The following is a 57671-nucleotide window of genomic DNA, read 5'->3' on the forward strand; positions in this document are numbered from 1 at the left end:
CCTTTAGCCTCTAGCTCGATGGGGTCAATACAGGGTACATTCGCTTCAAATTGTGCCAAAAACTTGGACTTTTTTAGTCTTGCGTAATTTGAAGATTGATCATTAATCAGAAGCTTTAGCTGTCCATTATAACTGTTTACTAAAAAAGCTCCGTCTAAGGTCTCCCGGAAACGGAAAAATTGACTTTCAGTAAAGTAATAACAATTTTTTGCGACACGAGAACCATCGTCAAAATCAACTATTGGCATAATTCCATAAAATGTTGAAGAAAACTGCTTAACTTGTGTTGAAGTATTCACTCCGCTTGTGATGATAAACAAAAAGCAAAAGTCGCTATTCGTGGATGTTTTCTGCTTTTTTAACTGGCGGTTACCTTTTCCAATAATCTTGGCAATCTTACTTGTGTAACCAGTTAGTTCCCCGTGTTGGAATACTTCACCAGAATCAAGAGCATTTTTCTGCTCTTCGTACAATTCTATATCATCAAACTTTGTCTTCTGTTCAATTAATATTCTTTCTGTACCACTAATCAAAAAATCTGGTGTTTCTTCATTTGACTCTGGTATTTTTTCAATAGCGAAAGATAGGTTTTGAAAGTAATCAATAACTCTATTTTCATAATTTATATTATCCACTGAATCTCCTTATATCGACAAGCACTTAACGCCCAATTAAGGGGTGAACAACGCCTTCACCCAAACCTAACGTATTGTGCCATAAACACTAAATTTGAAGTAGAAGCAAAAATGCCGAGCGTTGTGAATCCCTCTTAAATTGCTTGTTAGGTAAATGTTTACAGCCGTGCTTGAAAATCGTGATACTTTTTGTATCTAAAATTTCTAGAGTCTTTAAAACAAGGTGGTAAACCTGTAGGAAAGGCATCTCCCCCTAGAAAGACCATAATTTCTGATAAGTATTCGTTTACCCTTAACCAGGAATTTCTAAATGATTCGATAATTTCTTCGTCGTAACCTTCGATATGCCACTCACGAACCAAAGCTAGAGCCTGAACTTCATCAGGTGCCAATGCCTGCATTAGAGTAGGATTACTTTTAGACATTTTAATAAATCGCTCAATTGCTAGATCACTATCTTCAAAAGGATCTACATAAAAGCCAAATTGCATCTTGATCGTATACCCACGAATTGAGGCTACAAACGCCTTACTTTTAGGCTTTAACATTGATTTATGAACTATATGATTGCGATGACGAATTATCTGAGAGAAAAGAAAATCTTCCTTTTCTAATGATTTCCTTATTGGCTTATGCCAAGCAGGAAAACCTTCATGGTTCTGAAGCGCCATTGCAATCATGTCAGGTATTTCTCTCAAAGATCGAATAAACGCATTCATTGAATACCTTAAAGCATCAGCATTATGGTAGTGCTCTTCAATCTGATGAAGATACCAATGACTTTCATCCCACCGATCTAAGGCAGCTTCTATTTTTTTATGTACACAACTCATTCAATTTACCTAACGCCCTGTTAAGGTGTGAGCAACGCAATACCGGAGCTCCTGCATACCACCTTAAACACTAAACGCAACGCATAGTAAAAATGCCACGCGTTGCGAATCACTCTTAAACAGATTGTTATGCGTCAAATGCTATGCACCATTGTAAGCCCGTAATATCTCGTACTAGTTTCAATTGCAAGATACTATTTAGAATAGGGTATTGTTTAATATTTCTCTCAACAAACGGTTCATACAATGCTACGAATGCCCGGTTTAGCTCGGTCTTCATAATCACACTCACTACATTTTTAACAAACTCATGTAGCTGCTCTTCTGTATTTTCTGTATTTGTATCTAACCGTGCTAGGTGCTCTAGCAAGTCGAAGCTCTCCAGCTTTTCTGGCTCACTACATGCTATTGAATATAAGCCTGATTTTATATAAGTATTTTTATGGTGACCTTTAAGTTCCTCTGCAGGTCGAAAGTTTGTCGATTTTATAATTTTTCTTAGTTGCTTTGTTTTCACTAACTCATCCACATCATTTATCGCTGGAGAAGCATATAAAATGAGAGCCTTACCTTTGAGTGTTTGGCTTAACTCTTCAAGCATAAGTTGTTGTTTCTGATAAATATCATACCTATAATAAGGTTGAGACCAATGTTTCCATTCACCACCCAAATGGCTTGCTATATATTCTGGCTTTTTGTATTGAAATAAAATGTTAGTTTTAATATTTGGCAGATTTTTAATTTCATGTCCCATGTACTTTTCCATGATGCCAGCCATTTCTGAAAACTCTACACCTTCAAATGGTAAGCTAAAAATAAATGGGCACCCTAACCTCCACCATAATCGTCGATTTTTTGAAAAGGCAGCAGAGTCAGCGCCAATACTACCTTCCTGAACTTGTCCAAAAGGAAAGTAAACTGAAGTACATGAATCTAGTTCATTATTGAAGTAACTTTCAAAAGTCTTTTCTTCGTAATTTACTCGCATATTATTCCTAAATTTCTGAATGACGCATAACGCCTTGTTAAGGTGTGAGGCACGCAATACAGAAACCTCCGCATACTACCTTAACCACTAAACCTAACGCATGGTAAAAATGCCACGCGTGCCGAATCACTCTTGAACAATTTGTTATGTTGTGGACTCAAGGCAGAGGCATCCATTCTTTTACGCCTATATACTGGTCATATTTGTCTTGTTCGTCTTTTGTTTTTTGGTCTTTAATGTAACGCATTGAAAATCCGCCATACATTGAACCACTGTTATTCAGAGACCAATCTACGATATCTTCATCTGAAACTGAGTATGCTTCACCGACGACAATATGATCTAACTGAGGGAGTGTTTCAAAAGCTTGAACCACGAAAGACTTTGAATCTACATCTACCACCATGAACCATAAGTAAGCACCTTGTGCTGGGAAGTATACTTTTACAAGAGCAAAACTAGATGCAAGCTCGGGTTTAGACAATAGCTCACGAAAGTATCCTATGCTCGCTTTAGCTTTGGTAATTGCCCTCTGCCATAAAAGGTCAGTGGATAAAATTGGATTACTCTTCACTTCGTCACCCGAAAAACTTAAACCTGAATGTAGAATTGATACCAATAGTAGTAACCAATATTTCATTGTTAGCCTCAAACAACATAACGCCGCGTTAAGTGGTGAACAACGCGACCACCAAACCTAAACTATTGTGCCGTAAACACTAAAGCTGATTCAAACCAAGACTGCCAAACGTTGTGAATCCGTCTTAAACGCTTTGTTATACAACAGTAGCAACTAACCCAAAGATTTTATTGCTGAATTTATCATTTTCACGTACTCCACATGAGCTTCTTGTAAACTACACCTATGGCTAGGGTCCGTTATAACAATGAAATCATCAATCGAATACTCTGAATCAGACAGCAGTAGTTTTACCCTATTGGGAAACTCTTCAAGTAACAAATAGATATTTATAATACAGCGACATTCTTCTTCAGTTAAATAGCCGATTTGACCCAACATCTCTTTATATACATCATTAAATACTTTGACCGGAAATGCCGTTCGCTTTCCATTTGAAGGAGTTTTAAGTATCTCCGCACGCCCCTCAAAACTTGTAAGATTGACATTCAACTCTGCTTTAATCGCTGAAATGATAGATTTTCTTCTCTGCGCGATACCTTGCCCATGCTGTTTTCTAGCAAAAAAACCATTAGCAAGAATTGAAATGATCACGCCTACGAAACCAACTACTCCCGCAATCAAGGTTTGATAAGTATCAATCACATCCACTGCTCCTAATTTGAATGTTGTATAACGCCCTGTTAAGGGGTGAGCAACGCAATACCGAAGCCACCGCACACCACCTTAATCACTTAAACCAACGCATAGTGAAAGTGCCACGCGTTGCGAATCCCTCTTGAACAGTTTGTTATACAAATGGTTAATTGGATTCTGCGGTCTCTTTAAAGACTAGGTTAAGAGGTTTAGCTAAAGAGTAAATCCACAAACCAAATGCTACAAAGCACCACATAAACAACGCTAGGAAAAAACTAAATATTGGCCACATTGCTAATGCTAGTAACAGACCTGATACACCCGTTACTGGTGTTTCTTCCCACTTTACAGTCTCCGCACCAAATATGGATGCGATGCCACACATTAAAAAGAAAACAAAGAAGCTTAAGCTAAAGCCGATAAAAAGCATTTTGAAAAGAGACCTTTTCGATATTTTCTTAACTGTAATTTCCATTTTCATCCCTGTATTTGTATAACGCTCTGTTAAGGGGTGAGCAACGCAATACCGAAGCCACCGCACTGCACCTTAATCACTAAAATCAACGCATAGTAAAAATGCCACGCGTTGCGAATCCCTCTTGAACAGTTTGTTATGTGCGTGCTTACGTTATGCACCAAACTGTTTTATACGCTTAGCGCCAATAAAAAACTGATACTTACTTTGTTGAAGTAAGTCTAAATGGCGCTCAAACATGGGTACGCCATTGGATAAAGAAAGGTGATAGACGAGTCCATTACCGACATACACCCCAACATGTGCTCCGTATGAGTCAGTAGAGTCGTTGTACATCATGATATCTAGCGGCTTAAACTCAGTGACCACCTCACTAAACTCCGAGTCATCCCACAATTCACTAGAACGGTAGTTAGGTGGATTTAGACCGAAGTCTCTGAGCAGGTTATAAGCAAAGACCTGACAGTTAGCTCCAAGCGTTAAGTCTGAATCATCTTTGCAACCCGGGATGCGGGATGAAACGTATCTTACATTTTTGAATCTGTCGGGAATATCCATTTCCATTTTCTCCCAAAGCACATAACGCCGCATTAAGGTGTGAGCAGCGCTTGGCTATACTTGAGCGAAGCGAAACTGCCAAGCGTTGCGAATCACTCTTAAATGCTTTGTTATAACAACGATTTCTTCGATGCTGATTCTATGCCTTACCCTGCTCGAAAGCTAAAATATTCTCGAATGTTATTTTGAAGTAAAGCTCATAGCTGTTTTGCTCTACATACCCTAAATGTGGGGTAGCCGTAACGTTTGGTAATGACAATAAAGGCTCGTTATCAAGCGATGCTGGTTCATTGTCAAATACATCAACGGCAGCTTGCTTAGTTGGGACCGCCGCCAGTTCGTTGTATAGCGCAGAGTTTTCTACAAGCTCTGAGCGACTAATGTTTACAAATAAAGAGTCGGGCTTCATTAAGCTCAAGTCCTGAGCTGTTACGCACGCCCTAGTTATTTCATTCAAACGTAAGTGAAGTGACACAATATCCGAACCAGAGAAAAATGCTTCCTTTGAAGCAGCAGCTTCAAAGCCATGTTCAAGCGCAAGATTTCTAGATTCCTCACTACCCCAAACAACCACTGACATTTCAAATGCTTTTGCATATTGGGCAATTCGTTGTCCAATTTTTCCGTAGCCCCAAATACCAAGCTTCAAGCCCTTCAGAGTGCGACCTAAACCAAGCACTCCAGAGTTTTGCCATTTATCATTTTGGAGATTAGCTGAATAAGTTGGTACGTGGCGACTTGCCGCCATAATCAGCGCCCAAGCTAATTCCGAAGGAGCGACAGGAGAGCCACGCCCCTCCAACACCTTTACTCCATACTTTTCGCATAAGTGAACATCAATATGATTGCTGACTTTACCTGTTTGACTGATAACTTTAAGGTTAGGTAACTGTGCAAGCAGTGACTCTGTAATCACTGTCCGTTCTCGGATTAAAACAAGAACCTCGGTGTCTTTTAGCTTAGCTACCAACTCCGTTTCAGGAAGTGTTTCGTTCAAGATGGACACATCATGATGTGATAGTAATTCGAAACAATCTAACGTTCTAACCACATCCTGGTAGTCATCTAAAACTGTTATTTTCACGGAACTCTCCTTGTTGTTATAACGCCTTGCTAAGGTGTGAGTAACGCAATACAAAAGCTACCGCACGGCGCCTTAATCACATAAGCCACCGCAAAGTAAAAATGCCACGCGTTACGAATCACTCTTAAGCAATTTGTTAGTACATGCGCTACTTCTATTTATGCGCTCCAAGATATTGAAAAGTGGCATAATATGAAAGGCTTTGAACACTGAAGTGAGACGGGCAGCTACAAAACTTTACCTCGATTGAAAGACGAAAGTTGGCTAGAAGAAAAATGCATTGAACTGCCCTACTTTCACTGGCTTCAAATTAGAAAAGGATTCGATCCTCGCACTTCGACGGCAATACCAAAGAAAGACAATTCTGACTTAGTAAAAGCCACGAAAGAGAAGAAGCGCTAAAGAAATAGGGTAAGAGTTAGACACCGTAAATGGTGAAATCAAAGCAAACACTCCGCATATAGTGCCACTGGAAAGAACGTGAAAGGTACAAACTGAAAGGTGTAAAGACAAACGCCAAAACAGATAAACACCAAAACTTATGACCTTTGATGTCAAACCCGTACTAACGCCCTGTTAAGGGGTGAGCAACGCAATACCGAAGCCGCCGCATACCACCTTAAACACTAAAAACAACGCATAGTAAAAATGCCACGCGTTGCGAATCCCTCTTGAACAGTTTGTTATGTGAATTTTAGCCGTGTGCGTCGATACTATCTTTTGGGGCTTCTGAACGTATGTCCATGCCATAGTCTCTGATGACACCCGCAACTCTGAGTCTGTAGCTTTCAAAAACACCACTACGACCTTTTAATTGAGCAAATCGATGAGATTCTAGATTGCGCCAATCTTGAATTGCTTCTTCGTCACGCCAAAATGACAAAGATAGAACCTTGCTGTCATTTGTTAGACTTTGGAAACGTTCGATTGAGATAAAACCATCAATATCTGATAGCAGCGGTTTTAGTTCACTTGCAATATCTAGATATTCAGAGGTTTTACCCTCTGCTACCTGTACTTCAAAAATTACTGCGATCATAACTCACCAGACTACGACTAATATATTCGAGCATTTTACCGAATTGGAGCTGCTGTAAATATGAGTTGTAGCAAGAAGTTAGAGATTAGATTCTGTGATTTTTCGCCATTCACATAACGCCCTGTTAAGGGGTGAGCAACGCAATACCGAAGCCACCGCACACCACCTTAATCACTTAAACCAACGCATAGTGAAAGTGCCACGCGTTGCGAATCCCTCTTGAACAGTTTGTTATACAAATGGTTAATTGGATTCTGCGGTCTCTTTAAAGACTAGGTTAAGAGGTTTAGCTAAAGAGTAAATCCACAAACCAAATGCTACAAAGCACCACATAAACAACGCTAGGAAAAAACTAAATATTGGCCACATTGCTAATGCTAGTAACAGACCTGATACACCCGTTACTGGTGTTTCTTCCCACTTTACAGTCTCCGCACCAAATATGGATGCGATGCCACACATTAAAAAGAAAACAAAGAAGCTTAAGCTAAAGCCGATAAAAAGCATTTTGAAAAGAGACCTTTTCGATATTTTCTTAACTGTAATTTCCATTTTCATCCCTGTATTTGTATAACGCCCTGTTAAGGTGTGAGCAACGCTATACCGAAGCTCACGCATACCACCTTAACCACTAAACCAAAGGCATGGTAAAAATGCCACGCGTTGCGAATCACTCTTAAACAGTTTGTTATGTGTTTACTTTCCGACCAAACATCAAAGGAAATATATGGGCATGATATGACTTTACAATTACCTCTAAATCAGATGATAACACTTCGTCGGGGATGTTGGGCTCTATGACGTAGAACACAGAAAGTAGCTCTTCCTTGGTGACTTCATGATCCAAATTATGCGCTAGGTTATTTCGTAGTACATTTAGCTTTTTTAGAGAACCAACCACGGAACTATTGAGAACCCTCTCGCCATCTTCAAATTGTAACTTAGAGCATAGCTCTAATTTCTGTCTATATGAGAGGCTGACACTCAGAACCGCTGAAGCGTGCCTATCTAATATTAAACCTATGATTTTCTCTAAGACCGCCTCTGTTATCAGGTGAATAGTCAATATCCTAGCGATAGAACCTTCTGGTTCGTGAAATCCACGCATTGCCTGGCTGAACATCTTGTATTCAAGTTTACTTAGCTCTTCCTTTTTTGTCATACAACCTCCCGCTGCACATAACGCCCTGTTAAGGTGTGAGCAACGCAATACCGAAGTCACCGCATACCACCTTAAACACTAAACACAACGCATAGTAAAAATGCCACGCGTTGCGAATCACTCTTAAACAGTTTGTTATATGAATTAGATTTCCGATAGCTTGTTATCAGTGGCTTCAACTAAGTCCCTAAAAAAACGAATACACTTATCAAGTTCATCGCGCCTTACAATATGTGGCAACTGTTTATCAATTTGCGCTCTATGAACAGCTTCACCACGCTTACGCAGCCATGTATTCAATGCAGACCTAGTGTCTTTTGCCGTATGATAATTTCCAAACACCCAGCTTTCAGTAACATCAATACCAAAGAACTCTTGAAATAAATTTCTAGTTTTGCTGGAGTCTGGATTATGAAAGGTCTTTAAGTGATCATTAAGGCGATTCTCAATAATATTTCCAACCTGAGAACCCATTATCATTCCATACTTAGCAGCGATTAACTCAGATGCTATATCTTCGACATATGTTTCCCAAGCCGTCAATGTCATTATTAAGGTCGCCCTTTTTAGAGCTTCAGGAGGCTGATATTTGTTTTCACAATTATTCATTAAGTCATAACACGTGATTAGCTCCTCCGAATCAGAGATAGCTAATTCAAACTCTTTTCTTGCTTGAGACATAAAACTCCCTTATTCATATAACGCCCTGCTAAGGGGTGAGCAACACAATACCGATGCCGCTGCATACCACCTTAATCACTAAATTCAACGCATGGTAAAAATGCCACGCGTTGTGAATCCCTCTTGAGCAGTTTGTTAGTCGCGAGGCACCGAGCGACAATTTTAAGCCGAACTAAACTTTGCGAACAACAAACTTTATGTGCTTTGATGCATTTAAGTCAGGCGTAGTCTCAAAGCGGCTACTCAATGAAACCACTTAGAACAAACAACGCCGTAGAAAACGGACTGACAACACCAAAAAGCGCTTTTGGAAAGCCAATCTCACAGTGCGGACTTTCAACAAAGTCACTGAAACCACGTGGAACTTACCACACCAGAGAAAAAGTCACTTCAGCGAGTAAATCGGCTTTTGTACCAACAAACTCACCGAGCGGAGTTGCAGGCAAAAATAGACTCTCGATTGCCCTGTTCTGTCAGCGCCAAAGAACAAAACAACCGCTAGGACACTTGCCAAACTTTAGGCTTAAAACAACAGAAACTGAGTTTTGACCATCGACGATGAACTTGTGCGCTAAACAAGCAACTGCCAGATTTTGAGCTTAGAAACATGATTTTGATTACTAGCTTTTTCTGGCGACTAACGCCCTGTTAAGGGGTGAGCAACGCAATACAAAAGCTGCCGCATACCACCTTAAACAATAAAACCAACGCATAGTGAAAATGCCACGCGTTGCGAATCCCTCTTGAACAGTTTGTTAGGCATTGGCTACCGGTGCCTCTGACTTTGTCAGGTATAGAGCTAATAACCCAAAAACTAACTCCGCAACTAAATAAACATACATTAGTGTATTAGGTTGACCGTCAAACAAGATACCAATTAGACGACCAAATGCCATAGATAACAATGTAATAGCTACAATGATTAAAGCTAAAGTGACATCTTGCTTAATCTTGAGGACGAGTATCAAAGCAAGACCGATTGCAAACTGGGCACCACCATACGTAGCCCTAAAATCAATACTTGCTGAGGTAGAATTGGGGCTTGAGCCTGTAATTAAGTTTGCCATGTCTACAGGGAACACAGCAAAGATAGCTCCGTAGAGTAAAAAGAATAGCGCAGTTAACTAAACTAATAATTTCGACATACCTACTCCCTTAGGTTCGAAAAGATGCCTAACGCCTTGTTAAGGGGTGAGCAACGCAATACCGATGCTACCGCATACCGCCCTAATCACTAAAACTAACGCATATTAAAAATGCCACGCGTTGCGAATCCCTCTTGAACAATTTGTTATGTGAACATGCAAAGTCAGTACCCAATATCTAGAATCAAAAGCAACGTTAATATAAAAGGAGACCAGTACCATATGCTCCCTTTCCATTTACGAACTACCAAAGTTTGATACAACAAAGCGACAATAAATACTAATTCTAGAAAAAGCTGGAAAGGAAAGAGCTACAATGAGTAAACCATCCCATACCCAGGAGCTTGACCAGTTTCACTAGGATTACTCATTACACCGTCGATAAAGTGCTCGAAATATAAGTAAATGAAATGGTTCAGTGTTAGTGCAACTAAAACAAACCTCACAATGCTCACGCTCCAAGTTTATGATTTGAAATAGTATTTGTTCCAGCTCAGAAACTGTCGAGCATCATATTTTCATAAACTCGACATCAATCTCAGTTTTGTTCACATAACGCCTTGCTAAGGTGTGAGTAACGCAATACAAAAGCTACCGCACGACGCCTTAATCACATAAGCCACCGCAAAGTAAAAATGCCACGCGTTACGAATCACTCTTAAGCAATTTGTTAGTACATGCGCTACTTCTATTTATGGACTCCAAGATATTGAAAAGTGGCATGATATGAAAGGCTTTGAACACTGAAGTGAGACGGGCAGCTACAAAACTTTACCGTCATTGAGAGACGAAAGTTGGCTAGAAGAAAAACGCACTGAACGCCCCTACTTTCACTCACTTCAAATTAGAAAAGGATTCGATCCTCGCACTTTGATGGCAACACTCAAAGAAAGATAGGATTCACTTCGGAAGTACAGCGGAAGCGAAAAGGCGCCAAAGAAATAGGCTAAGAGTTAGAAACCGTAAACGGTGAAATCAAAGCGAACACTCCGCATATAGTGCCACCGGAAAGAACGTGAAAGGCATTAACTTTAAGGTGTAAAGACGAGCGCCAAAACAGATTAACACCAAAACTTATAACCTTTGATATCAAACCCGTACTAACGCCCAATTAAGGTGTGAGGCACACAATACGATGCTCCCGCATACCACCTTAATCACTAAAACCAACGCATAGTAAAAATGCCACGCGTGCCGAATCACTCTTAAATTGTTTGTTAGTTGCCCATCTTAAAGCCTAGTGCTAACATTTGTACACACACCAACAAAGGAATATATCATGGACACTAGAATTCAATTTCGTGTTGATGAAGAAACAAAACGCCTAGCTCAACAAATGGCTGAGAGCCAAGGTCGAACTCTAAGTGATGCTTGCCGCGAACTTACTGAGCAACTCGCTGAACAACAAAGAAAAACATTATCTCACGATGCATGGCTAACTGAACAAGTAAACCTAGCATTTGAGAAGTTTGACTCAGGAAAATCTGTTTTCGTTGAGCACCAAACTGCTAAGTCTCGAATGGAAGAGCGCAAAGCCAGAATCCGTAATCTAGGTAAGCAATGATTTTATGGGAAGAAGAGTCACTTAATGATCGTGAAAAGATCTTCGAGTTTCTCTATGACTTCAACCCTGATGCGGCAGAAAAAACTGACAACCTCATTGAAGCAAAAGTAGAAAACTTGCTTGAACAACCTTTAATGGGTGTACAACGAGATGGCATCCGCGGACGATTGCTCATTATTCCTGAGATTTCGATGATTATCTCTTATTGGGTCGAGGGCGATATCATCAGAGTTATGCGTGTACTCCACCAGAAACAAAAATTCCCTACGAATTGATTACTTCCTCTGGGGAACTAACGCCCTGTTAAGGTGTGAGCAACGCAATACCTGAGCCGCCGCATACCACCTTAAACACTAAACGCAACGCATAGTAAAAATGCCACGCGTTGCGAATCACTCTTAAACAGTTTGTTAGGCAATAGATTGCAAATTGCTCATAAACGTTTCAAAAACTATACGACCTTTTTCCAAATTATCTGCATGGATTTTAAGATACTCACTTTCGTCTAACTCAAGGTCGAGTTCTTTACGCACAGAAAGCAGTATATGTGGAGTCAAATCATTAACCCGAAAGAACTCTGACATACAACGCTTAGTAAACTTAAAATGCTCTTCATTTTGGACAGCCCAGTTAGCGTCAATTTTGGATGTGACTTGATCTCGATACTTACTTTCATTCTCGAAGGCTCTATTTATGCGTTCCCATGCACCTTCTTCTACAATGCCATCTAGATTCATGTTTTTCATTATCGTTAGACAGCGTTCGATTTCATCGTTGTGTTTTTTCCTGCAAGTTTCTAAGAACTCTATGTGAACCTTTCGGTTCATTAACACACCTCGCTCAAGAAAAAGACTCATATATGCAGCCCCGACTTCTCCAGTAAAGTTAGTTAAGTTCTTTACCGTTTCCTCCGTGCCAACCAAAGTGATCTTGGTAATCTGAGCAGCATTCTCAGAAAAGGAATCCGCTATTATTTGATTTGGTATATCCAGGTTAGCCATAACAGCCAAAGATCCCTGATATTTAGTCAAAGCCTCTACGCTATTGAGGTATACTTCTTTCTTAAGAAGCTTTTCTCTCTCAATTGAAGCTAACCTCAGTTGGTGATTACTTCTAACTTCTTCAAGCATCTCTGCATAACCAGATTTTACTTCTTCAACCTCGCTAGTAATTTCACCAATATCTTCTTTGGTCGCTAGATTTTTTGCTTTTTCTGAAAAATAGGAAGGCAAGTATGACTTCAATATAAAAAAGAGAAAACCAGCGCCTATGATTGCTCCGATACCAAAAACTCCAAACATCTGAAACAAGTCTTTTACGTCGCTAATACTCATTTTAACCTCTATTGCCTAACGCCCTGTTAAGGTGTGAGCAACGCAATACCGAAGCTGCCGCATACCACCTTAAACACTAAAACCACCGCATAGTAAAAATGCCACGCGTTGCGAATCACTCTTAAACAGTTTGTTAGCTTTTGTTTAGCTCGCCCCAAAGCTTAAGAGCATCTGCAAATGGCAAAACAACGTCTGCATAAACCCAACAAGAAAAAGATAAAATAATACAGAACCAGCCTATAGATACACAATTGTTGTGAGTGAATTTAGAAAACCCTTTACCTGATGATATCTGTGATGATGCACTTCTCAACATAAAGGTAAATGCAAAGAGTAATGCTGGTATTAATAATGCTGCTAGATATTTAGTATTTCCCTCCAAACCAATATACAACACTACTCCAAGAAATGTGGAACTAGTACCTAGCATAAAAACAATTGGTTTATTCGTAAGCCATTTCAATTTTGGTATGAATGGCAGAGCAGAAAAAATAAAATCCCTTTTTTCTGGCTCGAAATCAAACTTGAGTAGATAAAATTGAATGCCATAAACCAGAAACATGGGTACACAGCCACCTACCAAAGTTTCAAGCCACCAATCCTCTACTGATACTAGTTCTTTAACAAATGGTTCAAGCTCTTGATACTTTGTAAGGTAATCACCGTCAATCAAAAAGCCAGTAAACCAATAGCTAAAAAATGTAAATATTATTATTACTATTGCAGCTACAACTATAAATCTGTATTTAATAAGTAAGTTAAAAAGTGCTGTCAGTTTCATTATTACTTCCAATGTAAATTCTCACTCGTTAAAAAGCTAACGCCTTGCTAAGGTGTGAGTAACGCAATACAAAAGCTACCGCACAGCGCCTTAATAACATAAGCCACCGCAAAGTAAAAATGCCACGCGTTACGAATCACTCTTAAGCAATTTGTTAGTACATGCGCTACTTCTATTTATGCGCTCCAAGATATTGAAAACTGAGATGATATGAAAGGCTTTGAACACTGAAGTGAGACGGGTAGCTACAAAACTTTACCCCGTCGGGAAGACGAACGTTGGCTAGAAGAAAAACGTACTGAACTCCCCTACTTTTATTGGCTTCAAATTAAAAAAGGATTCGATCCTCGCACTTCGACGGCAACGCCAAAGAAAGACAATTCTGACTTAGTAAAAACCATGAAAAAGAAGAAGCGTCAAAGAAATAGACTAAGAGTTAAAAACCGTAAACGGTGAAATCAAAGCGAATACTCAGCATATAGTGCCACCGGAAAGAACGTGAAAGGCACTAACTTTAAGGTGTAAAGACGAGCGCCAAAACAGATAAACACCAAAACTTATGACCTTTGATGTCAAACCCGTACTAACGCCCTGTTAAGGGGTGAGCAACGCAATACCGAAGCCACCGCACACCACCTTAATCACTTAAACCAACGCATAGTGAAAGTGCCACGCGTTGCGAATCCCTCTTGAACAGTTTGTTATACAAATGGTTAATTGGATTCTGCGGTCTCTTTAAAGACTAGGTTAAGAGGTTTAGCTAAAGAGTAAATCCACAAACCAAATGCTACAAAGCACCACATAAACAACGCTAGGAAAAAACTAAATATTGGCCACATTGCTAATGCTAGTAACAGACCTGATACACCCGTTACTGGTGTTTCTTCCCACTTTACAGTCTCCGCACCAAATATGGATGCGATGCCACACATTAAAAAGAAAACAAAGAAGCTTAAGCTAAAGCCGATAAAAAGCATTTTGAAAAGAGACCTTTTCGATATTTTCTTAACTGTAATTTCCATTTTCATCCCTGTATTTGTATAACGCCCTGTTAAGGTGTGAGCAACGCCATACCGAAGCCGCCGCATACCACCTTAAACACTAAAACGAACGCATAATAAAAATGCCACGCGTTGCGAATCACTCTTAAACAGTTTGTTATGCGTAAATTCTAGCCATTTAACTGCCAAGATTTTGAACCTTTGCAATCGTATTTACTAATCATTGCCTGCTCTACCTGATTGATATCGTCTCCATCGTCGATATTTGTTAGAAAGTACAGCTTTATAATTTGCTCTTTATCCACTGCTTCAGCTAACACCTTATGCACAACGCGATATCCATCAGGGTTTGATTTACGATACGGTCGTCCTTTTAACAATCGTTCGACATTCCTTTTGTAGTGTTTCAAAGGACGTCTAGCGCCATTTTTCGCTTTACCGACATACCTTCCAACAAGAACATCATTGTTATCGTAAATTTCCCACATATAAATCAACGCTTGTTCTGAGTCTACACCCTGAGAAATAACATCAAACTCCATACTAACCATCCATTTTTTGTAGGTGTTACATACCGCTTTACGCATAACGCTTTCTATACGGCTCTAAGCCATCTTTCAGGCACGCTACCGCCTTCTTTCATGCAAAAGAAAGTATGCATGCTAGCACTTATCTGCATGAAAAAAATAGAAAATCAGTATGAATCTGTGTGCTCAACCACGCAATTAGACTGCGCAGGCGTGCCTAATTCGTTTAAGCACGCTAATTTAAGAAACCTGTATAAATAACCAGTTAAAATTAAACAATGAAAAATCAGTTTTTACTCAGCGTGAAAGAGCATATGATCTCACGTCACTATGCCAAGAAGACCATAGAAGCCTACCTATTTTGGATAAAGCGATACATACATTTCCACCAGCTAGCCCACCCTTCGAAACTTTCTGAAGATGATGTTGAAGGCTTTCTTAGCCACCTCGCGATTGAAGAAAAAGTGGCAGTAAAAACGCAGGCTCTCGCATTAAATGCTATCTCTTTTTTATACCGTGAATACTTTCAAATGCCACTTTCATTAAACATGCGATTTCAAAAGTCAGTGGCTGAAATGAAATTGCCAGTGGTGTTAACAAGGAATGAAGTACGCCGCTTTGTTCGACATATTGATCCACGATATAAACTCCATATTCAATTGTTATATGGTTCAGGGCTTCGAGTCATGGAATGTCTCCGATTGCGGATTCAAGATATCGATTACGATTATGGAGCAATCAGAGTTTGGCAAGGAAAGGGGGGCAAGAACCGGACAGTGACACTGGCAAAAGAGTTACATGAACCATTAAAAGCACAAGTAAACTTGGCAAGAGATTATTACCAAAAAGATCGTCATGTGGCAGGTTATGCGGGTGTAAATATAGCCGATGGCTTAAGTCGAAAATATCCTGGAGCCGAGCTAGATTTTAATTGGCACTTCCTCTTCCCTTCCACCAAGTTAAATGTCGACAACGAAACAGGAGAGCTTAGGCGTCACCATATCAATGAAAGCGCGATACAAAGAGCAGTGAAGCGAGCCGCAAAAGATGCAAGCATAGAAAAGTCAGTCACTTGCCACACGCTCAGACACAGCTTTGCGACGCACTTACTCGAGTCCGGTGCAGATATACGCACGGTTCAGGAACAGCTTGGGCATTCCGATGTAAAAACCACACAAATATACACGCATGTAATCGAGCGAGGTGCTGGCGGCGTATTGAGCCCTTTATCGAGCCTATAAAAAACAAAAGCCACCGAGTAAAACATCGGTGGCTTTAGCCATTTATGTGCGAAAGTCGTGCTAGTGGCGCTCTCCTAGCTTGACGTTTCCTTTGGAGTCAAACCACAGAGCTTGAGCGCGGCGACGACCAATCAAAATCGGACCATCGTCGTAGAACAAGAAATTCTTCCAGTGTTTTTTAAACGTTGACCACTTCGTCTCAATCACGTTGTATTTCTCATAGCAAAAGTACACGGTTACATCATCTTGCCAGTCAATAAACGTCGCCACTTCTTCTGGAAGTTCAGGTTCATCAGCTTCCCAAGCAGCCATCCAATCGACTTCTTGTGACCAGTTAGACTCTTTCATTGGCCAGTCTGATGAGCTCAAACGATCTGCATCAGGGCTTTGCGCACTGATGTTCTCTTTCCAGAACTGCGCGGCGCGAGCTTGACTCATTGGCTTGATAAACTCTAGGTCTTCTTCCGGCACTGGCATTGACTGGTGAGTAAAAATCCATTTTCTTTGGTATTCATCCAAAGGCAAATAAGACATTCAGTCTCCTTTCTTACGACTTCAACCAACCGTTCTCGGTGGCATCTTCAATCAGTTCTTTAGCCTTGTCCCATAATGTGACAGAGCCAAATTCAATTCTTTTATTGATGGTTAACGCTTGCTCTTGCGTCACCCCATTTTCTTTCCAACTTTGACCATCATTGTGGTAGTTGAGCAACATTGGAATAAGGCGGTCTAACGCCTTAGCGTATTTAGCATCATTACTTTGCGCGGCTTCAAATTCATGCCACAGAGCGAGCAGTTCTTCACCTTGATCGCTTGGTAACATACCAAACAAACGCTGAACCGCTCTGAACTCTTTCTCTTCTTGCTCTTTAGACGCTGCAACATCATAAACAAAGGTATCGCCCGCGTCGATCTCTACCACATCATGAATAAGCAGCATTTTCATCACACGCGCAATATCAACTGGAGCATTAGCGTGCTCTTGCATTAAAACAGCCATTAGCGCAACGTGCCAGCTGTGCTCACCGCTATTTTCCAGACGTCCATCAGCGCTTTTTACTCGAGTGCGTCGAAGTACGCTTTTCAGTTGGTCTAGTTCTATCAAAAGCGCTAACTGCTTTTCCAGCCTTTCCATCTATCGAGCCTCTGCATTCCAATTCGGGTTAGTCAGCGATGTCAGCACATGATCTTGCCACTCACCGTTGATCAACAAATAATCCTTTGCGTAACCTTCTCTTTCAAATCCGACATGTTGCAAAACAGCTTCACTTCGCGTGTTATGCGGCATGTAGCCAGCTTGAATGCGATGTAACTTTTGTACATCAAACATATAGTCGCATGCCATTTTCAACGCGCGGCGCATATAGCCATTTCCTTGCGCATCTTCAGCAAGAGAGTAACCCACATTACAGGCATAAAATGGGAAACGGGTCAGGTTACTGAAAGAGAGCGTCCCGAGCATTTTACCTGATTCAGCATGAACGAGTAGGCAGTAGTAGCCCAACCCCAATCTATGCAGCTCGTTCAGTTTTATCAACTTTTGTAGCCAGCCGTTGACAGAGTAAAATGCCTCTTCACGTTTTGGCTCAAAAGGCGCTAAATACTCTCGGTTTGTCTGAAAATATACCGCAATCATATCGGCATCACCAATTTCTGCGGTACGTAGAAGCAAGTCGCCGTCCAACTTGTGAACGGCGATTGAGGAGCTTTTATCTTCCATTACGAATGACAACTTCCATTTAATTTCGGATTAATTTTCGGATAGCCCAGTTTGTACGAATACCCTAGCTTTTACGAATACCATAATCACGCAATTTGTTCGCGATAGAGGTATGAGAGACATTCAATCGCTTGGCGAGCTTACGGCTTGATGGGAAAGATTGATACAAACGCTCTAAAATCTGCGATTCGTAATCACGCATGATCTCATCCAATGATCCATCAAGGTTCAAGGTTGCGCTACCTCCGCCCATTGCTTGCGGTTGAGGCAGATTAAAGTTATCCGCTTTTAGCAAATGACCTTCCATCTCAGTCAGCGCGCGAAGCACCATGTTATCTAACTGACGCATGTTACCGGGCCACTGGTAATTTGCTAACGCATCAACAAGTTCATTATCGAGTTCTGGTTTATCGATACCAAGCTGCTGAGCATGTTTTGTGACAAACAAATCCAGCAATGGTGCAACATCGTTCGAGCGTTTACGCAGCGGCGGGATGTTCAACGTTAGAACGTTGAGACGATAATACAAATCTTCACGGAACTTACCTGCTTCGGCAAGTTCGGCTAGGTTGTGCTTGGTTGAGGCAATAATACGCACATCAACATGCATCTCATCTTCTGCACCAACACGACGGAAGTTTCCATCTTGTAAAAAGCGAAGTAGTTTGATTTGCAAGTGCGCACTCATCTCGCCTATCTCATCGAGAAAAACGGTGCCGCCGTTGGCTTGCTCAAAAATACCTTTATGCCCTTGCTCATGATTAAACGAGCCAGGTGCATGACCAAATAACTCGGTCTCCGCAACATCGTCCGGCATCGACGCACAACTCAGCACCATAAATGGCTTGCTCGCGCGTCCAGATCGGCTATGACATGCTTTTGCCAGCATTTCTTTGCCAGTACCAGTTTCACCCTCAATCAATAGGGGTTGGTCAAGCACTGACAGTTTTTTTGCTTGGTTCATCAACGCCTTATGGCGATTCGATAAACCAACAAAATGCTCGAATCCTAACTGGTTATGCAATGGCAGAGTTTCTTCTATCTGCACACCTTGCTGGCTAGAGCGAATAGTCATCAACGTACTAGCAAGAGTTGAGTTTTGCGCTTCGTCTTTAATGTAGACAGGCATCAACTCAAGAATGTAGTCCAAACCATCAATCACTAAGCTTTCACGAGTGCGGGCATTAACGCCTTCCGACCAACGAGAAAAACGAACACTCGGTAACAAAACTCCGATTTGAGTGCCAATCACATCTTGTTTGTGCTGACCAAGTAGAGACAATGCTGACATGTTCGCCATATCTACCGCACCTTTGAGGTCGATGGCAAAGACAGGATCTGGAAGATTATCTACCAAAGAGAGCAACTCAGTATTGTGGCGCTCCATTGGCATAAATTGGATTTTACGTACGTCTTTGACCCCCGGTATACGGCGGATTTCTGCCATTAGTTCGCTAAAGGTATCAAAATCAATATCAGGGCAGTTTAGGTAAATGATGCCACTAATATCAATTTCGATACCACGTAAATCGATGCTTTTAGACGCTAAAATATCGAGCAGTTCTCGGGTAAGACCGAGTCTATCTTCACAAAAGACTTCAAGACGCACTGAAAATATCCCAAATCACAACTGTCAGGAAAAGTTGACAGTAGTTTCTACCAAGCTTGGAATGGCGTCAAGTAATCCTCACCGTCAAAGGTGACATTGATTACGGTTTCATCGTGATTGATGCAACTTTCGCCACCACTTCTTTGCGAATCGCACCTAGTTTCACCTGACGCTCCGGATACCAAGGTAATGGACGAAGCAGTGCCATCGATTTGAGCCCTAGGCGCGCAGTCAAAATACCCACACCCAAACCCTGCCCTGCTCGCGCAGAGACTTTTCCAGCTAAATCCATCGACATCAGATCCATACTGGCATCAATCGCGAGCTCACTGGCACCTGCTGCTGCCATGTTAACGAACACTGCACGTAGCAGTTTGATGCGTGAAGCATACCCCAGCTCAACGCCATACACCTTCGAAAGATTGTCGATCATTTTGAAGTTACGCCATGCCACCAGCAACATATCAGCGGCTGCTAATGGGCTCACAGCCACCAACGCGGCAGATTCAGTTGCATGTTGCGAAACAATTTTGGTTGCGAGCTTGTCTTGCTGACTCACAACCATGGAATCATACATATCTAGAATTTCGGCATCACTATGAGCTGGGTTTACGCTGTTTTTCCAACGATCAAACCCCGGGTTTTCTGCCAACACGCCGCTTTGCTCCGCCACTTTTTCACAAAAGGCTTTGCCCTTACCGACGCTTTGGCTATCAATAAGCCCTTCGCTTTCTTCCTGCACACTAAAATGATTGCGAAGTTTACGCAGCTTCCATAGCTCTTTGCCTAGTGCACCCAAACCAAAAGAAGCGATAGTGGTGATAAAGCCAGCCCAGCCAAGAGCAAGCCAATCAGCAGTTTGTACTGCGGTAACGACAGAATCGACCGTCTGCCAACCAACTAAACCGGCAAAGGTTGCAAAGAGCCCCGTTGTCAGCCATTTGCGACCCACTCTCGGGCGAATGACATGTTCAAGCTGTAACTCTTGTTCTGTTTCATCCTGTTGCTCTTCAATCGCCACAGGTACGAAGGTTTCTTTTTCTGAAAACGTCTTTTGAGCCGTCAACTCAGGAGAAACACTCTCTTGATCACTTTGCATCACTTTTTCTGAGAAGACTTGTTTTTGTTTTAGTTCACTCATTTCAATTTGTCTCCCAATAGGTATTCCAATGCTTTGTCTAGGCGAATGTGTTTCATCGGCTCATCCGTTTCTGAAGGCATTGGACGGAAAGAAGTAAAATCAAAGCCACTGTTTTGCCAATAAGCGGTATTCGGCAGCTTCTTAGGGACTTCTCCCGGGAACATCGTCATTGGCTCCCCTTTTAACGTCGTGCCTTGCAGCGCGGGGACGGTTTTATCTCCGGAGGCAATAAAGCCTGACATGGTCGCTTGAATCGACGCAATGCTCATGCAGCTCATTTCAATGTTCTCGTACGCTGCGGTTTGCCATGCTGGGTGGACCATTTGCTGTAACAATGACACTAAGTGAGGGTGCTGATCTGGGGTCACGTGATCCGCTTTCGTCGCAGCAAACAGAACTCTGTCGATCTTTGGTGAGAACAAACGACGCAAGAAGCTACTGCGCCCATACCGGAAGCTATGCATGATCTGTTCAAGCGCTTGGCGCATATCATAAAAAGCTTCATCACCCGCATTAAGTGGCTGCAAGCAGTCGACCAGTACGATCTGTCGATCGAAAGTAGCAAAATGATGTTTGTAAAACGCTTTGACGACCTTTTGCTGGTATTCATGGTAACGCGCTTCTAGCATCGCGAGGTTACTGCCTTTAGAAGGCTTTACCCCTTCGTCAACTCGACACGGGAAAAACTGCAGCACTGGCGCACCAGCAAGCTCACCCGGTAAAACAAATCGACCAGGTTGCACCCAGTGTAGCCCTGAGTCTTTACAAGCATGCAAATAATCTGTGTATGCGTTAGCAACCTGCTCAAGCTGTTTTTCACTGGCTTCTGCATTCAAATCCACCGAATCAAGCGCCTCTAACCAAGGGTTGGCAAGCTCAAGACGCTGACCTTTTAGCGCATCAAACTGGGTACGAGACCAGCTTGCAAAATCCATATCAAGCAAAGGTAAATCAAGAAGCCACTCACCCGGGTAGTCAATGATATCGACGTTCAATACCGCGGTTTTGCTCAGCAGCTTTTTAGTGGTTTTGTTCGGTTTATATTTGAGTGCAAGACGAATTTCGCTCACGTCACGAGTCGGCACCGGCCATTGGGGAGGTGTAGCATGAATTTGACTCATTGCCTCATCATAGGCAAAACGTGGCACCATCATGTTCGTTTGTGGTTCACGTTTAGCGCCAATCAGGCGCTTATCACGGGCCGCATTAAGCAGTGGCAAATTATCGTGTGTCGCAGTGTGCAGCAGTTGATTGACTAAAGAAGTAATAAAGGCGGTTTTCCCCGCTCGAGATAACCCAGTCACGGCGATTCGGACATTGGTGTCCATACCACGGCTGATAAAGTCATTCACTTCTTGCGTTATTCTTTTCATACTTTTTATTTATCTCATCAATTTCTGCTACGCAGTGTAATTTTACCAACCTTAATCAAAGATGAACAAAGTATTCACGGCAAAATCTGACGTTTAAAAACGCAAAAGCCTCTGAGAATTTCAGAGGCTTCGGGGATCTTGATAACCAGTTTACACTCTAATCGTCTTCGATAAGCTTGTAGATAACAAACAGTGCAATCTCCAAAATCAACCACAAGACACAAGTGATGGTGACGTATTTTTCATCGAAGATACTGATGCCGTGAAGGATCAAGTCGTAGCCCACAAAGCTACCGATCACAACCGCAAGGACTATTTGTAGAATTTGAATAAAACGAGGCATGCCGTCTCCTAATCATGGTCAGCATAACAACAAAATTTGTTATGCCTATAAGTTTATATCTGATTATATAGACAAAAAGTGCAGCTTTCGCTGCACTTTTGTCAAATGTTTGCTAGGTAAATCAGCACTTTGTCACATTCTCTCGATTGAGACGCCTGCGCCTCGCCGAGTCAGACTCCGCATGACACAAACCTTGTGACCTGACAAATTAGCAACTCGTGGCTTACGCTTCCATCTCTTGGATTTTCACTTTCCACGTATCTGGGCCAATTTGGTGCGCATTTACACCATTTGAGTCAACTGCTACGGTAACTGGCATGTCTTCAACTTCGAACTCGTAAATTGCTTCCATACCCAAATCTTCAAACGCCACAACGCGTGCTTTTTTGATCGCCTTCGCAACCAAGTAAGCCGCTCCACCTACCGCCATGAGATAAACGGCTTTGTGGTTTTTGATTGACTCAACCGTAGCTGGACCACGCTCGGCTTTACCTATCATACCCATAATGCCCGTTTGCTCTAGCATCATGTCAGTAAACTTATCCATTCGCGTGGAGGTTGTTGGACCTGCAGGACCAACAACTTCATCACCCACTGCATCAACCGGACCAACGTAGTAGATGAACTTACCCTTAAGATCGACACCTTCTGGTAGACCTTCTCCCGCCTCTAGCATGCCTTGGATACGTTTATGTGCCGCATCACGACCAGTAAGGATTTTGCCAGACAGCAGAACGGTTTCACCCGTTTTCCACTCTTGGACTTCTTCTTTAGTGACCGTATCAAGGTTAACGCGACGTGTGTTCTCGCCTGCTTCCCAAGTAATGTCTGGCCAATCTTCCAGTTTTGGCGGCGTCAACTCTGCCGGTCCCTTGCCATCAAGAGTGAAATGCACGTGGCGTGTCGCTGCACAGTTCGGGATCAAGCACACAGGTTTCGAAGCGGCGTGAGTCGGTGCAGTTTTGATTTTCACATCAACAACTGTCGTTAAACCGCCTAAGCCTTGAGCACCGATGCCAAGTTTGTTTACACGATTGAAGATATCAAGACGAAGCTCTTCTTCCGCATTTTGAGGACCACGGTCAATCAACTCTTGAATGTCGATGTGTTCCATTAGAGATTCTTTTGCCAGTACCGCTGCTTTTTCTGCAGTGCCGCCGATACCAATGCCAAGCATACCTGGAGGACACCAGCCAGCGCCCATTGCTGGTAGCGTTTTCTCTACCCATTCTGCTATGTCATCTGACGGGTTCAGCATGACCATCTTAGTTTTGTTCTCAGAACCGCCACCTTTCGCAGCAATTTGAATTTCAACTTTGTCTCCAGGCACCATATTAATGTGCACGACTGCTGGCGTGTTGTCTTTGGTATTGATTCGCTTACCTGCAGGGTCCATAAGAACCGAGGCACGCAATGGGTTATCTGGGTTTGTGTAAGCCTGTCGGACACCCTCATCCACCATTTGTTGTACCGTCATATCGGTCGAGTCCCACTGGACGCCCATGCCGATGTTCACGAAACAAGTCACGATCCCCGTATCCTGACAGATCGGTCGATGACCTTCTGCCGACATACGAGAGTTAATTAGGATCTGAGCGATGGCGTCTTTTGCCGCCTGGCTCTCTTCACGGTGGTAGGCTTTTTCAAGGGCTTGAACAAAGTCTAGCGGGTGGTAGTAAGAAATATACTGTAGCGCATCAGCAACACTGCTGATGACATCCTGCGTGCGTATTACCGTCATTGCATGCCTCATTATTGTTATGCTTTGCTTCCATTATTGGCTTGGCTTCAATCGTGTTTGTTGAGCTTATTGCTCTTGATGAGCTTTGTTTTTATAAACGTTTATTTTTAAACCATGTTTTATAAACAATTGTCGAACGGCTGATATCGACACACGAGTAAATGAAGTCGCCTTCTTTTATAGTAAAACCACCTCCAAGCCTTTGTATAGAGGTAGTTTGGCTATACAAGGGTTTATGATACTCTTGCTGCCCATGACATGCCATGCAGTGAATGAACTCTTTGTCACAATTTAAACAAATGAACAACATGGATACGCAATTGCTTGATTTTAAGGCATTGGATTACGCCAACGACCTCGCTCTTTCACTATTTTCCCGTATTGAAAGCCAACCTTGGGCGATGCTTTTACGCTCTGCCTCGCAGACGCACATCGATAGCCGGTTCGACGTATTAGTCGCAAACCCAATCGCTACCCTTGAGACAGTGAGCAGTGACACACAAATCACCACATCAAACGAAAACTACGTTTCCCAAGATGACCCATTTTCTTTGCTAGAAGACCTTCAGCAGCGGCTACTACCACAGGTTGAAGCTGACGCAAAATGGGATGTGCCGTTTGTCGGTGGCGCACTGGGTTACTTCAGCTACGATTTAGGTCGTCGAGTCGAATCCATGCCTGATCTGGCAGACAAAGATTTGCGTACTCCAGACATGGCTGTAGGTTTGTATGAATGGGCGCTGATCGTTGACCACAAGCTAAACAAGGCGTGTATGGTCGGTCGAAACATCGAGCAAGCATGGCAATGGCTCAACGCGCAATCGAGCGCGGATGTTGAAGACTTCAAGCTGATTAGCGACTGGCAATCCAATATGACGCAAGCGTCCTACGCTTCTCGTTTTGAGCGTGTGCAACAGTACCTACTGAGCGGCGACTGCTACCAAATTAACTTAGCACAACGTTTTAACGCCGCCTATCAAGGCAGTGAATGGCAAGCTTACAAAAAACTGGAAGAAGCAAATCAAGCGCCTTTTTCCGCGTTCATTCGTATGCCTAAATCAGCGATTATTAGCGTGTCACCAGAGCGTTTTCTAGAGCTTAAAGATAACGTTATTGAAACCAAACCGATCAAAGGCACTCGTCCTCGCAGTCAAAATCCACATCAAGATTCCGCCAACGCGTTTGATTTACAGACCGCAGAGAAAGACCAAGCAGAGAACTTGATGATAGTCGACTTACTTCGCAACGATATTGGTCGGGTCGCGGCACCAGGTAGCGTACATGTACCGAAGCTATTTGATATTGAGAGCTTTCCCGCAGTGCATCACTTAGTGAGCACCATTCGGGCCAACTTAGACATTCGCTACTGCGCTGCAGATCTGCTTCGTGCATGTTTTCCCGGCGGTTCGATCACTGGTGCGCCGAAAGTACGGGCGATGCAAATCATTGAAGAGTTAGAACCTCATCGACGCAGCGCTTATTGTGGCAGTATTGGCTATATTTCCCGTCATGGGCGTATGGACACCAGTATTACAATCCGCACTTTGGTCGCAGAAGACAAACGGCTCTACGCATGGGCTGGTGGCGGTGTGGTCGCAGACAGTGACTGCGCTGCAGAATATCAAGAGACCCTGGATAAGCTCTCAAAGATACTACCAGCGCTCAAATCATGAGCAAAAACCTCAATCGAAATAAACAAAGCGGCACTGCAACATAACCGTGCCGCTTCTTTTTATATGTTCTCGTGCTCTCTATTCGTCTAACCACTTACACATCATCTGCTCAATATCCGCGGCAGTATATGGTTTGGTTAGGATGTCATCCATCCCAGACTCCACGCACTTTTGTCTTTCCTCAAGGGTGGTGCCTGCTGTTAGTGCAATAATCGGTCTGTGAAAGCCATTTTCTCGAAGGTGTACCGTTGCTTCATAGCCATCCATTTCCGGCATCCGACAATCCATAAAGATCAATTCGTAATCTTTCTCTTTCACCGCATCAAGCGCTTCTAACCCATTGTTTTTCAAATCTGGAGTAATATCGAGCTTTTTCAGCATTTGAGTCACAATCACTTGGTTCATGCGAATATCATCCACCACCAATACGGAACGCCCGGACAGGTCAATCTGATGACCAATTAAAACATCGCCATCCGCTCTGCCCTGTGCTTGCCCTTGTTTCAGTGGCAATTTGACTTTAAAGATAGTGCCCTTGCGCGGCTCACTGACAAAGCTGATTTCGCCGTCCATCAAATCAACCAAATTCTTACAAATCGCAAGTCCAAGCCCAGAGCCTTCAAAACTTCGCTTGGTAGAGCGGTCGGCTTGCACAAAGGGGTCAAATAAAGCTTGCTGCGCTTCCAGCGGGATACCAATTCCAGTATCTTCCACTTCAAACAGAGCGCAGCCATCGCTCCATTCGACACGAAGCACCACCCCTCCAAGATTGGTAAACTTAATCGCATTACCAATCAAATTGACCAGAATTTGCGTAATACGCTCAAAGTCTCCAATCAAGTACTCAGGAATACCCAACTTCTTATCAATAGAAAAGTGAATGCGCTTTTCCGCAGCTTTGGCTGCAAATACGCCGGTCAAAGCATTTTCTAGGTCTTTCCAAGCAAATACTTTGTTTATGATTTCCATCATACCCGCATTCATCTTACTGAAATCGAGCAAGTCGTTAATAATAACGCGTAGCAGATCGCCTGATTGACTTAGATTACCAAGGTATTGAAGCTGCTCTTCCTCCAAGGGGGTTTTACTTAACAGCTCCGCGCTGCCGAGCACACCATTTAATGGTGTTCGCAACTCATGGTTGATCATGGCAACGAATTCTTTGGTCGCCTTTTCCGATGCTTCGGCACGCTTACGTAATTCAACTTCACGCTCTAGGCTCAAGTGACGGCTAATAACGCCATGAACTAAATCAGACACTAATACCATTTGCTTGGAAATGAATTCTTGGTCAACTTGATCAAGATCCACGGAAAACACAAGCTCGCCTAAAATCATTGAATCGATAATAATCGGCAGGTAAAGCTTCTGCGCTTGCCAGCGAGGCTTGGCATCGATGGGCGCATCATGAGCAAGATTAAGATGACCAAATTGATGACGACGCAACGAAGATAAATGCGTATCGCTCAAATACAGGTACGCACCCGACACAACCGAATTAGATGTCAGTTGCTCCAAAAAGCTGGCAATCATGGTTTCATCAAAGGTGCTAGAAAGGAAGGTACGACCAAACTTAATCAACGTGGCATCGATTTGCTCTTCAAACTCAAACTTGCGCAAGTCGTGCTCTGACTGCATTTCCAGCTTCTTTAAGGCTACGCTCAGTTGCTGATTCGCCTCATACAACTCTAAGCTTTTTTGCTCCAACAGTGTTTCTGCTGCTTTTCGCGATGCCACTTCTCGTTTGAGTTTCCTTTCTAATGAGGAACTTCCTGTCATATTGCCTTATTGAGCCTCCAGCCAAAAACGAACTTGGCTTCCATCTTGCGACTGATTTTGGTGCTTAATGATCACCGTTTCATCAAAGTGAGTGGCACAGCCTTTAATTAACCCCACACACACATGCGCCATGCAGCGCGCACTCCGATAATCGAACACCATCTCCGATTGAGTTTCACTGATAAAGTCAAATTGCGGTGGATTGGCATCTGGGTAAAGCTTTTTCACTTCCACGTGAATAAAGTCTTCCACATGACGCACAAATTGAAACGTAGTGGAGCATTGCTGCAAGCTGGCATGGTTTGGGATTGATTTGAGCAGGTTTTGAAACACACACTCACCAAACACTTCTTGTAACTGCTCCGGTGGAATGTTGGATATTTTGCTGAGGTTGACAATTAACTTGACCAAATCACGATGATCATAACTGCCGACCGAGGTGTAGATGCCTTCATCATTAGATAAGTCGAGCACTTGGTCCAAAACTTCCAGACCAAACTTCTCTTCCACTAACTCCATGAACTCTGTGAAAATAATCCCTTTCATCGTCTTCAACTAACCTTATAGTGACGCCTTAAAATAAAGAATGGTGTATAAAGGTATAACTTTCAAATTAATATGCTTCAGCACACAGGTGTTTTCGGTAAAAGGATTGAGCATTGGTTATTGATAAATCGACATTACTGCAGAACTTCCAACTGCAAATGCCCACAGGCTATCATCGTGAGTCTTTGGGACGCTTAGCGCACTTAGAATCATTGAAGTTGAGAGAAGCGGCCGTATTGATTGGCTTTGTCGAACGTGAACAAGGTCTGCAAGTAATTTTGACCAAGCGTGCCGAGCACTTAAAGCATCATCCAGGGCAAATCAGTTTTCCTGGGGGCAAATTTGAAGATGACGATCAAGTACTTGTTAATACCGCCCTTAGAGAAGCAGAAGAGGAAATTGGTATTCATCAAACAGATATAAGGGTGTTTGGTCAGTTGCCCAAGCTACCTACTATTAGCCAGTTTAATGTGACACCATTTTTAGCCTTTGTCTCACCAGACTATTCGACTCAGATCGACCCAAACGAAGTCGCCGAGGTTTTTGAGGTGCCAGCAGATCATATTTTGAATCCAAAAAAGCTTTACAGTACAAAATTCAAACTAAAAAACACCAGTCACCGTGTGTTTGCAATCCCCTATCAACAGCATTTCATTTGGGGAATGACAGCACAAATTATCGAATCGATGCAAAAACACATCATTTCTAACTAACTGTCTTATCAATGATAATCTTGCTTCTACAGCAAACATCATGTGCATCAATATTAATAAAAGGTTATTTTTCAAACATTCGTTCACATTAGTTTAATTTGGATTTTATATCGCAAACGCTTGCGGTGAGATAAATTTATACAATCGCCCCTTCAGATAAGTTTTTCTAATTTTACTCATTAGCAATAATCACGTGTAGCACGCCGTTTTCGTGATAAAAAGCAGGTTTTTGACATATCATTCAATAAGCTCGAGCAATACATGATTTAGATCTAATTTTCCTAGTGCAAAATCTTGCAAAATTGCTCCCGACTTATTTCCTGTTCCCAAAATGAGTAACTCAAAAATGAATACAACTACTTCTGCGGCTTCGACCGCACAATCGTCTAGTAAGTTTTCTTACAAAGACTTCACTTGGTGTCTGTCCCTGTTTGGTACAGCAGTAGGTGCAGGTGTACTTTTCCTTCCTATTAAAGCAGGTGCTGGCGGCTTCTGGCCATTAGTTATCCTAGCGCTAATCGCGGCACCAATGACTTGGTTCGCACACAAATCTCTCGCTCGTTTCGTACTTTCTGCGAAAAACCCTGAAGCGGACATCACTGACACAGTAGAAGAGCACTTCGGTAAAACTGGCGCAAACCTTATTACTTTTGCCTACTTCTTCGCTATCTACCCAATCGTACTTATCTACGGTGTTGGTATCACAAACACAGTTGACTCTTTCCTAGTCAACCAAATGGGTATGGAATCTATTCCTCGCTGGCTACTGTCTGGTGCACTTATCGCAGCAATGACAGCAGGTGTAGTATTTGGTAAAGAACTAATGCTGAAAGCAACATCAGCAATGGTTTACCCACTAGTATTTATCCTACTAGCACTTTCTTTCTACCTAATTCCTGATTGGAATACATCAATGATGGAAGTATCACCAAACTGGGGCGAAATGCCGACCATCGTTTGGCTAGCAATTCCAATCATCGTATTCTCTTTCAACCACAGCCCAATCATTTCTCAGTTCTCTAAAGAACAACGTCGTGTATACGGTGATGACGCAGTGAAGAAAACTGACGCTATCACTGGTGGCGCAGCAATGATGCTTATGGGTTTTGTAATGTTCTTCGTATTCTCTGTAGTACTTTCTCTATCTCCAGAGCAACTAGCATCTGCGCAAGAACAAAACATCTCAGTACTGTCTTACCTAGCTAACGTTCATGAGTCTCCACTTATTTCTTACATGGGTCCTCTAGTAGCGTTTGCAGCGATCACTTCTAGCTACTTTGGTCACTTCCTTGGTGCGCACGAAGGTCTAGTAGGTCTAATCAAATCTCGCTCTCAAACTCCTGTCAGCAAGATTGAAAAAGTATCGCTACTGTTCATCGTAATCACAACTTGGATCGTTGCTATCGTTAACCCAAGCATCCTAGGCATGATTGAAACAATGGGTGCACCGATGATCGCGGCAATCCTATTCTTGATGCCTGTATTCGCAATGCAGAAAGTACCAGCAATGGCGAAGTACAAAACTTCAGCACCTGTACAGATTTTCACAGCAATCTGTGGTCTTGCGGCAATTAGTTCTGTAATCTACGGCGCTCTTTAATCACTGCTGCTTTATTTAGCGTGATTAATCCAAGAATATAACGATAATAAAAAGCCTCCCAACTCCCCTTGGGAGGCTTTGTTCTGAGGTAATCGATATGATTAGTGTTTTTGACATCTATAAAATCGGTGTTGGTCCTTCAAGCTCACACACTGTAGGTCCAATGAAAGCGGGTAAAGAATTTATTGATGATCTTCGTGCAATGGGAAAACTGCGCGACATCACTAAAATCACCGTTGACGTTTATGGTTCACTATCACTGACAGGGAAAGGTCACCACACGGATATCGCTATCATCATGGGTCTTGCAGGCAACTCCCCTGAGAAAGTAGATATCGACTCTATTCCGGGCTTTATCGCTCGCGTAGAAGAAACTGAGCGCCTACCTGTTGGCATGCACTGTCATACAGTATCGTTCCCGAAAGATGGTGGTATGAACTTCCATACTACTAACCTTGAGCTACACGAAAACGGCATGCAGATCCACGCTTGGATCGATGACGAAAAAGTATACTCAAAGACTTACTACTCTATCGGCGGTGGTTTCATCGTTGATGAAGAGAATTTCGGTAAAGAAGTAGAGAACCCTATCAAGGTTCCTTACGAATACACAACGGCAGAAGAGTTAGTTCACCAGTGTAAAGAAAGCGGTCTTTCTATCAGCGCACTTGTGATGAAAAACGAACACTCTCTGCACTCTGATGAAGAGACTCGTACATACTTCGCAAACATCTGGCGCACAATGCGCGAATGTATGGATCGCGGTATGAACGAAGAAGGCATTCTGCCTGGTCCACTACGCGTACCTCGTCGTGCGGCAGCACTTCGTCAGCAACTGCTTACTTCTGAAAAGACAACTAACGATCCAATGTCGGTTGTTGACTGGGTAAACATGTTCGCTTTCGCAGTAAACGAAGAAAACGCTGCCGGTGGTCGCGTTGTTACAGCACCAACGAACGGTGCGTGTGGCATCATCCCAGCGGTACTGGCTTACTACGATAAGTTCATCCAGACAGTAACTGAAAAAGATTACATCCGTTACTTTGCGGCTTCTGGTGCAATCGGTGGTCTTTACAAGCGTAATGCATCTATCTCTGGTGCAGAAGTTGGTTGTCAGGGCGAAGTTGGCGTAGCGTGTTCGATGGCTGCAGCTGGTCTTGCTGAGCTGATGGGTGGTAGCCCTGAGCAAGTATGTATGGCAGCAGAAATTGCGATGGAACACAACCTAGGTCTAACTTGTGACCCTGTAGCGGGTCAGGTTCAGGTTCCATGTATCGAGCGTAACGGCATCGCGGCAGTAAAAGCGATCAACTCAACTCGTATGGCACTGCGTCGCTCATCTGCACCTACGGTTTCTCTGGATAAGGTTATCGAAACCATGCTAGAGACCGGTAAGGACATGAACGCAAAATACCGTGAGACATCTCAAGGCGGTCTAGCAATCAAAGTGATTTGCTAATCCTCCCCTCTCAATTGAAAAGCCCGAGCACATTGCTCGGGCTTTTTTTTCGTTTCTGCATTCTTAATCCGCCGAAATACAACTAGATTGAGCTTTATAAAAAAATCTAAAATGGTCACTATATCCAGAAGTTTAGGATATGCCCGTAGAAGGTCACATACCTGATACATCAATATTGATAACGTATTCAAAAAATTAATCCTGGAGCGCAATAACACATGATTAGGTTTGAACTCGGAAACCAAATCTGCGTTTGCCTGACCGAAAAAGAACTTTCACTACAGCTCAATCATTCCATCCACTCTTCTATTCCTGTAAACCGAATCGAATATTTGATCCTTAGCACCATCGCCGCTTTTGGCAGCCTAAACGCGCCTATTAGCCAGAGGAAAATCGAAAAGAAGTTATCAGCGCAACATCATTTGATGTTGCCGGAAAATGGATTTAAGAACGCTGTTGCGTCGGTACGAAAGAAGTTCAGGCAACTGACAAAGAATCACGTAGAGGCACCTAAGTCTCTGATCGAAAACATCCACCGAAAGGGATATTTTGTGCCATACGATAGCCAACATGCACAAAAAGACGGACTTCTGCAGCAAGCGCGGATCCATCAACAAGCGACACACAGCATAAGAAGAGCAATAGGCATCTGCTTACGCAGTCGTGCGCTGTACTTGAATCTACTGTTTTTTCTCGTTTTTACTATCATCTTGTATGTTGCGATTTGCTTTTACACAATCAGTACGATTGTCAGGCAAAACTATTTTGATGATGCGATGGACTTTGCCCATGATCTGGCACAGCGTAGCTGCTTTGAGCATGAAGACCGCTTACGTGGCTTGTTCGATAATATCCAACTGGTCGAGTCCGCCTTAATGACGGACAAACACAATATTCGTTGTTTGGTGACACCAGAAGCCGTCGTGCCGGTCAACGAGAGAGACCGCAACCTTTGGCTCAATAACGAAAGTTACACCACGCATTCATTTTTCTTTGACGGCGCAGAAGTGTTGGTGCGAGTGAAAAACATCAATCTAGCGAATAGCATAGAGAGCCACATGTCGCGGATGTTTTTGTCGGGAATGAAAGTGTGTACTAACACCGGTACAGCGCTCGAAATTGGCGATACCCAGGGCAACTCGTTTTTATATAACGTCAATGATAACGGCTACAAAGAGATCTATTACGTATCCGGACCGATCACAAGCATCCTTGTTTTGAGCTTTATACTAATGTTTGTTGCCAGGCATAAAAAGCTGCGTTCGCTGGTCTCCTACCTATGGGCAATTCGTCAGTTCACCCTAAAGCTTGAACCTATTCATAACACATCAAATCGGCAAAATATTCACTATGAGGTACTGTCACGTTTTAAAGTTAAAAACACTCAGCGATTTATTGAACGTTTGATTGCCAATGGCTTACTGATCAATCACACCTTACTGGTGATAAAAACCGTCTATGGCGACGCAAAGTCATTACTCGCCCCTCTCAGCATCAACGTATGTCCTTCTCTTCTCATTGGGCGCAATTTTACGCGTCTTTATCGTCAGTTGTCCCAGTTAGACTGTACACTGCTAACCATTGAGATCACGGAAAATGCCTCGATGTATTACACGCGCGAGATATTTGACAACATCAGTAAGCTCAAACAGCTTGGTTGTAAAATCAGCATTGACGACTTTGGTACTGGGAATAACAATGTTGAGCTGATTAGCCACATTACTCCGAATTACCTGAAAATTGACCGTCTGTTTGTCATGAACTTAAAGCAAGACGACAAAAAGGTTGAAACTCTGCGCCAACTAATCGCGATGGGACACACGTACCACTGCACTGTGATCGTAGAAGGTGTTGAAACTGCAGAATGCGCACATCTACTCACCACCCTTGGCGCGCACATCCATCAAGGGTTTTATTACCCATTGTGTCGCTAGCGGCTTCTATTTATTGACAAAATCTGCACATAACCAGATTGCGTACTTTTTATATCCACAACTATAATGGCGGTATCGACTTTACCGCCTCTAAATAGATTCAGCACATGATCGCTATTAAACCAGCCAAGCTGAAAGATTTTGCCAGCTTGATGCAAATGGATGTGCACGACGATCAAAAAGGATTTTTCAAGCCCTTTGAACAGGCTTACCAACAACGCGCCAAATCGGAAGTGTTTTACACCATATTCCACGACTATTTGACTGTGGGGTATTTGGTGATTGATAAAGCATTTGCTCAACATGCGCCTTTTGCTAAACGTCATGAACTTGGGTTGACCTACCTCATGATTGATAAACGCTTTCAGCGTCAAGGGATAGGCAAAGCGACGCTGCAAAAGTTGATGGTGTATGGTTACGCTATTGATGCCGAAAGCAACTCGATATGTGCGACGATCACCAGCACCAACCAAGCGGCGATCAAACTGTTTGAGACAACTGGGTTTGAAAATACGCAAAAGACCATTTACGACGCTCAAGGTAAAGCGCTGATCATGCGCCATGCATTGAGTTAAGTCGAAAACAAACCACCGAAATAAAAAATGGGCAGTCTATATTGGACTGCCCATTTCACTTTAAACTGCCATGACTTCAGCTTGCCAGCCATAGCCAATGTATTCTTTCGCCAATTCTTCGGCAACAAACGTCGATACTACGACTTCCACCCACATGCTATGTGATCCCGCGCGATAACGCAGTTTCATCATCTTCATTGTACACCTCTCCGCAAGGTGAAAGAGGCTTAACTTGCTCGCCATTCACCCAAATGATAATAAAAAATGACCGTATCCATGCAGTTGGAGCCCTTTGCCCATACGTGCGTGAACTCTCTCCTTGAGATAAAATGGATACCGTATATGTGATTCGAAAAACTTCGAATTATTGCGGGAGCAATTTTGCAAAATGATAGGGCAAGGGTGTAGAGTAAAAATACTGCATTTATAAAAAACGATAAGATGGGCCAACTTTTATGGGCAGTGATATAGGTAACACCACCAAATCCACCAGTTTTGATGCGTTGATGATACGCCAAGCAAAGCTTTTAACGTCCGCACATGCTGACGAATGTGAAAGCTACCTCAAGCAGTTTATGCTAGAAGCCATGGAGTGGTTTGAAATCGATCGTATGACAATGTTTCCCAACTCCATGCTGTTTTTCAATCAAGGGAAAACGCTTTCTGTTGCTCGCGAGCCACACCAAGTTCTGACGACTAAGCAAGTCGGGGTCGAAGATGGCGAACGCTACCTGCGCTTAATTGGTAATTCTGAGAAAACCCAGTTTTTCGATAAAAACGCTTTAGCCAACAGTGATGTAGTGGTATTGCGCATGCTGTCAGCACAAGGCGCGTGTTGCCATTACACTATTCCACTCGTCCAATTTGGTCAGCGCTGGGGCGGTCTCTCTTTTACTCTCTTTGGTAGCAACAGTTGCGGCTTATCCGAAAGCCAGCTTGAACAGGTTAGCTTCATCTCTCATATGTGGCTGTCCTTTTGGCAACATTCAAAGCTACATCGTAGTTTGCACCGTCCAGACATGAAAACCGACCAAGAAAATCACCGCATGCTACGTTTGAGTCACCGTCAATGTGACGTGCTGGGTTTGCTGGCTAAAGGATTATCAGCAAAAGAAATTGCCACAGAACTCAATCTAAGCCCAAGAACGATCGAATCTCATAAATATCGGTTGCTAGACATGCTAGAGCTGGATAGTCATGCAGATTTAGTTCAGTTTGCACTGAGAAATGGCATAGGCTATTAAACGCCCAATAATAAATTCTTGATAAAGAAAAAGGCAAGCCGTTTGGCTTGCCTTTCTTGTATGCATGCAGAAGACGATTACTCACCTTTGTAAATACAACCTGCGGTACACGTCTCTTTGATCTCTACTTTACTAAGCAGAGGTAAGCTTGGCTTAAGTTGTTGCCAAATCCATTTTGCTAGAACTTCGCTGGTTGGGTTTTCCAGACCTTCAATGTCGTTCAAATAGTAATGGTCGAGACGGTTGTAGATAGGTTTGAATGCGGCTTTGATTTCAGCAAAATCTACAACCCAACCTGTATGAGGGTCTACTTCACCTTCTACATAAAGACGAACAAGGAAAGAGTGTCCATGTAAGCGTCCACACTTATGACCTTCAGGTACGTGTGGCAAGTGGTGTGCCGCTTCGAACATAAACTCTTTGTACAATTCTGTTTTCATCTTGATTCTCAGGCTTTAAAAAGACACGCAATACTAAGGAATTCACCCTTTAATGACAACCTTTATCAATAGCGCCCGCTATGAATAGCAAGGCAAACGATAAAGCAGTAAATCATGACGTATTGAAATTGAAAACGCGGGCGCCATTATCTAACCAAGTAGAAAATTTTTGGCATTAAAAGATCTTAAAAAACACCGTGCCGTTTTTTTGTCACCACGTCAAAGTTTTGATTACACACCACTTACATCACATTTACATAACCACAAAATGTTTGGGGTCACATTCAGTTAGCCAATTCATCGCTCAAGTGCAACTAACCTCTTAATATTGTGGGGTTCGTTCCAATAACACTTATAAAAATATGCGCTCAACTATTACCTTTAAACTCCTACTCGCCCTGATCGCCGTGTTCACTTGTGTTCTTGCCGTGTCCACTGGGTATCAGTACTACCAACAAAAAACACTTATTAATGATGTACTAAGCGAACAGTTACACGACAAAGCCAGTAACTACTTCGACAGCTTAAACATGATGATGCTGACAGGCACGATGTCGCAGAAAGAGACACTACGACAAAAAGCGCTGGCACAGGAAGGCATTGAACAAGTACGCGTGTTGCGTGCCGATGCCGTGTCAAAGTTTTATGGTCAAGGGCAAACCAACCAACAACCTCTCGACGACATCGATCAACGGGCACTGAGCGGGGAATTGGTCATTGAACCCATCAGTGCTGAATGGGGTAAGGGCTTGGTCGTCGCTCTACCAATGAAATCAAGTGAGGACTATCGAGGCACAAATTGCGTGTCCTGCCATATTGCACCTGAGGGCGAAGTGCTTGGTGCTATTCGTCTTGAATACAACATGAGTCACGTCAACACGCTGATTAACAAGCAAGCCGTATTTGCGATGGGGATCATGTCAGTGATCGCATTTGTTGGCTTCCTCATCACTATGGGACTCATCCGAAAAATCATCGTCCGCCCTATTCAAAATACATCACGCTTTATGTCTAACGTTAGTGCCAGTAAAGATCTCTCCAAGCGTCTGTCGGGCACGCAAAATGATGAAGTCGGTCAATTGTCGGATTCCATCAATTCGTTTATGGATACGGTGTCAGAGAGTTTAGAACGCGTTCGAGATACCTCCCACTCTCTTGCAGACTCTGCAGGAAGGCTGACTGATGTAGCTCAATCGACCGATGAAGCTGCTGATAATCAACAAGTCGAAACCAATGAAGTGCAAACCAATATTACCGATATGCTTGAGCAACAAAGCGTGGTGGAGCAAGCGACAGTCGATGCGACAACCTTAGTTAACCATACCGTTGACGTTGCAACCACCAGCGCAGGTCAAGCCCATCATGTCAGCGAAGACATCAAGCACCTTGTGACCGATATTGATAAAGTGCGTGAGAACATTGCGACGTTAAACCAACAAACTGATGAAGTATCATCAATTCTTGGCGTGATAAAAGGCATCGCTGAGCAAACCAATTTATTGGCGCTTAACGCCGCTATTGAAGCCGCCCGAGCCGGAGATCAAGGTCGTGGTTTTGCGGTAGTTGCCGATGAAGTGCGCAATCTTGCCTCTCGCACCGCCGAAGCCACCAGTAATATTGAGACGATTATTTCTCAGTTCCAACAAGGCAGCGAAGAGTCGTTAACCTCGGTCGATACAGTGTGCGAGTTTGCTCATCAGCGCTCAGTAGATGTCGAAGCATTGTCACAGACCATGCACAATGTGGTCGATGAGATGCATCAAGTACTTAAACACGCTGAAAATATCCAACATCAGACACTAACAACATCTGGGGTAAGCAAGCACATCCAAAGCAAAGTTGACACCATTACCTTACACGCAAACGAGACCTCGCAATCGGCATCACATACTCGCGAGATCAGTGTCGATCTGGAACATCTTTCAGAGCGTTTGGAGTCATTACTTAACCAATTTACCCTGTCAGAGAGAGCACAAGAGAATAAATAAGGAAATTCTCTCCTTCAAATTGAATATAAAGGTTGAAGCTGACGATTTGACAGGTAATATGTTTCGTTGAATCTAAAAAATTCTATCCAACTCAACACTTCGCTTGTTTTTTAAACAATTTTGTTGTGAGACTGGCACTTTTAAGTGTTGAGTTGAATTTTTACCTCAATGGAGAATATTGAAAACATGACTTACGCGCCTGTATCAGACGTTTTGAAAGGTCAGCTAGCAGTAGACAGTGAAGTAACTGTTCGTGGCTGGATCCGTTCACGTCGTGATTCCAAAGCTGGAATCTCTTTCCTTGCCATTTATGACGGCTCTTGTTTCGACCCGATTCAGGCCGTGGTCCCTAATAATCTTAATAATTACGACAACGAAGTACTTAAGCTAACGACTGGCTGCTCTGTTGAAGTAACTGGTAAGATTGTTGCCTCTCCTGCGAAAGGTCAAGACTTCGAACTAGCAGCAACTGACGTTAAAGTTGTTGGCTGGGTTGAAGATGCTGACACTTACCCAATGGCAAAAACTCGTCACTCTATCGAGTACCTACGCGAAGTCGCTCACCTACGTCCACGCACAAACGTGATTGGTGCAGTAGCACGCGTACGTAACTGCCTATCTCAAGCAATCCACCGCTTCTACCACGAGCAAGGTTACTTCTGGGTATCAGCGCCATTGATCACAGCTTCTGACGCAGAAGGTGCTGGTGAAATGTTCCGCGTATCTACGCTAGACATGGAAAACCTGCCTCGCACTGACGATGGTAAAGTTGACTACAACGAAGACTTCTTCGGTAAAGAGACTTTCCTAACGGTATCTGGTCAGCTAAACGCAGAAGCTTACGCTTGTGCACTAAGCAAAGTTTACACGTTTGGTCCTACTTTCCGTGCTGAAAACTCAAACACAAGCCGCCACCTAGCGGAATTCTGGATGGTTGAGCCTGAAGTTGCGTTCGCAGAACTAGACGACGTTGCAAAATTGGCTGAAGACATGCTGAAGTTTGTATTCAAAGCCGTTCTTGAAGAATGTCGTGATGACCTTGAGTTCTTTGCTCAACGTATCGACAAAGAAGCAATTACTCGCCTAGAGCAGTTTGTCTCTTCTGACTTCGCACAAGTTGACTACACAGACGCGATCCAAATCCTGCTTGATTCTGGTCGTGAATTCGAATTCCCAGTTGAATGGGGTATCGATATGTCTTCTGAGCATGAGCGCTTCCTTGCTGAAGAACACTTCAAAGCACCTGTAATCGTTAAGAACTACCCGAAAGACATCAAAGCATTCTACATGCGTGCTAACGATGACGGTAAAACAGTCGCAGCGATGGATGTACTAGCACCAGGCATCGGCGAAATCATCGGTGGTTCTCAACGTGAAGAGCGTCTCGACATCCTAGATGCACGTATGCGTGAAGTGGGTATCGATCCTGAGCACATGAGCTGGTACCGCGACCTACGTCGTTACGGCACAGTGCCACACGCAGGCTTCGGTCTAGGCTTTGAGCGTCTAGTATCTTACGTAACAGGTATGGGCAACGTTCGTGACGTGATCCCATTCCCACGTACTCCTCGCTCTGCGAACTTCTAATCACCTAGAGTGATACAGAATTAAAAAGACCTCCCAAGTGGAGGTCTTTTAGTTTGTGGCAGTTTCATCGTTTCTGTTATTTCAACTATTTCAGCGTCACACTCATTGCATTGTCGTTAACCGCACCAATCATGAGTGGCTTACCTACGTCACCCTCTTTGATTAACACTTGTGTGTTCACACTAGAGCTAGAATGCTGGGTTTTACTTTCTTGCATAGCAACAACATCAACGAGGTAGCCCGACGACTGTTTTCTCACAAAGCCAGAAAAATCAACCTGTTCTTGATCATTGTTGATTTGGGCTTCGAACTGTTCGTTGGCTTGTATTTGAGCAACAAGCTCCGACTTGCCGTAGTGTAAGATCACCGATTCGGGCTCATCACCTTGATTAGCCGTGCAACCAAAAGTGATAGCAGACAGTGCCAGTAGCCATGCATGTTTCATAGTGTTTATTCCTAACTTCTATCTCATGAATCTAAGGCTTATTCTCATCATCTTTATCTGCCTTGGCGGCATACTTAACACCCAGTACGCACAAACCAAACATAATAAAGGGGATCACAGCCGCGGTGTATTCCGTCCACGCCATGTGAGAGAACGATTTCGCCAAAATAAGGTGCGCAAATACCAACAGAAATGCGCTAAAAATGGCAACGGCGATCAATCTTAATTCATGTTTTACCAACTGCTTTTTCATTGTCACTCCAATCATCACAATATTTCCGTATTCGATTGAAGCACAACCCAAGTAAACCACTCTGATACAGTTAGGTCAAAAAAGGATTAAACAGTTTCTTTAGTGAAGTAACTCACCCAATTTCCGCAAAGCCTGACACAGATTGTCATCAATGGGCAGAGAAGTATTCAAACGCAGATAGTCCTGATATTGCTCATCGACCGAGAACAACGCACCATGCGCAACAGTTACCTGCTGTGACAGCAAGGTGTGATGAACCACTTTACTGCTTATCCCTTGAGGCAACTTAAGCCATAAGAAATAACCGCCATGAGGAAGATAGTACTCGATAGATTTAGGCAAACACTCTTTCATTGTTTGCACAAACATAGCTTGGCGCTGTTCAAGCCCTTTTCGCAACTTTCTTAGATGATTGTCATAGCTGTCATTTTGCAGGTAATGCGCAACTCCCTGTTGAATAGGTGCACTGCCAGATAGCGTCGACATCAGTTGAAGCTTTTGAACACGCTCGTTAAAGCGCTTGGTGATCACCCACCCCAACCGATAGCCAGGACAAAGACTTTTTGAAAGAGAGCCACAATGCAAAACGCGCTCTTGGTCATCATAGGTTTTCAGCGATGTCGGCTTCTTGTCGGAGAAATACAACTCTGCGTATACATCATCTTCAATCAGATACACATCATGTAGATTGGCAAGCTCAACAACACGTTGCTTTTGTTCGTCGCTCAACGAAGTGCCTGTTGGATTATGAAAGTTACTCATAAGCCAGCAAGCCTTAACGTTGTGCTGTGCAAAAGCTTGTTCCATCTGAGCCAAGGAATGCCCTTTCTCGGCATCTACCGAGATCTCAATGGCATTCAACCCTAGTCGTTCAATTGCTTGTAACGCACCATAAAATGTTGGCGACTCAATGACAACCGTATCCCCTGGCTCAGTAACCACTTGCAAACTGAGGTTGAGCGCTTCTAACGCGCCAGAGGTAATAACGATATCATCATGCGTTAAAGTCATGCCTTGCTGTATATAGCGCTGGGCAATCGAGCGGCGTAGAGAAGCACTACCCGGTGGTAGGTTATCTAACAAGGTATCTGGTCCCATTTTTCGCCCGGAACTGGCAAGGTTACGGTTTAGTGCTTCGAGAGGAAAAAGTGCTGGGTCAGGAAACGCGGAGCCTAGCTTTGTCGCGTTTGGCACGGTTTGTTGTTTGAGGAAATCGTACAACTCATCGTTTAGTGAAGTGCGATACGTATTGTTATCAGCACCAGTAGCGTCGAGACGTTCGAGCTCAGCAGTAACAAAGTAACCCGACTGAGGTTTAGCAATCACCCAACCTTGCGCTTCGAGCAATTGATAGGCTTGTAACACAGTTCCTGTACTGACCGAATGGTTGCGGCTAGTGACACGCACGGAGGGCAACTTCTCTCCTGCTCTCCATGTATTTTGTTGAATTTGCGTTTTAAACAGCTCAGCCAGTTGGCGGTATCGGTTCATGCTTCCCTCATTTCTTACTACCGAGCGCACCTTAGCATACTTCACGCCCTGATTCCGATCTTCGACTTATCAAACTCGAAACGTAATTAATCAATCTTAGTGATATCAATTGACGTTACGAAATGAGAATTTATGTTCCATACTTTCAAATGTATGAATATTCTACGGGAGGAAATGATGAAAATGTTTACGATGGATGACCTCTCTTATCGAGGCATACACGAAGGAGTTCATAGCTGGGACCACCCAGAAGGCAATAACCCATATTATTGGCACCCAGATTGGTTGCACATCGCTGAGGATGCACTAGGGGTGCACCCAAAAGCAGAGCTCGATGTCCCAGAGGGTGAAGCAGCCACACCTGAGCATGCAAAGGCAGCAATTATCAAACATCTCAATGGGCAATAATATTGATTATACCCAAGTGACTTCAAGATGCAGGATTCAGTGCGCTGTCATTGATTCGAGGTCAAGGAGAACAACCGCAGCGGAATAGTTAGCTCTTTCCAAGTTGTTTGACTCAGAGATCGAATCAACGACACGCTCCCAAAGGGCGAGGTTACTTGGGCATAAATACCTATTTTTCAGGCGGTTATTGCTAGGTGGGATCAACAAATATATCTGAATGAGAGCTGTGCAACGGAATGGATCATTTATCAACAAGATAAATAGATAGCAGTCACATTAATTCCGATGACATCTGTTACATTTATAGAGTAATGGTGACGCACACCTCAACTCATGACTATGAGAGACGATAATAATGACGAAATACAACGAAAACGACATTCAATACAAAGGCGAATCTAATGGTGTTCACTCTTGGAGTACAACATCAGGTCAGCCTTACTACTGGCACCCAGATTGGTTGCACGTTGCTGAAGACGCAACGGGTTCTCATCCTAAACAAAAAATCGAAGTAGAATCCGCTGAAGCACCAACAGAACAACATGCATTGAAAGCTATCCTTAAGCACATGAACGATTGGGCAACAGGCAAACTGTCTTCTAACCCAGACATCGAAACGAATGCACATGAATCACAAATGGATTTGAAAAAGTAACTCCTACCCTTTTTCATGTCGATGATTGAGACCAAGCCTCGCCATAGCGGGGCTTTTTTGTAAATCCTTCGCTATATCAATGTCACTTCAAGATGCTAGATTCAGAGTATTGTCACTATTCCCTCTTTACCAAAAGACAGCAAGGAAAACAGCGAAGCGGAATTGCAAGCTATATCCAAGTTGTTTGACGATGCTATTTAGTTAGCAAAGAACGTACTTCAGTGACAGGCTCCCGAAGGGCGAGTGGCTTTAGTTCACATGCTTCTTTAACAATTTTCGAATTAGCCCCCCTAGATCTTCAAATTGTTGCCTCACCTTCAAACCAAGCCATCCTCGCTGAAGCAAGCATCTCAAGGTTACTTGAGCATATACATAACAAATTTCTATCATTTATAAGAATCTATCGATAAAATTTCAGGTCTCGATTTTACTAGTGACAGATCAATCAACAGACATCAATTCCACAGTACCTCTCTCTTCTTGCTCAACTAAGAGAGAAAACGATGCTGAGATTTGTCCAAAAAAGGATAACCATGGTGAATACTAACTACAATGCACCACTTACATTCCAACTTTACCTAGCTGCGGCGTTCTTTTTTGGCACATACGGTGGACGCGTCTGCCCGATGCTCAGCACGCTGAGCGTATACGAAGTGATCTTACATTGCGCGGTGGTTTTTACGTTCCTCTATCTTGTTCGCCACTTTATTCTTGTCTCACATCCTTTGATTGCACAAAACCGACAAGCCAAGCTTGATACTGTGTTGTTTACCGCTGTAAGTATTCCTTTTGCTGCGTACTATAACCTTCAATACGACTTTACCTTCGACAGCAATGTGAAAGTGTTGTTTGGTATGGCGCTCTTTGGCTTTTTAACTGGTTCTATCTTGCAACTGCAAAGCAAGCTGGTTCAATTTGACAGCCTACGTCAACAAAACCAATTTGGCTTTGCGTTATCAGGTCAGCGCCAATCCATGGTGAAACAAATGATAGGCATGATGATCGCCTTGCTCATCACCTTGACCACCATTTTGACCATGGTCGCAGTCAAAGACATTTATTGGTTGGAGCAAAACCCAGAGCAAATCACCAATGGGCTAGGCAAAATCAGCTTCATTAAAGAGTTGGTTTACATCGCACTTGTCGTCGGAGGCTATGTAATCGCGATTATGGTGCTTTGGACTCGCTTGATGCAAAAAATCTTGTTTAGCCAAGAGCAAGCTTTGCTGGAAGTGACACAAGGGAAAATTGCGCAACGTTTACCAGTTTTCCAACATGATGAGCTTGGCTCGATGGCCTGTTTAACTAACCAAATGCTCGACAGTTTGCAAGTTTCGCAAGATGAGGTCAAAGCCACGCGAGATGTGGCCATTGTCAGTTTGTCGGCATTGGCTGAATCACGTGATAATGAAACCGGTGCGCACATTATGCGCACGCAACAATATGTAAAAGTATTGGCTGAACATTTAAGCCAATTTGAACAACATTGTTCATTACTGACTCCAAATTATATCGAACTACTTTACAAATCGGCGCCGCTGCATGACGTCGGAAAAGTCGGTGTACCAGATAGCGTGTTACTAAAACCGGGAAAACTGACCGATGAAGAGTTTGAGATCATGAAAGGACATGCACAAATTGGTGCCGAAGCGCTGTCAATTGCTGAAAAACAGCTAGGAAGTAGTTCGTTTTTGCGCGTTGCTAAAGAGATTGCCCTAACACACCATGAAAAGTGGGATGGTAGTGGCTATCCAAATCAATTAAGCGGCGAGAACATCCCTTTATCCGGTCGTTTAATGGCATTAGCAGATGTGTATGACGCTCTTATTTCTAAGCGTGTATATAAGCCTGCTTTCAGCCATGACAAGGCGAAAGCCATCATCCTAGAGGGTAAAGGCAAACATTTCGATCCTCAAATCGTCGATGCATTTCTTGCAGTTGAAACCGAATTTCAACATATCGCACATCAATATCAAGATGAGCAAAACATCGCCGCTTAGCCAATTATCCCCCTCTTAAAACGCTTGTTAAGAGGGGTTTTTATATCAAAAGCCTCCGTTATGTTAGATTTCTGTTTCAAATCAAAACTTTTTTAAGTTTTCTTATCACTAACTGTTGTAACGAATATTGCTGAAAGGTATAAATGTCAGCAGACCCCTTCGATTAACATGGATGAAGATTATGTTTGAAAAAGTAGTTGCCGCTCCGGCTGACCCTATTCTTGGACTTACTGAAGAGTTTAAAAAAGATGCTCGCGCCGAAAAAATTAACCTAGGCGTTGGTATTTACAAGAACGAACAAGGTGAAACCCCTGTTCTTGCGACTGTTAAAAAAGCCGAAGCCGCACTGATTGAAACTGAAAAAACCAAATCTTACCTAACAATCGAAGGTACAGCAGAATACGGTCTAGCAGTACAAAAACTGCTTTTCGGTGCAGACGCGGAAATCGTTGCTGGCAAGCGTGCTAAAACAGCACAAGCACCAGGTGGCACAGGTGCTCTACGTGTAGCAGGTGAGTTCATTAAGCGTCAGCTTGGTGATGTGAAGATCTGGATCAGCAACCCTACTTGGGCAAACCACAACGGCGTATTCACTGCAGCTGGTATCGAAACAGCACAATACAGCTACTACAACGCAGAAACCAAAGACAAAGACTTCGCTGCTATGGTTAACGACCTGCAAGGTGCATCTGAAGGTGACGTTGTTCTTTTGCATGGCTGCTGTCACAACCCTACAGGTATAGATCCAACAGCTGAAGAGTGGGAAACGCTGGCTAAGCTGGTTGCAGAGAAAAAACTGCTTCCTCTATTCGACTTCGCATACCAAGGCTTTGCTAAAGGTGTAGAAGAAGATGCAGCAGGTCTTCGTACTTTCGCTAAGTACAACAAAGAAATCCTAGTCGCGAGTTCTTTCTCTAAGAACTTCGGTCTATACAATGAGCGTGTTGGTGCATTCACTCTGGTTGCTGAATCAGAAGACGTTGCAACAACGGCGTTCTCACAAGTAAAAGCCATTATCCGTTCTATCTACTCTAACCCACCAGCGCACGGTAGCGCTGTTGTGACTCACATTCTTGGTGACGCAGACCTGCGCGCAGAATGGGAAGCGGAAGTAGCGGAAATGCGTGACCGAATCCAAGAGATGCGTGAACTATTCGTTGCTACTCTTAAGGCAGAAGGTGTGGATGCTGACTTCAGCTTCATCGAGCGCCAAAACGGTATGTTCTCGTTCTCTGGTCTATCCAAAGAGCAAGTAAATCGTCTAAAAGAAGAGTTCGGTATCTATATCGTAGGCTCAGGTCGTATCAGCGTTGCAGGTATGACAAAAGCAAACATGGGTCCTCTATGTAAAGGCATCGCTGCGGTTCTGTAATCGCGTCGAAAGTCACAAATTAAAAAGGTCAGCACTCGCTGACCTTTTTTGATTCTACCGCTTGTTGAAACGCCACTATACAAGGTGGCGCTACACTCCTATGAACTAATACACAAACTTAAAGCTAATTCCAACTTCATTGATGTGATCTGACGGTTGACCTTGATAATCGGTGTCACGGAACTGGTAATAAAGACCGGTACCAATCACGCGATGCCATTGGTAGTTAAAGGCAATCTTATAGTTGTTCTCGTCGACGATATCACTTCGATTCAAGTGCACTTCTGCCGTCCCCATTAACTTTTCACTAAATAGGTAATTTGCGCCAAACGTGACGCCTTGAATAAACTCGCTATCCGAGGACAGTGTACGGTCGGTTTTATCATCAGTCGCTTTGGCTTTAATTGCGCCAAGCCCATAAATCCCGTAGATATCAAACTTCTCGTTGACGCCATAACGATAACCACCACCGAACAACAAACGGTCAATACGCAAAGTGAAATTGTCTGGGTGGAAAAATTGCGCCGAGTAGTCAACGTTAAACAGCCAGTTATCGGTAAATAGGTAATTACCGCCAAGCCCTAGAGTGGTAGCGTTAGAATTATCGAGCCACTCTTCATTCGTTGTCCCGGCACCAATGTCTAAATTAATGTGCTCGTAACCAAACTTCTCTACCTGTTCTGACTCTGAGGCAACGCTCATTAGTGGTAATGCTACAAGAGGTGCAGCGAATAATAGTCTTACCATTCTACTTCCTTCCATGAGTGTCATCCAAAACTCTTCTTTAATACGCCCATTGTATTGATTTAATTCGGCATATTGATGACAGCGTAGCCGAATTGATGACGATTTGCCGTGCGACTTGTCCGAATCTTATCATTGCGCACGAAAAACAGTGATCCGATAAGATTCTGTTTTAAAACTAAGTTAAGATTACCCTATCACTTGCAAACCAAAAGGCACCTTAATGGAAGCAGAACTTCTCGAGATATATAACTTTCTCGCCAAGTATCCCCCATTCAACGAGCTTCCGGAAGAAACGCTCACCAAAGTGACCGAGAACATCGAAATCTCATACTATCGTCAAGATACTCCCGTCATTCATTTCGGCGACCAGATCCACGATCTATACATGGTTCGTAGTGGCGTGGTTGAGGTCTATCGACGCAAAGGTGAACTTTACAACCGACTCGACGAGGGTGACCTTTTTGGTCAAATGGGGCTTCTGACCAACAACAAAGTTCGCTTCCCAGTAAAAGCGATAGAAGATTCCCTACTCTACTGCATTCCTCAAGACATTTTCCAAGAACTGTATGATAACTTCGACTCATTCGCTGATTTTGTTGAAGTAGAGAACAGTGCTCGTTTGCGCCAAGCAGTGTCAGAAAACAACGATGCCAATGACCTAACCACTTCTAAGGTCAAAACCTTATTAACCCGTGACGCACCGACGATTGAACGTGGACAGACGATCCAAGAAGCCGCGCAATTGATGGCGCAAGACAATGTTTCTTCATTGTTGATTGTGGACCCAGACTTTGTGCTGGACGAAGAAGACCCACAATCTCCGGTGCTAGGTATCATTACCGACCGTGATTTGTGTACCCGAGTTTTAGCCGAAGGCTTATCACCGCAAGACGATGTCTCCACGGTGATGACCACTGAGGTTATCTCACTCGATCATAACGCATACGTATATGAAGCCATGCTGACCATGTTGCGCTACAACGTGCATCATTTGCCAGTGGTTAAAGATCAAATGCCGATTGGTATCATCGAAGCTACCGATATTGTACGTTATGAATCGCAAAACTCACTGTTGCTGGTCAGTAGTATCTTCCAGCAGCAAAGCATCGAAGATTTAGCGATTGTGGCAGAAGAAGTAAAGAGCAGTTTTGTTCGCTTGGTCAACGAAGACGCCAACTCACACATGGTGGGCAGCGCGATGTCAGTGATCGGTCGCAGCTTTAAGCAACGCCTTTTAGAAATGGCAGAAGAAGAACTCGGTCCACCTCCTATCCCTTATTGCTTCCTTGCTCTTGGTTCAATGGGGCGCGACGAACAGTTGCTGGTCACTGACCAAGACAATGCAATCATCCTAGACGACACCTACAAAGAAGAGAAACACGGTAAATACTTTGAGGCTCTCGCACAATATGTCAGTGATGGTTTGAACGTATGCGGTTACAAGTACTGTACTGGCGACATTATGGCGACCAACCCGATGTGGCGAATGACCCGCTCACAATGGGAAGAATGCTTTGCCGATTGGATTGATGACCCTAATCCAAAAGCGCTACTCAACGCATCCATCTTCTTTGATTTAGATGGGGTTTACGGTCGCTTAAAATGGGCAGAGCAGCTCACCAGCTTCATCGTACGTCGCGCCCGCAAGAACAATCGCTTCCTAGCCTGCTTGGCACGTAACGCATTAAATCGAACTCCACCACTTGGCTTCTTCAAAGACTTTGTGATGGAAAAAGACGGTCAACATAAAAACTCAATCAACTTGAAACGCCGTGGTACTGCGCCATTGGTCGATCTGATCCGCGTTCATTCTCTGGCGGTAGGCTCACGTGCACAGAATTCATTTGAGCGTCTCGATGACATCATTGATGCTGGCATCTTACCAAAAGGGCGCGCACAAGATCTTAAAGACGCGATGGAGTTCATCTCAATGGTGCGTATCCGCCACCAAGCAATTGATGTTGAGTTAGGTATTGAACCAGACAACAACATTGAGCCTGAAAACTTGTCGGATTTTGAACGTCGTAATTTGAAAGATGCGTTCCAGATCCTAAGTAATGGTCAGAACTTCCTTAAGTTCCGCTATCAGGCTAGTAACAAGTTTAAGTGAGGCGTGAAGTGATAAAGAAGTTATTTCAAAAGCCGAGTATTCAGTGGCCAGTGAAGTTTCAGCAGAAACTTGAGCGTGCCACTGATGAACGCTTAGTCGCCTTTTACGGTAAAGCGCTGCCAGCACCTGAAACGCCACTATCCCAAGTGGAGTTCGTTGCGCTTGATTTTGAGACTACCGGTTTGAACCCACAAAAAAACGGCATCATCACCATTGGTTTGGTGCCGTTCGATCTCAATCGAATTTTCCTACGCCAAGCAAAGCACTGGAAGGTGCGACCACAGGAAAAACTCGATGAAGAATCAGTCATCATTCATGGTATCACTCACAGTGAACTGATTGACGCTCCCGATCTGGGTGAAATCCTCGCTCCCTTGCTAGAAAGCTTAGCGGGTAAGATTGTAGTGGTACATTACCGCCGTATCGAGCGTGAGTTTCTCGACCAAGCACTGCGCTCTCGTATTGGCGAAGGTATTGAGTTTCCAGTTCTTGATACGTTGCAAATTGAAGAAAACATTCAACAAAAAGCAGCGGGCGGTCTTTGGAACAAGCTCAAGGGCAATAAGCCAAAATCATTACGCTTAGCCCAGTCTCGCCGTCGTTATGGCTTACCAGACTATACACCGCACCATGCTCTAACCGATGCCATTGCTACAGCAGAGCTGCTGCAAGCCCAAATTGCCCATCATTATAACCCAGAGCAACCTATCAGTAGCCTGTGGTTGTAATTCGGCTTACGTTATCTTTGAGCAACAAAAAAGGAGCCATATGGCTCCTTTTTATTCAAAACAACAAAAGCTTACAGCTTAAAGCGTCTGATCTCTTGTTCTAGCTCGTGAGAAAGCTCAGACAGGTGCGCTGCTTGCTCAGCCGCCTGGTGCGCTTCCACAGAAAGCTCATTCGATACGTCACGAATGCCCTCTGTATTACGAGTAATCTCAGTAGTTACTGACGCCTGCTCTTCTGCTGCTGAAGCAATTTGAGTTGCCATATCACTGATTCGCTCTACCGCAGAGTGAATTTGCGTCAGGCTAACTGCCGCAGAGTTCGCATCATCCACGCTAGTATCTGCTAGACGACGACTGTCATCCATAATACCCACCGCTTTCGCCGTAGTACCTTGCAGCATTTCGATGGTTTCTTGAATCTCTTGCGTTGAAGCGTGAGTACGTTGGCTCAACACACGAACTTCATCCGCAACCACCGCAAAGCCGCGACCTTGTTCACCAGCACGCGCTGCTTCAATCGCCGCATTCAGTGCCAGTAAGTTGGTTTGTTCGGCAATACCTTGAATAGTCGAAAGAATCGTATTAATCGCGTTACCGTGCGCTTCTAGCTCTTGAATCACGTTGGTCGCGACTTGAACTTCTTGCGCTAGGTTTTGGATCGAACCTTGCGTTTGCGTTACTTGACCAGAGCCATGCACACATGCTTGTACCGCTTCTTCCGAGCTTGATGCTGTGTTGTCCGCGTTACCAGCAATCTCTTGTGTTGCTGCCGCCATTTCGTTAACCGCAGTCGCCACCATGTTGATTTCGTCTTGCTGGTAAGAAATACGCTGGCTACGTTCTTCGGCTTGCTGTGCCGTTGTACGAGCTTGCTCAGACAGTGCGGACGATACGTGACTTAGTTTCGTCACCATCGTGTGCATATTGCCGACAAAACGGTTGAAGTTATCAGCCAGCTTGCCGACTTCGTCATCACTGCGCGGTTCTAGACGTTGCGTCAAGTCACCTTCACCAGAAGCAATTTCTTCCAATGCTTGTGAAACACGACCCAAATCGCGGAACAAGAAACCTACTAGCCATGAAACAGCAACAATCACGACGATAGTGATCAACACAGCGGTGATCAGCATTTCTCGTAGCAATTGAGCGTGGCTTGCCTCTTCTGTCGCACGATCCATTTCAATCGCAAACATCCAATGTGTGCCAGGCACTTTGCTGAAGTAGTAAAGCTTCTCTTTGCCTTTGATTGTTGCACTTTCAATCGCACCAGAGTTGGCTGCGCGCTCAATAGAATCTTTAGAAAATTCTTTAGAAAGGTCGGTGATTGGCTTAAGCGTTAGGCTCTTATTTGGATGAGCAAGGAAAGTGCCATCGTTCATATCGATCAGCATTGCATGAGCATTGTCACCTGCGTCTAGGCTGATGACGTCATTGATCAACTGGTCAATCAATACATCTGCACCGACAACACCAATGAACTTACCGTTTTTCATTACTGGCTCAGCAATTGTCACCAATAGCGCGTTAGTGATAGCGTCTTGGTAAGCTTCTGTGATGATTTGTTTGCCTGCTGCGTTTGCGTCTTTGTACCAAGGACGCGTGCGAGGATCGTAATCAGCACGGTTACGCTCGGGATGAGAACGATACATACCACCTTCTGGTGTACCTAAGAAGATATCGTCAAAGCCACCAGCTTTACGTGCTTGTTGTAGGAAAGGCACAACGTCTTGCTCAGTTGAGTAGTCGTTGAAAGCCGTCGCAATATCTTTACGAATTGCCACCCAGTCAGAAATACCTTCTGAAGCGGCGTTACTTAGGCTTTGTGCTCGTGAATAGACACCTGAACGCGTCTGATCAAGAAGTTGACCAGCCGACAACCAAGTCAGTGCTGTTGCCATCACAACAACAGCAGAGAGGCTTGCGCCAATTAGCTTTTGTTTTAATGATAATTTCATAATTATTATAGAGGTTGGGAGAACAGTTAAGGTGGGTGAATATTACACATTTTTTAATCACTAATCACGAGATTTTACTAATAAAAATAAAACATTAACTCATTGTAAATTAATGACTTATTTCGTCATTATTTTGTCTACCGTCAGAAAAATCACACAAAAAAAGCCAGCAAAACGCTGGCTTTTTTAACTTACTAATATTTAAGTGATATTTATAAATCTTATCAATTATTGACGTTCGGTTCTCATACCCATAAGCAGGCTGACACACATCGCCAATAAAACGACGGTAAATGGCAGTGCAGTAGAAATTGCACCCGCTTGCAGCGCTTGAACAGCTTCAGAGCCACCGATCCACAGTAATGCAACCGCAATCGCACCTTCCATGAATGCCCAGAATACACGCTGTAACACTGGCGCGTCGACTTTACCACCAGCGGTGATGCTGTCGATAACCAATGAGCCTGAGTCTGAAGAAGTAATAAAGAATACCAATACTAGTACGACTGCAATGATGGATAGCATGTTACCGAATGGCAATACATCGAACATTTGGAACATCGCAAGGGAAACATCAGTCAAACCATTTGCACCTAGCTCGCCCACATTATTGATCACTTGGTCGATAGCAAGACCACCGAATGTCGACATCCAAATCAAGGTAACTGCTGTCGGTACAATTAGAACCGCAGTGATGAATTCACGAACGGTACGACCACGTGAAACTCGAGCGATAAACATACCTACAAATGGTGACCATGAGATCCACCAAGCCCAGTAGAATACTGTCCAACCTTGGAACCAAGCTTCATCAGTACGATCAAACGGGTTACTCAGTGGAATAATATTCTCAACATAAGCCATCAATGTGGTTGGCACAGAGCCTAGTGTTACCGCCCAGCCGATCAAACCAACAAGGATAAGCAATAAGAAAGCAATCACCATGTTGATGTTACTGATGACTTTTACCCCGCCATCAATACCACGAACAACAGAAACAACCGCCAATAGCGTAACAACGGTGATAACGACAATTTGCAGCCCTAGTCCTGGTTCAACGCCAAAGACATGGTGAATACCACTTGCCGCTTGTTGTGCACCTAGACCTAGAGAAGTCGCCAGACCAAACAAGGTTGCCAATACCGCAAGAATATCCACGATGTGACCAGCCCAACCCCATGCGCGATCGCCCAATAACGGGTAGAAAATCGAGCGCATTGAAAGCGGCAGACCTTTGTTGTAAGTAAAGAAAGCAAGAGATAGTGCCACGACACCGTAAATCGCCCATGGGTGTAGACCCCAGTGGAACATAGTCGCACCTAGTGCTAGCTTCGCGGCTTCTGGTGTGTTTGCTTCTACACCCAACGGGGTTTCATACCAACCAGTGAAGTACGCTACTGGCTCTGCCACACTCCAGAACATCAAACCGATACCCATACCAGCAGCAAACAACATGGCCAGCCAGGACATGAATGAGTAATCAGCGACAGCATCTTTACCACCAAGGCGAATCTTACCCATTGGTGAAACGATGAGAGCTAAACAGAAGATAACGAAGATGTTACCAGAGATAATAAACAGCCAGTCAAAAGAACCGATGATTTTCCACTTAATGCCGTCGAGTGCGGTCTTAGCGGTGTGTGCGTCCAGCACAAGTGCAGCAATAAGAAACAGTGCAATGAAACCAGCACTGATACCAAAAACAGGATTATGTACGTCAAAACCCCATTTCTGGACGTTGTCTTGACCAACCGTATAGTCGGTACTGTCGATACTGTACTTATCTATACCTTTTGTCATTATTCCTCTCTTTTTATGTTCAATCTTCTTAACAAGGCATTAAAAATCATTTGAACACGATACATTTTATTTTCCATGAAAGTGGAAGATCCTACCATTTGAGGCGTTTTTGTCTATCTTTTGCTGATAAAAAATCCAATAACTTACATTTCAATCAGAAAAGTGTAGCTAAAAAAGCGGAAACAACCACAGTAATACTTAGACCACAAACATTTCTTACTATAATAATTCTAGTCGTTGCTTTTTTCCTCGCTCAATGACCTTAAAAACAATAAGGAGAGCCAAGGCAAATTATTGAAAATTGGTGTCGCGATCCCTAACGAAGCCCTTTAAATAACAGCGCATTTGAGTTAGTGTCGCCTCGTTACATGATCCCTTAATGACTGGATTACGAAATTGGAAAAGTACGAAGAAGTTTTGGTCTCGATTCGTCAGATCATCCGCGCTATTGATTTACATTCTAAGAAGTTAAGCAAAGAGTCTGGTTTGACGGCTCCTCAGCTGATCCTGATGCGTGCCATTAGTGAATTAAATAACGTCACTATCAAACAATTGTCTAGCCATACCAACATGAGTCAGGCAACGGCAACCACTATCCTTGACCGCTTAGAGCGCAACCAACTTGTTGAGCGCCGCCGCAGTGTCGAAGACAAGCGTAAAGTTCACGCGGTATTGACCGAGAAGGGACAAGAAGCCTTAAAACAGGCCCCGACGCCATTGCAAGAGCATTTTATTAGCCGCTTCCAAAAGCTGGAAGAGTGGGAACAGAGCTTGCTTTTGTCTTCTGTGCAGCGCATCTCGACCATGATGAATGCAGAAGATATTGATGTTGCCCCTATGCTTGAACTTGGCAGTATTACCAAGCCTGAATAAGTATCCCTTCGAGCGCTCTGATGTATGAAAGCATGAGGGCGCCCCTGCCTACTCTATCAATCCTGTTTCAAAAGCGTATTTCGCCAACTCAGCCGTCGAGTGCAAATCCAGTTTGTGTTTGATGTTATGGCGGTGCGTTTCTACCGTTCGATAGCTAATGTCCAACAGCGTCGCAATCTTTTTGCTGCTGTTTCCTTGCGCCACTAACTTAAGTACCGCTTCTTCCCTGCGGCTAAGTGGGTTCGGCTTTTGCGCTGCCGGGACGACATCCTGCGTAAATAAGGTCTGAGTAACGGATTCGCAAAAGTAAGTCGATCCTTGGTTCACCGTTTTTATTGCTTGCACCATTTTCTCTGCTGAAATTTCTTTCAGCATGTAACCTACCGCACCAGCTTGCATCACCTTCATGATGTATTCACGGTTGTCGTGCATGGTGAGCATTAAAATTTTGCTCTCTGGACGCTCTTCCTTAATTACGCCAGTAGCTTCAATGCCATTCATGATTGGCATACTGATATCCATCAAGATGACATCTGGATTGAGAAGCTTTGATACTTCAATTGCCTCAAGCCCATTACTCGCCGTACCAATCACATCAATATCAGGTTCCAGTTCCAAACGCGCCATAAAACCATCAAGCACCACCTGATGGTCATCAACTATCACCACGCTAATTGGTTTATCCATAAACTAATCCATCCAAATCTAACAATACGGTGATTTCCGTCCCCAAACCGGGCTCGCTCATGAGTTCAAACTCGCCTCCGATAAACTCAACACGCTCACGCATGTTCCGCAATCCGATTCCTTGTCGGTGCACTGAAGGGTTGACCATAAAACCCGTACCGTCGTCTCGTATCAGTAATTGCAGCATATTGCCCATTTTTTGCAAAATTACTGTGACCTTTTTTGCTTTGGCGTGCTTCTCAATGTTGTTTAAAGATTCCTGAGCCACACGATACAAGGTTGTAGCCACTTCAGATTTCAACTTCACTTGCTCGGTATCAAAATGGCTATCGATGTCCATACCAGAGTGCGAATGAAAATCTTGCAATAGTGTAGAAAGCGCGGCTTCTAAGCCAATATCATCCAAGGCACTTGGTCTCAGTTGGTGAGAAATATGGCGTACTTCATTAATCGCAGTGATCAACGAGCGTTGAGATTTATCTAGGTGAGCTTTGAGCTTTTCATCTTCAATACGATGCGCCATCAAATCTAGGTGACATTTGCTCGAAACCAGCAATTGATTGATGCCATCATGGAGCTCTCTCGCCAGATGTTTTTTCTCATCTTCTTGGAACATCACCGTTTTGTGGGCAAGCTCTTTTAGGTTCTTATCCGCTAAACGATGCTCGTGTAAATTGATGGCAAGTGTCAATACGATGATCACCGCCACCGTAACCACCAGAATAATCACCACGGTGAAAAAGGTAGTCTCGATATTTTGATTGATTGCCGCACGCATATTGGCGACTTCACGGCTCACATCTTCAATATACAACCCAGTGCCAATCATCCAATCCCATTTATCAAGCCATGCCGCATAGCTCAGCTTTGGTACCACCTCCCCCGTAGAGGGCTTTTGCCATAGATATTGATGGAACCCGCCCCCAAGCTGCGCTTGATAAAGCAGAGCCTCAATCAGGTGATCGCCATTTTCATCTTGAATATGCAGTAAATTTTGTCCGACTAAGTCCGGGAGAATGGGATGAACAAGGTTCGTACCGTGCTTATCGTAGGCAAAGAAATACCCATCTGAACCGTAACGTAAGCGGTTTAGGATCGCTTTTACGCGCGCTTTCGCGTCAGCCTCTTCAAGCGTAGGATCGTTATAGATATGAGAAATGGCATCAAAGGCGAGATCTACGGTATCTTTTAGTGCCGCTTCTTTGGATTGAATTAAGTTCTGATGAAAGATTTCCACCTCACGCTGCCCCAAGGTTTTCGCTTGGTAAATGGAAATCCAACTGATACTGGCTGACACCAAAACCACAGGGATCAGTGCCAACAAGATTAACTTGGCTTTGAGAGGCATCCTTTCCCTCCAATGAAACGCTGATTAGGCTTGGGGCTGTTGACCTTTCGCGATTAAAATCGGTTCGAAACATCACAGACCCTGCTCGCTAATCAGCTTAACAACTTGTCTCAAAAGGTGAAAATTTTCACATCACAATTCCTTGCTTCTTACTTGCATTAGGACATGCCATAGAATCCTGGGAAAAATAGCAATGAAGCAAGTACCACAATCTGAATCGCAATGAATGGCATCACACCACGGTAGATATCCCGAGTGGTCACGCCTGCTGGAGCCACACCTTTTAGGTAGAACAAACTAAAACCAAAAGGCGGTGTTAGGAATGAGGTCTGCAGGTTCATCGCAATCAAAATCGCAAACCAAGTCATGTTGATACCCATCAACTCGGCAACAGGCGCAATGATTGGCACGATAATGAAACAGATTTCTACGAAGTCGATGAAGAACCCAAGGATAAGGATGACTAACATGGTAATGATCAAGAAGCCCCATTTTTCACCCGGAAGTTCTAACATCCACTCTTCAACAAGGTAATCCCCCCCAGTGTACGTAAACGCCATTGAGAATGCCGTTGCCCCGAGCAAAATCGCAAAGACCATCGCGGTCACTTTTACGGTCTCTTTCGAAGCTTCATACACCATCGACCAGCTAAACTGTTTGTAAAGCAACGACAATACAATTGCACCAGCCCCACCCAGTGCTGCGGACTCTGTTGGGGTAGCAATACCCGCAAAGATAGAGCCGAGAACAACAATAATCAACGCCAACGGTGGCAGTACGGCTTTCAACGCAGTAATCACTTCTTCTTTACGACTGATAGACTCATCACGCTCGATAGGCTGGGCTGCTTCAGGGTTCAGTTTGGCGTAAATCAAAATGTAGATCACATACGCGCCCACCAGCACCAATCCCGGCCACACTGCGGCTTGGAACAAATCCCCGACTGGTACACCGAGAACATCCCCCAGAAGAATCAAAACTATAGAAGGCGGAATGATTTGACCTAACGT

General features: G+C 43.6%; 57 protein-coding genes and 1 pseudogene (2 of these 58 only partly in view). 20 read left to right on the forward strand and 38 right to left on the reverse strand.

What is annotated here, in order from left to right; all coding sequences use genetic code 11:
* The 12 genes from J4N44_RS10425 to J4N44_RS10525 all read right to left on the reverse strand — a co-directional run.
* On the reverse strand, positions 1-635 hold the 5' portion of the coding sequence (locus tag J4N44_RS10425; protein WP_252044423.1) for a hypothetical protein. The gene continues 142 nt to the left of window position 1, outside the view; the window shows 635 of its 777 coding nt (coding positions 1-635); its start codon is at positions 633-635; its stop codon lies beyond the left edge, outside the window.
* Between the two features lie 158 nt (positions 636-793).
* A complete protein-coding gene (locus tag J4N44_RS10430; protein WP_072606165.1) occupies positions 794-1468 on the reverse strand; it encodes an Ea47 family protein in 675 nt (224 codons plus the stop codon).
* A gap of 127 nt (positions 1469-1595) precedes the next feature.
* On the reverse strand, positions 1596-2456 hold the full coding sequence (locus J4N44_RS10440) for a hypothetical protein (RefSeq protein ID WP_252044426.1): 861 nt from the start codon (positions 2454-2456) through the stop codon (positions 1596-1598).
* A 157-nt stretch (positions 2457-2613) separates the two neighbouring features.
* Positions 2614-3096 carry a DUF2314 domain-containing protein gene (locus J4N44_RS10450; protein WP_252044427.1) on the reverse strand — a complete coding sequence of 161 codons (483 nt, stop codon included), beginning with the start codon at positions 3094-3096 and terminating at the stop codon, positions 2614-2616.
* 153 nt (positions 3097-3249) lie between these two features.
* Positions 3250-3741 (reverse strand): hypothetical protein, encoded by a 492-nt coding sequence (locus J4N44_RS10455; protein ID WP_089204769.1) that lies wholly within the window; start codon positions 3739-3741, stop codon positions 3250-3252.
* A gap of 157 nt (positions 3742-3898) precedes the next feature.
* Positions 3899-4213 carry a hypothetical protein gene (locus tag J4N44_RS10465; RefSeq protein ID WP_171343458.1) on the reverse strand — a complete coding sequence of 105 codons (315 nt, stop codon included), beginning with the start codon at positions 4211-4213 and terminating at the stop codon, positions 3899-3901.
* A 147-nt stretch (positions 4214-4360) separates the two neighbouring features.
* Positions 4361-4765, reverse strand: coding sequence for a hydrolase (locus J4N44_RS10475; protein ID WP_226975262.1), 405 nt, complete (start codon positions 4763-4765; stop codon positions 4361-4363).
* Positions 4766-4904: 139 nt separating this feature from the next.
* Positions 4905-5849: a D-2-hydroxyacid dehydrogenase family protein gene (locus J4N44_RS10480; protein ID WP_252044428.1), complete on the reverse strand. Its 945-nt coding sequence runs from the start codon at positions 5847-5849 to the stop codon at positions 4905-4907.
* A gap of 694 nt (positions 5850-6543) precedes the next feature.
* Positions 6544-6888, reverse strand: coding sequence for an antibiotic biosynthesis monooxygenase family protein (locus J4N44_RS10495; RefSeq protein WP_252044429.1), 345 nt, complete (start codon positions 6886-6888; stop codon positions 6544-6546).
* 243 nt (positions 6889-7131) lie between these two features.
* Positions 7132-7446: a hypothetical protein gene (locus J4N44_RS10505; RefSeq protein WP_171343458.1), complete on the reverse strand. Its 315-nt coding sequence runs from the start codon at positions 7444-7446 to the stop codon at positions 7132-7134.
* Positions 7447-7576: 130 nt separating this feature from the next.
* Positions 7577-8050: a hypothetical protein gene (locus J4N44_RS10515; protein ID WP_152163195.1), complete on the reverse strand. Its 474-nt coding sequence runs from the start codon at positions 8048-8050 to the stop codon at positions 7577-7579.
* Positions 8051-8194: 144 nt separating this feature from the next.
* Positions 8195-8731 carry a HEPN domain-containing protein gene (locus J4N44_RS10525; RefSeq protein WP_025543342.1) on the reverse strand — a complete coding sequence of 179 codons (537 nt, stop codon included), beginning with the start codon at positions 8729-8731 and terminating at the stop codon, positions 8195-8197.
* 246 nt (positions 8732-8977) lie between these two features.
* On the opposite strand from J4N44_RS10525, the gene J4N44_RS10535 reads away from it, so the two are divergent.
* Positions 8978-9280, forward strand: coding sequence for a hypothetical protein (locus tag J4N44_RS10535; RefSeq protein WP_252044432.1), 303 nt, complete (start codon positions 8978-8980; stop codon positions 9278-9280).
* Between the two features lie 206 nt (positions 9281-9486).
* Here the strand turns inward: J4N44_RS10535 and J4N44_RS10545 are convergent.
* A pseudogene (locus J4N44_RS10545) lies at positions 9487-9840 on the reverse strand (DUF4345 domain-containing protein); the annotation flags it as partial.
* Between the two features lie 1315 nt (positions 9841-11155).
* Between J4N44_RS10545 and J4N44_RS10565 the strand changes: the two are divergent.
* A complete protein-coding gene (locus J4N44_RS10565) occupies positions 11156-11440 on the forward strand; it encodes a type II toxin-antitoxin system TacA family antitoxin (protein ID WP_252044434.1) in 285 nt (94 codons plus the stop codon).
* The gene (locus tag J4N44_RS10570) at positions 11437-11715 is read left to right on the forward strand and encodes a type II toxin-antitoxin system RelE/ParE family toxin (protein WP_252044435.1); all 279 of its coding nucleotides are present in this window, start codon (positions 11437-11439) and stop codon (positions 11713-11715) included. Before J4N44_RS10565 ends, J4N44_RS10570 begins: the two co-directional genes overlap by 4 nt.
* 135 nt (positions 11716-11850) lie before the next feature.
* Here J4N44_RS10570 and J4N44_RS10580 read toward each other — a convergent pair whose 3' ends face one another.
* The 4 genes from J4N44_RS10580 to J4N44_RS10615 all read right to left on the reverse strand — a co-directional run bounded on the left by J4N44_RS10580 (position 11851) and on the right by J4N44_RS10615 (position 15143).
* Entirely contained in the window at positions 11851-12774 is a 924-nt protein-coding gene (locus tag J4N44_RS10580) for a chromosome partitioning protein ParA (RefSeq protein ID WP_252044436.1), read from the reverse strand.
* 133 nt (positions 12775-12907) lie between these two features.
* Positions 12908-13555 carry a hypothetical protein gene (locus J4N44_RS10590; protein ID WP_252044384.1) on the reverse strand — a complete coding sequence of 216 codons (648 nt, stop codon included), beginning with the start codon at positions 13553-13555 and terminating at the stop codon, positions 12908-12910.
* A gap of 713 nt (positions 13556-14268) precedes the next feature.
* On the reverse strand, positions 14269-14583 hold the full coding sequence (locus tag J4N44_RS10605; RefSeq protein WP_171343458.1) for a hypothetical protein: 315 nt from the start codon (positions 14581-14583) through the stop codon (positions 14269-14271).
* Positions 14584-14726: 143 nt separating this feature from the next.
* On the reverse strand, positions 14727-15143 hold the full coding sequence (locus tag J4N44_RS10615; protein WP_230856658.1) for a hypothetical protein: 417 nt from the start codon (positions 15141-15143) through the stop codon (positions 14727-14729).
* A gap of 218 nt (positions 15144-15361) precedes the next feature.
* On the opposite strand from J4N44_RS10615, the gene J4N44_RS10620 reads away from it, so the two are divergent.
* Positions 15362-16324, forward strand: a complete 963-nt coding sequence (locus J4N44_RS10620; protein ID WP_074050631.1) for an integron integrase — start codon at positions 15362-15364, stop codon at positions 16322-16324.
* Between the two features lie 60 nt (positions 16325-16384).
* Here J4N44_RS10620 and J4N44_RS10625 read toward each other — a convergent pair whose 3' ends face one another.
* From J4N44_RS10625 to J4N44_RS10660, 8 genes are all read right to left on the reverse strand, one after another.
* A complete protein-coding gene (locus J4N44_RS10625) occupies positions 16385-16858 on the reverse strand; it encodes a DUF2947 domain-containing protein (RefSeq protein ID WP_005445216.1) in 474 nt (157 codons plus the stop codon).
* A 13-nt stretch (positions 16859-16871) separates the two neighbouring features.
* Positions 16872-17459, reverse strand: a complete 588-nt coding sequence (locus tag J4N44_RS10630; RefSeq protein WP_252044439.1) for an HD domain-containing protein — start codon at positions 17457-17459, stop codon at positions 16872-16874.
* Positions 17460-18044 (reverse strand): ribosomal protein S5-alanine N-acetyltransferase, encoded by a 585-nt coding sequence (gene rimJ / locus J4N44_RS10635; protein WP_114092757.1) that lies wholly within the window; start codon positions 18042-18044, stop codon positions 17460-17462. It abuts the gene before it with no gap.
* 64 nt (positions 18045-18108) lie between these two features.
* Positions 18109-19653, reverse strand: a complete 1545-nt coding sequence (gene tyrR, locus J4N44_RS10640) for a transcriptional regulator TyrR (RefSeq protein ID WP_005445211.1) — start codon at positions 19651-19653, stop codon at positions 18109-18111.
* 100 nt (positions 19654-19753) lie between these two features.
* The gene (locus J4N44_RS10645; RefSeq protein ID WP_252044440.1) at positions 19754-20794 is read right to left on the reverse strand and encodes a YcjF family protein; all 1041 of its coding nucleotides are present in this window, start codon (positions 20792-20794) and stop codon (positions 19754-19756) included.
* A complete protein-coding gene (locus J4N44_RS10650) occupies positions 20791-22167 on the reverse strand; it encodes a YcjX family GTP-binding protein (protein ID WP_005445206.1) in 1377 nt (458 codons plus the stop codon). Before J4N44_RS10650 ends, J4N44_RS10645 begins: the two co-directional genes overlap by 4 nt.
* A gap of 157 nt (positions 22168-22324) precedes the next feature.
* Entirely contained in the window at positions 22325-22510 is a 186-nt protein-coding gene (locus tag J4N44_RS10655) for a hypothetical protein (protein ID WP_005433708.1), read from the reverse strand.
* A gap of 223 nt (positions 22511-22733) precedes the next feature.
* Entirely contained in the window at positions 22734-24251 is a 1518-nt protein-coding gene (locus J4N44_RS10660) for a fumarate hydratase (RefSeq protein WP_009698369.1), read from the reverse strand.
* A gap of 308 nt (positions 24252-24559) precedes the next feature.
* On the opposite strand from J4N44_RS10660, the gene pabB reads away from it, so the two are divergent.
* Positions 24560-25924 carry an aminodeoxychorismate synthase component I gene (gene pabB / locus J4N44_RS10665; protein WP_026138240.1) on the forward strand — a complete coding sequence of 455 codons (1365 nt, stop codon included), beginning with the start codon at positions 24560-24562 and terminating at the stop codon, positions 25922-25924.
* 78 nt (positions 25925-26002) lie between these two features.
* Here the strand turns inward: pabB and J4N44_RS10670 are convergent, their stop codons facing one another.
* Both J4N44_RS10670 and J4N44_RS10675 read right to left on the reverse strand, forming a co-directional pair.
* Entirely contained in the window at positions 26003-27703 is a 1701-nt protein-coding gene (locus J4N44_RS10670) for an ATP-binding protein (RefSeq protein ID WP_252044441.1), read from the reverse strand.
* 6 nt (positions 27704-27709) lie between these two features.
* Positions 27710-28249, reverse strand: a complete 540-nt coding sequence (locus tag J4N44_RS10675) for a heme NO-binding domain-containing protein (RefSeq protein ID WP_009698373.1) — start codon at positions 28247-28249, stop codon at positions 27710-27712.
* A 113-nt stretch (positions 28250-28362) separates the two neighbouring features.
* Here J4N44_RS10675 and J4N44_RS10680 point away from each other — a divergent pair, with 113 nt between their 5' ends.
* The 5 genes from J4N44_RS10680 (at position 28363) to J4N44_RS10700 (ending at position 34530) form a co-directional block, all read left to right on the forward strand.
* Entirely contained in the window at positions 28363-28962 is a 600-nt protein-coding gene (locus J4N44_RS10680) for a CoA pyrophosphatase (RefSeq protein ID WP_005445194.1), read from the forward strand.
* Positions 28963-29308: 346 nt separating this feature from the next.
* Positions 29309-30562: an aromatic amino acid transport family protein gene (locus tag J4N44_RS10685; protein WP_005445192.1), complete on the forward strand. Its 1254-nt coding sequence runs from the start codon at positions 29309-29311 to the stop codon at positions 30560-30562.
* 97 nt (positions 30563-30659) lie between these two features.
* Positions 30660-32021: an L-serine ammonia-lyase gene (locus J4N44_RS10690; RefSeq protein WP_005445190.1), complete on the forward strand. Its 1362-nt coding sequence runs from the start codon at positions 30660-30662 to the stop codon at positions 32019-32021.
* A 218-nt stretch (positions 32022-32239) separates the two neighbouring features.
* Entirely contained in the window at positions 32240-33955 is a 1716-nt protein-coding gene (tpdA, locus tag J4N44_RS10695; protein ID WP_252044442.1) for a cyclic di-GMP phosphodiesterase TpdA, read from the forward strand.
* Positions 33956-34062: 107 nt separating this feature from the next.
* Positions 34063-34530 (forward strand): GNAT family N-acetyltransferase, encoded by a 468-nt coding sequence (locus tag J4N44_RS10700; protein ID WP_005445185.1) that lies wholly within the window; start codon positions 34063-34065, stop codon positions 34528-34530.
* Positions 34531-34590: 60 nt separating this feature from the next.
* Here the strand turns inward: J4N44_RS10700 and J4N44_RS10705 are convergent, their stop codons facing one another.
* Positions 34591-34728 carry a hypothetical protein gene (locus J4N44_RS10705; RefSeq protein WP_005445182.1) on the reverse strand — a complete coding sequence of 46 codons (138 nt, stop codon included), beginning with the start codon at positions 34726-34728 and terminating at the stop codon, positions 34591-34593.
* Between the two features lie 257 nt (positions 34729-34985).
* Here J4N44_RS10705 and J4N44_RS10710 point away from each other — a divergent pair, with 257 nt between their 5' ends.
* Positions 34986-35774 (forward strand): response regulator transcription factor, encoded by a 789-nt coding sequence (locus J4N44_RS10710; protein WP_005445181.1) that lies wholly within the window; start codon positions 34986-34988, stop codon positions 35772-35774.
* 77 nt (positions 35775-35851) lie between these two features.
* Here J4N44_RS10710 and queD read toward each other — a convergent pair whose 3' ends face one another.
* Positions 35852-36214 (reverse strand): 6-carboxytetrahydropterin synthase QueD, encoded by a 363-nt coding sequence (gene queD / locus J4N44_RS10715; protein ID WP_005376896.1) that lies wholly within the window; start codon positions 36212-36214, stop codon positions 35852-35854.
* Between the two features lie 362 nt (positions 36215-36576).
* Here queD and J4N44_RS10720 point away from each other — a divergent pair, with 362 nt between their 5' ends.
* Together J4N44_RS10720 and asnS are read left to right on the forward strand one after the other, a co-directional pair.
* Complete coding sequence (locus J4N44_RS10720; protein ID WP_017817922.1) at positions 36577-38202, forward strand: methyl-accepting chemotaxis protein; 1626 nt, start codon at positions 36577-36579, stop codon at positions 38200-38202.
* A gap of 186 nt (positions 38203-38388) precedes the next feature.
* Positions 38389-39789: an asparagine--tRNA ligase gene (asnS, locus tag J4N44_RS10725; RefSeq protein WP_005445169.1), complete on the forward strand. Its 1401-nt coding sequence runs from the start codon at positions 38389-38391 to the stop codon at positions 39787-39789.
* 85 nt (positions 39790-39874) lie between these two features.
* Here the strand turns inward: asnS and J4N44_RS10730 are convergent, their stop codons facing one another.
* From J4N44_RS10730 to J4N44_RS10740, 3 genes are all read right to left on the reverse strand, one after another.
* Positions 39875-40234 (reverse strand): hypothetical protein, encoded by a 360-nt coding sequence (locus J4N44_RS10730; RefSeq protein ID WP_009703467.1) that lies wholly within the window; start codon positions 40232-40234, stop codon positions 39875-39877.
* Between the two features lie 31 nt (positions 40235-40265).
* Complete coding sequence (locus J4N44_RS10735; protein ID WP_017817919.1) at positions 40266-40487, reverse strand: hypothetical protein; 222 nt, start codon at positions 40485-40487, stop codon at positions 40266-40268.
* Between the two features lie 99 nt (positions 40488-40586).
* Positions 40587-41978, reverse strand: coding sequence for an aminotransferase-like domain-containing protein (locus J4N44_RS10740; RefSeq protein ID WP_252044443.1), 1392 nt, complete (start codon positions 41976-41978; stop codon positions 40587-40589).
* A gap of 177 nt (positions 41979-42155) precedes the next feature.
* On the opposite strand from J4N44_RS10740, the gene J4N44_RS10745 reads away from it, so the two are divergent.
* From J4N44_RS10745 to J4N44_RS10760, 4 genes are all read left to right on the forward strand, one after another.
* A complete protein-coding gene (locus tag J4N44_RS10745; RefSeq protein WP_026000256.1) occupies positions 42156-42386 on the forward strand; it encodes a hypothetical protein in 231 nt (76 codons plus the stop codon).
* A 355-nt stretch (positions 42387-42741) separates the two neighbouring features.
* Positions 42742-43041: a hypothetical protein gene (locus J4N44_RS10750; RefSeq protein WP_017817917.1), complete on the forward strand. Its 300-nt coding sequence runs from the start codon at positions 42742-42744 to the stop codon at positions 43039-43041.
* A 533-nt stretch (positions 43042-43574) separates the two neighbouring features.
* A complete protein-coding gene (locus J4N44_RS10755; RefSeq protein ID WP_009698381.1) occupies positions 43575-45041 on the forward strand; it encodes an HD domain-containing phosphohydrolase in 1467 nt (488 codons plus the stop codon).
* Between the two features lie 181 nt (positions 45042-45222).
* Positions 45223-46413, forward strand: a complete 1191-nt coding sequence (locus tag J4N44_RS10760) for an amino acid aminotransferase (protein WP_009700606.1) — start codon at positions 45223-45225, stop codon at positions 46411-46413.
* Positions 46414-46518: 105 nt separating this feature from the next.
* Here J4N44_RS10760 and J4N44_RS10765 read toward each other — a convergent pair whose 3' ends face one another.
* Positions 46519-47160, reverse strand: a complete 642-nt coding sequence (locus J4N44_RS10765) for an outer membrane beta-barrel protein (RefSeq protein WP_005445156.1) — start codon at positions 47158-47160, stop codon at positions 46519-46521.
* Between the two features lie 220 nt (positions 47161-47380).
* On the opposite strand from J4N44_RS10765, the gene J4N44_RS10770 reads away from it, so the two are divergent.
* Positions 47381-49270, forward strand: a complete 1890-nt coding sequence (locus J4N44_RS10770) for a DUF294 nucleotidyltransferase-like domain-containing protein (protein WP_005445155.1) — start codon at positions 47381-47383, stop codon at positions 49268-49270.
* An 11-nt stretch (positions 49271-49281) separates the two neighbouring features.
* Positions 49282-49998, forward strand: coding sequence for a 3'-5' exonuclease (locus tag J4N44_RS10775; protein ID WP_033001524.1), 717 nt, complete (start codon positions 49282-49284; stop codon positions 49996-49998).
* Positions 49999-50069: 71 nt separating this feature from the next.
* Here the strand turns inward: J4N44_RS10775 and J4N44_RS10780 are convergent, their stop codons facing one another.
* Together J4N44_RS10780 and J4N44_RS10785 are read right to left on the reverse strand one after the other, a co-directional pair.
* Positions 50070-51953, reverse strand: a complete 1884-nt coding sequence (locus J4N44_RS10780) for a methyl-accepting chemotaxis protein (protein WP_005445153.1) — start codon at positions 51951-51953, stop codon at positions 50070-50072.
* Positions 51954-52181: 228 nt separating this feature from the next.
* Positions 52182-53753 carry a BCCT family transporter gene (locus tag J4N44_RS10785; protein WP_005445152.1) on the reverse strand — a complete coding sequence of 524 codons (1572 nt, stop codon included), beginning with the start codon at positions 53751-53753 and terminating at the stop codon, positions 52182-52184.
* Positions 53754-54149: 396 nt separating this feature from the next.
* Here J4N44_RS10785 and cosR point away from each other — a divergent pair, with 396 nt between their 5' ends.
* Positions 54150-54626, forward strand: a complete 477-nt coding sequence (gene cosR, locus J4N44_RS10790; RefSeq protein WP_005445149.1) for a MarR family transcriptional regulator CosR — start codon at positions 54150-54152, stop codon at positions 54624-54626.
* A 48-nt stretch (positions 54627-54674) separates the two neighbouring features.
* On the opposite strand, the gene J4N44_RS10795 is transcribed toward cosR, so the two are convergent.
* From J4N44_RS10795 to J4N44_RS10805, 3 genes are all read right to left on the reverse strand, one after another.
* Complete coding sequence (locus tag J4N44_RS10795) at positions 54675-55313, reverse strand: response regulator (protein WP_005445147.1); 639 nt, start codon at positions 55311-55313, stop codon at positions 54675-54677.
* On the reverse strand, positions 55306-56661 hold the full coding sequence (locus J4N44_RS10800; protein WP_049536623.1) for a cache domain-containing protein: 1356 nt from the start codon (positions 56659-56661) through the stop codon (positions 55306-55308). The genes J4N44_RS10795 and J4N44_RS10800 overlap by 8 nt, the downstream gene beginning before the upstream one ends.
* Positions 56662-56819: 158 nt before the next feature.
* On the reverse strand, positions 56820-57671 hold the 3' portion of the coding sequence (locus tag J4N44_RS10805; protein ID WP_005445143.1) for a TRAP transporter large permease. 435 nt of this gene lie beyond the right edge of the window; the window shows 852 of its 1287 coding nt (coding positions 436-1287); its start codon lies beyond the right edge, outside the window; its stop codon occupies positions 56820-56822.

The sequence above is a fragment of the Vibrio sp. SCSIO 43155 genome (assembly GCF_023716605.1).
Classification (GTDB): Bacteria; Pseudomonadota; Gammaproteobacteria; order Enterobacterales; family Vibrionaceae; genus Vibrio; species Vibrio harveyi.

What these genes read in the sequence shown, in the direction of transcription:
- J4N44_RS10430 (WP_072606165.1), bottom strand. Translation starts at nt 1,468, where the DNA reads ATGAGTTGTGTACATAAAAAAATAGAAGCTGCCTTAGATCGGTGGGAT.
- J4N44_RS10440 (WP_252044426.1), bottom strand. Translation starts at nt 2,456, where the DNA reads ATGCGAGTAAATTACGAAGAAAAGACTTTTGAAAGTTACTTCAATAAT.
- J4N44_RS10450 (WP_252044427.1), bottom strand. Translation starts at nt 3,096, where the DNA reads ATGAAATATTGGTTACTACTATTGGTATCAATTCTACATTCAGGTTTA.
- J4N44_RS10465 (WP_171343458.1), bottom strand. Translation starts at nt 4,213, where the DNA reads ATGAAAATGGAAATTACAGTTAAGAAAATATCGAAAAGGTCTCTTTTC.
- J4N44_RS10475 (WP_226975262.1), bottom strand. Translation starts at nt 4,765, where the DNA reads ATGGATATTCCCGACAGATTCAAAAATGTAAGATACGTTTCATCCCGC.
- J4N44_RS10495 (WP_252044429.1), bottom strand. Translation starts at nt 6,888, where the DNA reads ATGATCGCAGTAATTTTTGAAGTACAGGTAGCAGAGGGTAAAACCTCT.
- J4N44_RS10505 (WP_171343458.1), bottom strand. Translation starts at nt 7,446, where the DNA reads ATGAAAATGGAAATTACAGTTAAGAAAATATCGAAAAGGTCTCTTTTC.
- J4N44_RS10515 (WP_152163195.1), bottom strand. Translation starts at nt 8,050, where the DNA reads ATGACAAAAAAGGAAGAGCTAAGTAAACTTGAATACAAGATGTTCAGC.
- J4N44_RS10525 (WP_025543342.1), bottom strand. Translation starts at nt 8,731, where the DNA reads ATGTCTCAAGCAAGAAAAGAGTTTGAATTAGCTATCTCTGATTCGGAG.
- J4N44_RS10535 (WP_252044432.1), top strand. Translation starts at nt 8,978, where the DNA reads ATGAAACCACTTAGAACAAACAACGCCGTAGAAAACGGACTGACAACA.
- J4N44_RS10565 (WP_252044434.1), top strand. Translation starts at nt 11,156, where the DNA reads ATGGACACTAGAATTCAATTTCGTGTTGATGAAGAAACAAAACGCCTA.
- J4N44_RS10570 (WP_252044435.1), top strand. Translation starts at nt 11,437, where the DNA reads ATGATTTTATGGGAAGAAGAGTCACTTAATGATCGTGAAAAGATCTTC.
- J4N44_RS10580 (WP_252044436.1), bottom strand. Translation starts at nt 12,774, where the DNA reads ATGAGTATTAGCGACGTAAAAGACTTGTTTCAGATGTTTGGAGTTTTT.
- J4N44_RS10590 (WP_252044384.1), bottom strand. Translation starts at nt 13,555, where the DNA reads ATGAAACTGACAGCACTTTTTAACTTACTTATTAAATACAGATTTATA.
- J4N44_RS10605 (WP_171343458.1), bottom strand. Translation starts at nt 14,583, where the DNA reads ATGAAAATGGAAATTACAGTTAAGAAAATATCGAAAAGGTCTCTTTTC.
- J4N44_RS10615 (WP_230856658.1), bottom strand. Translation starts at nt 15,143, where the DNA reads ATGCGTAAAGCGGTATGTAACACCTACAAAAAATGGATGGTTAGTATG.
- J4N44_RS10620 (WP_074050631.1), top strand. Translation starts at nt 15,362, where the DNA reads ATGAAAAATCAGTTTTTACTCAGCGTGAAAGAGCATATGATCTCACGT.
- J4N44_RS10625 (WP_005445216.1), bottom strand. Translation starts at nt 16,858, where the DNA reads ATGTCTTATTTGCCTTTGGATGAATACCAAAGAAAATGGATTTTTACT.
- J4N44_RS10630 (WP_252044439.1), bottom strand. Translation starts at nt 17,459, where the DNA reads ATGGAAAGGCTGGAAAAGCAGTTAGCGCTTTTGATAGAACTAGACCAA.
- rimJ (WP_114092757.1), bottom strand. Translation starts at nt 18,044, where the DNA reads ATGGAAGATAAAAGCTCCTCAATCGCCGTTCACAAGTTGGACGGCGAC.
- J4N44_RS10645 (WP_252044440.1), bottom strand. Translation starts at nt 20,794, where the DNA reads ATGAGTGAACTAAAACAAAAACAAGTCTTCTCAGAAAAAGTGATGCAA.
- J4N44_RS10650 (WP_005445206.1), bottom strand. Translation starts at nt 22,167, where the DNA reads ATGAAAAGAATAACGCAAGAAGTGAATGACTTTATCAGCCGTGGTATG.
- J4N44_RS10655 (WP_005433708.1), bottom strand. Translation starts at nt 22,510, where the DNA reads ATGCCTCGTTTTATTCAAATTCTACAAATAGTCCTTGCGGTTGTGATC.
- J4N44_RS10660 (WP_009698369.1), bottom strand. Translation starts at nt 24,251, where the DNA reads ATGACGGTAATACGCACGCAGGATGTCATCAGCAGTGTTGCTGATGCG.
- pabB (WP_026138240.1), top strand. Translation starts at nt 24,560, where the DNA reads ATGGATACGCAATTGCTTGATTTTAAGGCATTGGATTACGCCAACGAC.
- J4N44_RS10670 (WP_252044441.1), bottom strand. Translation starts at nt 27,703, where the DNA reads ATGACAGGAAGTTCCTCATTAGAAAGGAAACTCAAACGAGAAGTGGCA.
- J4N44_RS10675 (WP_009698373.1), bottom strand. Translation starts at nt 28,249, where the DNA reads ATGAAAGGGATTATTTTCACAGAGTTCATGGAGTTAGTGGAAGAGAAG.
- J4N44_RS10685 (WP_005445192.1), top strand. Translation starts at nt 29,309, where the DNA reads ATGAATACAACTACTTCTGCGGCTTCGACCGCACAATCGTCTAGTAAG.
- J4N44_RS10690 (WP_005445190.1), top strand. Translation starts at nt 30,660, where the DNA reads ATGATTAGTGTTTTTGACATCTATAAAATCGGTGTTGGTCCTTCAAGC.
- tpdA (WP_252044442.1), top strand. Translation starts at nt 32,240, where the DNA reads ATGATTAGGTTTGAACTCGGAAACCAAATCTGCGTTTGCCTGACCGAA.
- J4N44_RS10700 (WP_005445185.1), top strand. Translation starts at nt 34,063, where the DNA reads ATGATCGCTATTAAACCAGCCAAGCTGAAAGATTTTGCCAGCTTGATG.
- J4N44_RS10705 (WP_005445182.1), bottom strand. Translation starts at nt 34,728, where the DNA reads ATGAAGATGATGAAACTGCGTTATCGCGCGGGATCACATAGCATGTGG.
- J4N44_RS10710 (WP_005445181.1), top strand. Translation starts at nt 34,986, where the DNA reads ATGGGCAGTGATATAGGTAACACCACCAAATCCACCAGTTTTGATGCG.
- queD (WP_005376896.1), bottom strand. Translation starts at nt 36,214, where the DNA reads ATGAAAACAGAATTGTACAAAGAGTTTATGTTCGAAGCGGCACACCAC.
- J4N44_RS10720 (WP_017817922.1), top strand. Translation starts at nt 36,577, where the DNA reads ATGCGCTCAACTATTACCTTTAAACTCCTACTCGCCCTGATCGCCGTG.
- asnS (WP_005445169.1), top strand. Translation starts at nt 38,389, where the DNA reads ATGACTTACGCGCCTGTATCAGACGTTTTGAAAGGTCAGCTAGCAGTA.
- J4N44_RS10730 (WP_009703467.1), bottom strand. Translation starts at nt 40,234, where the DNA reads ATGAAACATGCATGGCTACTGGCACTGTCTGCTATCACTTTTGGTTGC.
- J4N44_RS10735 (WP_017817919.1), bottom strand. Translation starts at nt 40,487, where the DNA reads ATGAAAAAGCAGTTGGTAAAACATGAATTAAGATTGATCGCCGTTGCC.
- J4N44_RS10740 (WP_252044443.1), bottom strand. Translation starts at nt 41,978, where the DNA reads ATGAACCGATACCGCCAACTGGCTGAGCTGTTTAAAACGCAAATTCAA.
- J4N44_RS10745 (WP_026000256.1), top strand. Translation starts at nt 42,156, where the DNA reads ATGAAAATGTTTACGATGGATGACCTCTCTTATCGAGGCATACACGAA.
- J4N44_RS10750 (WP_017817917.1), top strand. Translation starts at nt 42,742, where the DNA reads ATGACGAAATACAACGAAAACGACATTCAATACAAAGGCGAATCTAAT.
- J4N44_RS10755 (WP_009698381.1), top strand. Translation starts at nt 43,575, where the DNA reads ATGGTGAATACTAACTACAATGCACCACTTACATTCCAACTTTACCTA.
- J4N44_RS10760 (WP_009700606.1), top strand. Translation starts at nt 45,223, where the DNA reads ATGTTTGAAAAAGTAGTTGCCGCTCCGGCTGACCCTATTCTTGGACTT.
- J4N44_RS10765 (WP_005445156.1), bottom strand. Translation starts at nt 47,160, where the DNA reads ATGGTAAGACTATTATTCGCTGCACCTCTTGTAGCATTACCACTAATG.
- J4N44_RS10770 (WP_005445155.1), top strand. Translation starts at nt 47,381, where the DNA reads ATGGAAGCAGAACTTCTCGAGATATATAACTTTCTCGCCAAGTATCCC.
- J4N44_RS10780 (WP_005445153.1), bottom strand. Translation starts at nt 51,953, where the DNA reads ATGAAATTATCATTAAAACAAAAGCTAATTGGCGCAAGCCTCTCTGCT.
- J4N44_RS10785 (WP_005445152.1), bottom strand. Translation starts at nt 53,753, where the DNA reads ATGACAAAAGGTATAGATAAGTACAGTATCGACAGTACCGACTATACG.
- J4N44_RS10795 (WP_005445147.1), bottom strand. Translation starts at nt 55,313, where the DNA reads ATGGATAAACCAATTAGCGTGGTGATAGTTGATGACCATCAGGTGGTG.
- J4N44_RS10800 (WP_049536623.1), bottom strand. Translation starts at nt 56,661, where the DNA reads ATGCCTCTCAAAGCCAAGTTAATCTTGTTGGCACTGATCCCTGTGGTT.